Raw genomic sequence first — 57,671 nt, forward strand, 5'->3', positions numbered from 1 at the left:
TTGCTTCGAATGCGCCTTTTATCTCAAAAAAATCACCTCTATATTCTATTTCTTCATTGACATTAACATTAAGATCTCCATTAGCTAATAAACTTAAAATTCTTGTTTCATCTTTTATATAACTATCAATTAAATCAATTGATTTATTTAATTCATTTGTCATGATACCAATCTCATCTTTTAAAATGTTTGAATAATCTGCTTGTAAATTTCCATTTTTTAATCTATTACATAACTTCATAACATTGTTTATACCATCATTAGTTATATCATTTAATATGTTTATTATTTTTATCATAATCATTAAAATGATAATTCCAAAAATAATTTCGCTAGCAAAAATTATATATTTGCTTTTATTGGATATATTTATAAATTCAACCGCATCTTCTTGAGACTTTCTTGAAATTTCACTTAATATATCATTGGCTGAATCTATATATTGAGGGTAGGTTGTTTTCATTATCTGCAAAGCAGAATTACTATTATCTTTTTCAATGAAATTTATAACTCTTTGCCTTTCATTTTCTGATTTTTCTATTTCTAATAAAAAGTTATTTATAAGCTTTAATTGTGATACATCATCTTTTTTGCAAAGCTTTTGAACTTCCTCAGAATATTTTTTTAATTCCTCTGACGCAATATTTGCATTTTCTATATTTTTTACAGCAATATCTACAGTTGCTCTATACATATACATATTTACTTCTCTCAACTTCACTTGCATTGCTAAAACTTTACTATTTATTTCATATGGACCATTATACATATCCGTTAAATTATTTGATAATATAACACCTTGAAAAATTGAAATAATCATAAATATTGCAAAGAACATTATTATTATTCTAAAAATAATTTTATTTCTCATTCTTATTGAATAATTCTCAAGCTTTTCTTTTATATCCCCCATATCTCTCATTCCTATTCTTATTTTAATTTTTTTATATAATCATCTACATTTTCTTTTGTTATCTTTTTATATGATGTTTTCACATAATTTTCATTTGTAATGTTAGTCAAATAATCTGTATTTCCAAACATCGCTAAAGAATATGCTATATCGAGTATTGCTTTTCCTTGTGATTTATAATCATTATAAACAGTTCCAGTCATATTCCCATCTTTAATTTGATATAATGCATCAGGTATACCATCTATGCCAATTACAATAGGTCTATTTTTAATATCTATATAGGCATTTTCTAAAGCATGTATTGCCCCTAGTGCCATATCATCATTATTACTGAATACGACTTCAATATTATTTCCAAATTCATTAATCCATTGTGTCATTTTTTCATATGCTTGTGCATTCTGCCAATTAGCTGTATCATCAGCAAGTTTTTCTACTTCAATATCATTATTTACTATTGTCTTTATACAACAATCTGTTCTGATTAATGAATCTTGATGTTCTGGTTCTCCTTCTAACATAACATATTGAATTTTCCCATCTCCATTTTTATCTATAAAACTTTTATTATTTTTATATTCATCTACAAATATTTCACCTTGAAGCCTCCCTGATTCCTCAGCATCTGCACCAACATAATATACTTTGTTCCACAGCTGCATATCTTCCTCTACTGGTTCTCTATTAAAAAATATTAGTGGTATATCTGCATCTTTAGCCTTGTTAATAATTGTAGATGCTGCTGTTCTATCTACAATATTTACACATATAACATCATAATCTTGACTTATAAATTTATCTACCTGGTTATTTTGTGTTGTTAAGTTCCCTTTTGCATCCACTATATTAACAGTTATTTTATAATTACCCTTAATTTCTTTTTCTTTGGCACATTCTTCTATTGCCTCTGCAACAAATGATATAAATGGATCTTCTTGCTTATATAATGTTATTCCTATTTTTATTTCTTTAGTTTCATTACTATTTATGCTGCATCCTTCAAATAGGTTATAGATAGAGATTATTATTAATATAAATAATAAATTTTTAATCCACTTATTCACAGCTTTCTCATCCTCCTAGCATCATCTAATAAATAAAAATAATATTCTTTGATTTTCTTTTGAGTACATATTTTCATTAGTTATTATAGTTGACTCAATTTTATCTACTTGTTGGCTTTCTCCATTTTTCATTCCAATAGCTCTTTTTACCCCTATATAACCAATATTAAACTCATTCTGCATTGCAGATCCATTTACTATTCCATCCTCTAAAAATGATATTACTTTACTTGTATTTCCTGAACCAAAAATTCTAGTATTTTTTAAGTTTTCATTTCCAACCATCATATCCTTTTTAACTTGAGCTGTAGTCTCTAATATAGGAGTATCAAAGGTAACTATTATATCTACAGAATTCCATCTTATAAACTGTGCTATTTGCTTATAATAATCACTTTCTTTACTCTGATCTAACTCCCAAATCATAAGTTCATTATTTGTTTTATCCATAATACTCATAAAGCCATTATATCTCTCCTCTGAACTTGTTTTTTCTAAGTTATCAGTAATTATAGCAATTTTCTCATTATCTCTTTCATCTTTAAGTATCTCCTGTGCTATCTTTTCTCCAAGATTATAATTATCACATGTAACTATACTTGTTTTATTTTTAGTATCAACCACTGATTCTACAAAGACTATTGGTATTTTTTTTTGTATGCTATCTATTGTTTCACCAATCTCTTTTGAATTTATTGGAGAAATTAATATTCCATCTGCTCCATTTTTAATCTCTCTTTGTATGACTTCTTTTTGTTCCTTTAATAAATCGTCATTAGATAAAGTAATAAATCTTATGTTTGCATTCATCTCTGTCGCTGCTTGTTCTGCGCCTTCCTTCATTAACATCCAGCTTTCATCACTTTTTCCACTTGTTATTACTGATATTTCATAGGTTTTTATTTCCTTTTTATCTATCAAAAGTTCTATTATTAAAAGCAAAAAAGATATGCTTAACATTACAAATAAAATAGTGAGGTTTCTTCTTCTAACTTTTGTCATTCTCTTTTCACCTCTTTATTCAATTCTTCTGAATACTTTAAAATTGGAATATGAATTCTAATTGTTGTCCCTTCATCTGGTTCACTATATATTTGTAGTCCATATATTTTTCCAAAATAAATTTGAATACGTTCATTAACATTCTTTAGCCCAATTCCTGAACCTTTTCCCTTTAATTTTTTTTCACCTCTCAAAATTTGTTCTGCTGTTTCTTGTGGCATTCCAAGTCCATTATCTATAACATCAATAAATAATTCTTCATTTTCAATATAAGACTTAACTATTATCTCGCCGTCTCCATCCATAAATTCCATTCCATGCTTAATAGCATTTTCAACTAATGGTTGAATAACAAGCTTGATACTTGCTAAATTAAGAGTCTCCTCTTCACATTCAATTTTATAAGTAAACTTATTTTTATAACGTATATTTTGTATTGTTAGATAATTACGTACATGTTCTATTTCATCGCTTAATGGTATTACATTTTTCCCTTTACTCAAGCTTATTCTAAACAATCTTGCAAGAGCTGTTACCATAATTATAGCCCCATCATAATTCTCATTTTCAATCATCCATACAATAGAATCTAAAGTATTATATAAAAAATGTGGATTTATTTGTGCTTGTAGTGCATTAAGTTCACTTTTTCTCTTTGACTCCTGCTCATGAATTATATTTTCCATAAGTATATTCATTTGCTCAACCATTGACTTAATTGCTTTTCCTAAGTGTTGAATTTCATACGATCCACTAATATTTATACCTATATTTTTTTCTCCACTTTCAAATTTCTTCACACTTCTTTCTAGCTCCACAATTGGATTCGTTATTCTAGATGATACAAACATATTAAGCAAAATAAGAATGGTCATTAAAAATAGCATGACAAATAATACGAAAATCCCCATAGGACGATAACTATATGTGATGTCCTTCATAGGCGTTACGCAAACTATTTTCCACCCAGTATATCCCACCGTTTTTACAGTAACTACTCTATTTTCTCCATTAAACTTTTCTTTATGATTCCCATCTTCATAATTTGATGCTACTATATTATTTTCTTGTATTAAATTTGAATATATCAATTGTTGCCTTGGATGATATATGATTTCTCCCTCGCTATCAATTAGATATATATATCCAGAATTACCCACATTAACATTTCTAAATAATTGTTCTATTCCAGTAAAATTCATATCTACAAGCATAACACCAGATGCTATTTTTCCACTATAAGTTATATCAACAGCACGACTTAATGAAACAACCCATCTGTATTTATAATTAGGGTCAATAAATAAATTTTGTACATGTGGTGTTGAGAAATGTAAATTTTCACTTTTATTTTTAGCATTAATAAACCATTCACTTTGTCTTGGATCAACAGAATCCTTAACTTGAGCTACTGGCGATGCCGAAACTACTTGTCCATATTCAGAAAAAATGCAGATACTTACTAATGAATCTTTGTTTGATTCATATAATAAATTTAGTTCCTTATTTACGTTATTCTTAGAAAAGTCATTTTTCTTTATTACACTATAATATGTTGTATTAGAAATTTTCATCATACTTCTTAAATAGCTATCCAAGTTTAAATTTACTTGTTCTAACATTAATACATTATTTTTAGATACCATTTCTTCTGTAGAATGTATGAATCTTAAATATAATGTTCCTCCAACCATAATCATTCCAGTTACAGCTATAATTGTAAATGAAATTGATATCATTCTTTGCATACTGTTTTTTTTATACCACTTATCTAATTCTTGTAGCTTCTCATTTATTAATTTAAGCATAACAATATCAGCTCTTTCTATACTTAGATGGAGAAATCCCAAATTTCTTTTTGAATACGTAGCTAAAATAATTTGCTTCTGGATATCCAACCTTTTCTGCTATCATGTATGTTTTATAATCTGTTGTATTTAAAAGTCTAACTGCTTCTTCAAGTCTTACTTCTGTAAGAAAATTAACAAAACTTGTATTTGTTTCTTTTTTAAATATTGTTGAAAAATATGTTTGACTTACATGTAAATTACTACACATCTTTTCTACTGATAAATCATAATCCATATAGTTTTCTTTTATATATTCTTTTGCTTTTTCAATAATTATTTTAGATGAATTTACTCTTTCATTTTTTATGGAAGTATTAATCTTAAAGCTTTTCTCAATAAACCACTCTTTTATCTCTGTTATTGAGTTAAAGTTATCAAGATAAGTGTAGCAATTAAAATTACTTCCAAATATATCAGCTAAATTTAGACTATATGATTTCACTAATTTTAATAGTGAAATCATAATTTCCATTATATATATTCTATATTCATTAAATGGTAAAATAGATATATCATAAATATTAAACAAACTATTTATAACTTTTGATATTTCCTCTTTGCTTTCTATTTTTATTGTATTGATCATTAATCTTTCTACACTTTCATCAAGATGTAATTGTATAGACGTATCCGGTTCCATATCTTCAATATATATAGCTTTGCCATTTCCTAAAATTACTCTATACTCTAAGACGCTTTGTGCTTCTTTATAAGATATACTTATTTTTTCAAACGAATCATACATTTTTCCAACGCCTACTGATATATTTAGCCCTACAATCCTCTTAAAGCTTCTACATACTTCATCTAGGGAATTTATGAAATTCTTTATCTCTTCATTTCCATTAAAGTTACCGATTACAATAACCTTATCCAAATACAAGAAACTTATGAAGCTACAGCATTTCTCCATAACTTCTTCTAAAACTTTTTTTATGGATATCTGAAGTAAATCTTTATTCTCTTTAAATTCAGTGTCATCTAATTGTTCTGAATCCAAATGAATTATCCCCACTACGAAATATGGTAATTCAAGATCTATCTTTAGCTTAAATAATTTATTTTTCCATTCATCTTCACTTACTCTTCCCTCAATTGCGCCTACTAGAAACTGCTCTCTTATAACTGGAATACTTTCAATATAGTGCTGCTGTAAAATCTCAATATTTCTTTTTTCATTATATTCTTTATCTAACATTATTTTTAATCTTTTCAACATTTCAATCAACTCAACAGAATTAATTGGTTTAAGTACGTATTCGATTACATTAAGTCTAATAGCTTTTTGTGCGTATTCAAAATCATCACATCCAGAAAACACTATTATTTTAGATGATGGCATGACTTCAGACAATTTCTTTCCTAATTCCAACCCATCCATAAAAGGCATTCTAATATCAGTCATTATTATATCTGGCTGCAGTTTTTCTGCTTTTTCAAGGGCTTCCTGTCCATTTTCCGCTTCTCCAATTATTTGAAATCCATAGCTCTTCCAATCTATTTTCTTTATTATTCCTAATCTTATTTCTTCCTCATCATCCACAATAATAATTTTATATAAGCTCATTTTATCCCACCTTATCTTATAGCTAATTAATTATTTCAAATATCTTGAATTAATTATAGCATATAAAATAATCTTCATCCATTTTTTGCTTTTTTATAAAAGTATAATACAGTTGAAAAGAGAATACTCAAAACTATATATATTTCGAGCATTCCCTTTAAAGTATATTTCAAAGTTTATCTTTTTCTATATTTTGATAAATCAATAGCAACTGCTACAGCAATTATGACACCTTTAATAACTTGCTGCCACATTGGACTTACAGCTATAAATTGTAATCCATATTGAATAACTGTGAATATCAATACACCACTTACAATTCCTGAAACTTTACCAACACCACCATTTAATGAAACGCCTCCAACAACGCATGCGGCGATTGCATCTAACTCATATCCATTACCATAGTTATTAGTTGCTCCTGCAGTTCTAGCAGCTTCAAGTATTCCTCCTACACCATATAATAATGATGCAAATACGAATATTCCCATAACAGTAGCAAATACATTAACCCCTGAAACTACTGCTGCTTCACGATTTCCACCAATAGCATAAACATTCTTTCCAAAAACAGTTTTGTTTAAAATAAACCAAACCAATATTATAAAGAATATAGCTATAGGAACTAAAATTGATATTCCTGGAAAACTTCCAACTTGGAATAACTTTGTTTGTCCAAGTGCTATAAAATCTGGGCGAATTCCTCCAATTGGTTGAGATTTATTAGGTGGCATATCAAAATATAAAGAACATATACCATAAACAATAACTTGTACTGCTAAAGTTGCAATAAAAGGATGCATATCATATTTGGCTACTAAAAAACCGTTCAGAAGTCCAAATAACATACATGCAAATATTCCAGCCAATATAGGGATTATAACTGTTAATTGAGGCATGTTAGGGAAAAATCTATTTGCATAATCTGAAGTTTGTAACATTGATGTAGATATTACAGCAGCGAGTCCTACCATACGTCCTGCTGAAAGGTCAGTTCCTGCAATTAATAATGTAAAACAAATTCCAAGTGCTATTATCATTTTAGTTGAAGATTGTGTTAAAATATCTAACATTACTTCATATTGCATAAAACGAGGTTGAATTATCATTATTACAACTACAAGTAGTAATAGTGCTAATATAATTGCATTATTAGTTAAAAAGTTTTTTACAGTTTTTGATGAAATCTCTATATCCACATTCTGATTTTTTTTATCTACAAATTGCCTAATTCCATAAATTAATCCTATTATGCCTACCCCCATTATGTAAATAGGTAAATCATAAAATACCTTTGGATTTAAAATAAAATTTAGAATAATTCCGAAAATTAAAAGAAATGCACCAATACCTAAAAATATATTAGCATAGCTTTTACGTGAAATTAATTTTCCTTGTTGCATATATATACCCCACTTTCTCAAATTTGATATTTACTTCCTAAATTGAGTAGAATAATTCATGATTTTTACTTGATCAGCTTCATCATGATCTAAAATTCCTGTTACCCTACCTTCACACATAACCATAATACGGTCAGACATTCCTATTAATTCTGGCATTTCAGAAGATATCATTATTATAGATTTACCTTTTCTAGCCAATTCTCGCATTATAGAATATATTTCATATTTTGCACCTACATCAATTCCTCTTGTAGGTTCATCCAATATAAGGATATCTGGACTCGTAAGAAGCCAACGTGCAATTAAAACCTTTTGCTGATTTCCACCAGAAAGATTCTGAATCTTTTCTTCCAGATTTGGAGTTTTAGTTTTTAAATCTTCATTAGATTTCTTAGATGCTTCATATCTTTTATTATCATTTAAAACACCAAATTTAGCATAATCCTTTTGATTTGCAATTACAGTATTATCTAATACTGAAAGAATTCCAAATATTCCAGTTGCTCTTCTTTCCTCAGTTAAAAGTGCAAATCCATAATTCTTTGCATCTTTTACAGACTTAATTTTTATTAACTTACCTTCTTTTTCTATTGTTCCAGATTGTATTGTATGAAGTCCAAACAAAGCCTCTACTAATTCAGTCCTTTGAGCTCCAACAAGACCACCAATGCCTAAAATTTCTCCTTTATACAGTTCAAAATTTATATTCTGAAACGATTTTGGATTATCCGAACAAAGATCGTTTACTTTCAAAATCACATCTTTACTTGTTTTATAATCTTTTACTGGAAATCTATTTGTCATATCACGACCAACCATACGATTTATTATTAAATCTGTTGTTAATTCTTTAGCTGCCCAAGTTCCAACATACTGTCCATCTCTCATTATTGTCACTTCATCTGATATTTTTAAAATTTCTTCCATCTTATGTGAAATATATATAATCGCACATCCTTTTTCTTGAAGTTTTTTTATAATTTTAAATAAGTGTTCAGTTTCATTAATAGTTAATGATGATGTTGGCTCGTCCATTATTATTATTTTTGAGTTATAACTTACTGCTTTAGCTATTTCAACTAATTGTAAAGTCGATGATGATAAACTTCCAGCCAATACTTCTGGATTAATATCTAGATCAACTTCTTTAAATAACTCTTCTGTCTTTTTTATCATTGTCTTTCTATCTACAGCGATCCCCTTCATGGGAAATCTTCCAAGCCAAATATTTTCCATTACTGGCCTATATCTAATTGGATGCAATTCTTGATGTATCATTGATATTCCTAAATCCAATGCTTGTTTTGAACTCTTTATTACTTCTTTTTTCCCATCCAATATAATTTCTCCGCCATCTTCTTCGTACACTCCAAAAAGACACTTCATTAAAGTTGATTTTCCCGCACCATTTTCACCCATAAGTGCATGTACGCTTCCTTTTTTTACTTTTAAAGTTACATTGTCCAATGCCTTTACACCTGGAAATACTTTGGTTATATTATTCATTTCCAATATATATTCCACACTCATGAAGCACGCCTCCTTATTTCAAGAAATTAGGGATGCGTAATGAATTTGCATCCCTATAAAATTTTACATATATGATTGATATATTATGGGCATTATTTCATATAATCTTGATAATTATCTTGAGTAACTTTTACATAGTCAATCCAAACATATTTTCCATCAGTTATTGGGTATCCAACATTCGCTTCATTAATTTCTTTACCTTGTGCTGCTGCACTAGCTATGTTTATTGTTGCTTTACCTTGGTTTTCTGCATCATTTAATACAGTTCCAAGAAGTGATCCATCTTTCATTGCTTGCAATGCTGGTGCAGTTGCATCAACACCAACTACTGGAATATATTTAGAAGAATCACCTTTGTTGTAGCCTTCTGCTTTAAGTGCTTCAACTGCACCTAATGCCATATCATCATTATTACAAAGAACAGCTTCAATTTTATCTAATCCTTGTCCAGTTATGAATGCTTTCATAAGATCTGTAGCTTTTGCTTTATCCCACATTGCTGTATCTGCTGCAAGTTTTTCTGTCTTATATCCAGCCTCTTCTATAGCTTTTATAGAATATTCTGTACGTAATGTAGCATCCTGATGTCCTGGTTCACCTTGTAACATTACATATTGAATAATGCCATCACCATTCTTATCTGCTTCTTTATGAGCTTTGAAATAATCAGCTATTATTTGACCTGATAATGTACCTGATTGCTCAGCTTTTGCTCCAACATACCAAACCTTATCATATGAATCCATGTCTGCTTTTTCTGGTTCACGGTTTAAAAATACTATAGGTAATTCTTTTGCTTTTGCTTTTTCAATAATAGGGCCTGCTGCTGTTCTATCAACTGGGTTTATTGCTAAAGCATTTACACCTTTTGTTATGAATGTATCTACTTGCTCATTTTGAGTAGGTTGCTTATTTTGAGAATCTACTAATTCAAGAGTAGCAGATTTTTCTTTAGCTTGTCCTTCCATTGCTGAACGAACACCTGTCATAAAAGTATCATCAAATTTATAAATAGCAGATCCAATTAAAACCTCTGCAGATTCACTTCCACCTTCTGAAGTAGCACCTGCATTTCCTCCTGATGATCCACCACATCCAGCAATTGTAGCTGCAATCATACTTGTCACCATTACTAGTGGTAATAATTTCTTAATCTTTTTCATTTTTAACCCCTCCATATTCATTTAATAAATATAAATGTTTTACATCGTTTACAATGATTATTATAAGGTTTTCATAGTACATACTCTATAGAAAATTCTTTTGAAAACTATCGAAATTCTTAACACTTTTTTAGAATATATATAAATAAAAAACTGTCTTGAAATATGGAAATTATTTCCTATTTCAAGACAGTTTATATGCTATATTTTAATTTAAAGAGGTTAGCTTATTTATACTATTAATTTTAATAAAATTATCAATTATTCTAATAGATATTTTTTAACATTAAAAATTATCTATTGCAGCTCTTTCAATGGCAAGCCCATTAGTATAATGTTTGATGAATTCATTAAATCCTTCAACATCTTCTGGATTTGGGTCAATCTTTGTTCCCATTTTTCCTGCAAATACTTTGCCTGTAAGATACTCTTCTAATGTTTCATCTTCAGACTTATTAAGCATATATGATGCAAGTAATGCAATTCCCCATGCACCACCTTCTCCAGCAGTCTCCATAACTGAAACTGGAGCATCTATAGCTGCTGCCATAATCTTTTGTCCAACATCCTTAGTCTTAAACAATCCACCATGACCTAAAATTTGATCAAGTTTTACTCCTTCTTCTTTAAGAAGAAGGTCTAAACCTATTTTTAATGCACCCAATGCTGTAAACAAATGAACTCTCATAAAATTTGCCAAGTTAAATTTGCTTTCTGGTGAACGAACAAATAATGGACGCCCTTCCTCAAAGCCAGTTATGTGCTCCCCTGAGAAGTAATTATATGCTAATAAACCACCACAGTCTGAATCACCCTCAAGTGCCTTATTATATAAAGTTCCAAATAATTTATTCATATCAACTTCTATGCCAAATGCCTCAGAAAACTCTTTGAAAAGTCCAACCCATGCATTAAGATCTGAAGTGCAGTTATTACAGTGAACCATAGCTACTAGGTTTCCAGTAGGTGTAGTAACCAAATCAATTTCTTCATGTAATTTTGCTAATTCTTTTTCAAGCACAATCATTGCAAAAACAGATGTTCCTGCTGAAACATTACCTGTACGCTTTGCAATACTATTAGTTGCAACCATCCCTGTTCCTGCATCACCTTCTGGAGGGCAAAGTTGAATTCCTGGTTTTAAATTTCCTGTAACATCCAGAAGCTTTGCTCCTTCTTCTGTAAGAACCCCAGCACTTTCACCTGCCAATAAAACTTTTGGAAATATATCTTCAAGCTTCAACGATAGATTTTTAGATACTATTAGATCATTAAATTGCTTAACCATATTAGCATTATAATCTTTTGTTTCTATATCAATAGGAAACATTCCCGATGCCTCTCCAACACCTAAAACCTTTTCACCAGTAAGTTTCCAATGTATATAACCTGCTAATGTTGTTTGGAAGTCAATATGTGCTACGTGTTCTTCTCCATTTAAAATTGCTTGATAAAGATGAGCAATACTCCATCTTTGAGGAATATTATAATTAAATAACTTTGTTAATTCTTCTGAAGCTTTTTCAGTAATAGTATTACGCCATGTACGGAATGGTACTAAAAGTTCGCCTTCTTTATCGAAAGCCATATATCCATGCATCATAGCACTGATTCCTATAGCACCTATTGTTTCAATAGTAACTCCATATTTTTGTTTAACATCGTCAGACATCTTAGCATAACTATCTTGCAGACCACTCCAAATATCATCTAATGTATAAGTCCATATATTATTAACATATCTATTTTCCCAATCATGACTTCCTGAAGCAATAGGTTCATTATCTTCATTAATCAAAACTGCCTTAATTCTAGTTGATCCAAGTTCAATACCAAGAACTGTCTTACCATTAATGATTGAATTTTTTATATCATTGATTTGTAAACTCATAAAATACCTCCACTATATCTTCATTTATTTTAATGAAAGCAAGCTATGCAAATAAATAATTTTATTAAATGCAGAACTTGCTTCCAGCATACAAATACTCTCTTTGTTACTTACCTTGTATTATATTATTTTTTCAACTTGTTTAGCCTTTAATTTCCTATTTATTAACAACCTTAACTGCTGTATCAACAACATTATCAACAGTGAATCCGAATTGCTTAAATAGCTCGTTTGCATTTCCTGATGCACCAAATGTATCAAGTGAGATTATCTCTCCATCTAAACCTACATACTTATGCCATCCAAATGAAGTTAATGCTTCAACTGCAACTCTCTTTCTTACACAGTTTGGAAGTACACTTTCCTTGTAATCTTCATCTTGTGCATCAAATAATTCGAAACACGGAATACTTACTACTCTTGCATCAATTCCTTTAGCTTCTAATTCATCTGCAGCTTTATATATAAGTTCTACTTCTGAACCTGATGCCATTAAAATAACATCTGGAGTTTCTTTCTTAGATTCTTTTATTATATAACCACCTTTTAATGCTCTCTTTGGACATCCTTCATATAGTGGTAGTTTTTGTCTTGTTAACACTAATGATGTTGGTGTTTCCCCATTAGTTACAGCGTAATACCAAGCGGCTGCTGTTTCTTTTGAGTCGGCTGGTCTAAATACTGCCATATTAGGCATACTTCTAAGTGCTGCTAATTGTTCAATTGGTTGGTGAGTTGGGCCATCTTCTCCTACCCCAATACTATCATGAGTTAAGACATATGGTATTGGTAATTTCATAAGAGCTGATAATCTCATTGCACCTTTCATGTAATCACTAAATACAAAGAATGTTGAACAGAATACCTTAAGTCCACCATGAGCGTACATACCGTTAGTAATGGCTGCCATTGCATGCTCTCTTACTCCAAAATGAAGATTTTGTCCACTTCTATCTTCCGCTGAGAAGTCTCCCTTGTCTTTCATATAAGTCTTATTTGAAGGAGCTAAATCTGCTGAACCTCCCATTAAATTTGGAATTATATTAGCTAATCTATTTATAACTATTCCTGACGATTCTCTTGTAGCCATTTCTTTATCAAAGCTCCAGAATTCATCATTGTTTAATAATTCTTCTTTATCTATTTCATTCTTCATCCATTTAGTATATTCATCTGCTAATTCTGGATAAGCTTCTGAATATTGTTTAAATAACTCATGCCAGTTTTCTTCTTTCCATACACCTTCTCCAATATACTTGTCCATATTTGTATACACTTCGTCTGGTACATAGAATGCAGGTTCTAATTGCCATCCTAGATTTTCTTTTAATGCTCTTATATTTTCTTCTCCTAATGGCTCACCATGTGCTGATGCCTTACCTTGTTTGGCTGGGCATCCATACCCTATTACATTCTTCACAATTATAATTGATGGTCTTAAACTGTCTCTTTTTGCATCATCAATTGCATTTGAGATTGCATCTATGTCATTTCCATTTTCAACTTTGATTACTTGCCAGCCATAAGCTTCGTATCTCTTAGCAACATCTTCTCTAAATGCTATATCAGTATTACCTTCAATTGAAATATTATTTGAATCGTAAAGTACAATTAATTTTCCAAGACCTAATGTCCCAGCAAGTGATGAAGCTTCTCCTGATATACCTTCCATAAGGCATCCATCACCAACAATTGCATATGTGTAGTGATCTACAATATTAAAATGTTCTTTGTTGAATTTTTCTGCAAGGTGAGCTTCTGCCATAGCCATACCTACCGCATTACATATACCTTGTCCAAGGGGTCCAGTTGTTATTTCAACACCTTTTGTGTGGCCGTATTCTGGATGGCCAGGAGTTAAACTTCCAACTTGTCTAAAGTTTTTAATATCTTCAATAGTTATTCCATATCCAAATAAGTGTAATAAAGAATATTCAAGCATTGATCCATGCCCTGCTGATAAAACAAATCTATCTCTATTATCCCAGTCTGGATTTTTTCCATTATGATTCATTTTTGTCCATAATGTAAATGCCATTGTAGCTGCTCCAAGTGGAAGACCAGGATGGCCAGAATTTGATTTTTGTATAGCATCTGCTGATAAAACTCTTATTGCATTAATAGATAATTTATCTAATTCTCTACTCATTGTTATCCTCGCTTTTTATTTATTTTATTTTTTATTAATCCCAAATATATAGACTCATCTTTTTGGGGTCATCTCAAATCAATATATTAATTTGAGATAAAAATTTATTTGCACACTCTAATCCACATAAAATAAGCATATTCTTAAATTCTTAAATTCTTAAATTCTTAAATTCTTAAATTCTTAAATTCTTAAATTCTTAAATTCTTAAATTCTTAAATTCTGGGCATTTTTTCATTCTTCAAATATTTGTGCAATAAATTTCTTTTATTTAAAATCTGCTACGTTCATACTTTTAACTATCGTACTTTCTAATTATTCAATTTTTAAATGAAACTCACTATTCACATCCGTTCATAGGAGTAAGTTCGAGCAACCAAATATATTCTGAAACTTCTACTCACATTCGTTCGTAGAAGGGCTATACCACTAAACTCGTTCCTCGCCAAGTGTTATATGCCAATTTGGGCTCTCACTTAAATTTATTTATCTCCAAACGCTGCTGCCCAGTCTGCCTTAAATTTTTCAAGACCTTGATCTGTTAATGGATGCTTTAACATTTGTTTAACTAAATCATAGGGAACAGTTGCTATATCAGCACCGGCTTTTGCAGCTTCTATAACATGTATTGGATTTCTTACGCTTGCCGCAATTATTTCTGTTTCTATTCCATGTATTGCAAATATTTCTGCTATGTCTCTTACTAAATCCATACCTATCATTGATATATCATCTACTCTTCCAAGGAATGGACTTACATATGTTGCTCCTGCATTTGCTGCAAGTAATGCTTGTGTTGCTGAGAATATTAATGTTACGTTTGTTTTTATTCCTTCGCTTGCTAAAACTTTAGTTGCTTTTAATCCTTCACCTGTCATTGGGATTTTTACAATCATATTTTTATGAATCTTAGCAATTTCTCTACCTTCTTTTATCATTCCTTCAGCATCTTCACTTACTACTTCTCCACTTATTGGTCCATCTACTATTTCAGTAATTTCTTTTATTACTTCATTAAAATCTCTTCCTTCTTTGGCTACAAGTGATGGGTTTGTTGTTACACCAGAAATTACTCCCATCTCATTTACTTCTTTAATATATTCTACATTTGCTGTGTCTAAGAAAAATTTCATTTTAGATACCTCTCCCTTTTATTTGATATTTTTACTCTTTACTTATAGTTTATCTATGTTTTTATATTAATAAAATAATTTATTGTTAAGTAAGGATTGCCTTAAGCTCGGAGTTCCAATTCTGAAGATTAAAGCTTTACCTACTAACTTTTATTTATTGACCATAGTATGCATTTACACCATGTTTTCTTAAATAATGCTTGTCCAATAAAGTTTGATTAACTTTATCAACTCTAGTATTTAATGTCATAGTATTGTATGCCATTTGTGCAACCTTATCTAATACTACCGCATTATATACAGCATTATCAGGATCTTTTCCCCACGCAAATGGGCCATGATTCTTTACAACAATCGCTGGTACTTCTAGTGGGTCTCTATCACCTATTGTTTCAACTATTACATTTCCTGTTTCCTTTTCATACTCACCATTTATCTCATCATCAGTTAAATCTCTTGTGCATGGTATATCTCCATAAAAGTAATCAGCATGTGTTGTTCCAAAAGCAGGTATTGACAATCCTGCTTGTGCAAAACTTGTTGCCCATTCAGAGTGTGTATGAACTACTCCCCCAATGTTTGGATAAGTATTATACATAACTAGGTGAGTAGGAGTATCTGTTGATGGTTTATATTTTCCTTCAACTATATTTCCATTCAAATCAAGTACTACCATGTCCTCAGCCTTCATAGTATCATAATCAACACCACTTGGCTTAATAACAACTAGTCCCATTTCTCTATCTATTCCACTTACGTTACCCCATGTATAAATCACAAGTCCTTTCCTTTGAAGTTCCATATTTGCTTCATATACCTTTTGCTTTAATTCTTCTAACATTTCTCTCCTCCTAAATTAATATTATTTATTTGCTGTATTAAATAGTTTTTATCGTCGAGTCAATGTACGTACAAGTTTATATGAAATAAATTTGATATATATTAAAATTTTTGTAATGCATAACTAGGATTTGTTATGCATCAAAAATTTTAATTAAATTCTTCTACATGATTCTCTTACTATTAATTCTGCATCATATACATATTGTGGTTTATCAATTCTACCTTCTATCATATCAATAATGCACTTTGCTGCCATTATTCCCATTTCTCTTTTAGGATGTTTTATTGTTGTAATTTTAATATCTGATGATACTGCTAAACTTGAATCATCGAAACTTACAATTGATAAATCTTTCGGTATTTCTAGTCCTTCTTTTCTGCAATTATCTATTACCCTCAGTGCAACTTTATCATTATAGCAAAGTATTGCTGTAGGCGGGTTTTCTTGACTTAACATTTTTTTTACAAACTGATCAATATACATATCCTGATTATCGGTTATATATTCTCCTACAATTGATTTGTTAAAACACAAATTGTATTCCTGGAGTGCTTTAATATATCCTTTTCTCCGTCTTTCCCCTTGCATATCATCGGCTTTAAAAACTGCCGCTATATTTCTATGTCCAAGTCCTAATAAATAATTAGTTAGCTTATATCCACCTTGTTCATCATCAACAATTATATATGCTGAATTTTCTTCATCACAATTTGCATTTATAGCTATATATTGTATTCCTTTTTTCTCCAACTTAACAATGCTTTCATGATGAAGATTATTTATAGAACTTTGTGCTGGTTCAACAATTAATCCTGATATGTCCTGATTTATTATGTTCTCAAAACAAAGCTTTTCAGCTTCAATATCATTATTACTACTAAATAATAATAAGTTATAGCCTTTTTTTCTTAGTTCTTCTTCTATTCCTGAAATTATTCTTGGAAATATATAGTCTGAAATATAAGTTGTAAGTACTGCTACATTTTTTTTCTGCTCATTATTTTTTCTATTAGCAAAAAAACTTCCCTTTCCTCTCTCCTTATATATCCATCCTTCTTGAGCTAAGTAATTAAGTGCTTGCCTTACAGTATGTCTGCTAACATTAAAAATGCTTGCTATTTCATTTTCTGACGGTAATTGTTCCCCTGCTGAAACCTTATTTTCTTCTACAAGGTTCATGTAATACCTTTCGATAACTTCATGCTTTGTTTCAGCTTCTTTCATCTTTCTCAACTACTTCCATGAAATATATTATGCTATTATACAGCTTAATTCATATAATTATGTGCTAAGCTGTACGCACTAGCTGATTTGATTATATAACGTATAGATAGCATTTTCAATACTTTTTCTTAAATTTATGGTTCTTTAAAGTATATAAATTTATCTTTAAAAATTAAAACATATTACTAAACTGGCTTATTTACTTTAGTCCACAATATTTGATGAAAAAATTATCCAAATAATTTCTTTTTGTACTTGTACGCACAATATTTTTATATTATAATATGCTTGTACTTACAAAAACGTCTTATTTAAAGAATATCTTGTAAAGGTATTACTAATTAGATATTACTTATTTAAAACTAAATTTAGGAGGAATGTTACATGTTAAAAGTTAAAAATTATGAATTTTGGTTCGTAACTGGAAGCCAACCTTTATATGGACCAGAAGTAATTGATCAAGTAAAAGAAAATTCAAAAAAAGTAGTTGAAGGCTTAAATGAATCAGGACTACCTTATAAAATAGTATTTAAAACAGTTACTACTGACTCTGAATCAGTAAGAAAAGTTTGTAGTGAAGCTAATGTAGATGAAAATTGTGCTGGTATAATAACTTGGATGCATACTTTCTCACCTGCTAAGAATTGGATTCACGGTTTATCACAATTAAGAAAACCAATGCTTCACCTTCATACTCAATTTAATAGAGAGATTCCTTGGGATACTATTGATATGGACTTTATGAATTTAAATCAAGCAGCTCATGGTGATAGAGAATTTGGACATATATGCGCAAGATTACACATGCCAAGAAAGATAGTCGTTGGTTATTGGAAAGATGCTGATGTCTGTGAAAAAATAGCTAAATGGATGGCTCCAGCTATAGCTTTTGTTGAAGGAACTAATATCAGAGTAGCTCGTTTCGGAGATAACATGAGAAATGTTGCTGTTACTGATGGTGATAAGATTGAAGCTCAAATTAAATTTGGTTGGACTGTTGACTACTATCCAGTTGGAGATTTAGTTGAATATATAAATAAAGTCACAGATACTCAAATCAATGAACTTATGGAAGAATATAAGAAGTTATATAATATAGATCCTGCTGCTGACATTGAATCTATTCGTGAACAAGCAAAAATTGAAATCGGGATGAGAACTTTCTTAGATGAAAGAAATTATAATTGCTTTGTAACAAACTTCCAAGCTCTTAATGGAATGAAACAACTTCCTGGCCTTGCAGCACAACATTTAATGTCTGAAGGATATGGATTTGGAGCTGAAGGAGATTGGAAGACTGCTGCTCTTGTTAGAGCTATGAAGATTATGGCTGATGGAAAAGGTACAGGCTTAATGGAAGACTATACTTATAACTTAGCAAAAGATGGCGAAACAATACTTGGAGCTCACATGCTTGAAGTGTGTCCTACATTATCAGATGAAAATTGCAAACCAACTATAGAAGTTCATCCTCTAGGAATTGGAGATAAAGAGCCACCTGCTCGTCTAGTATTTAAAGGTGCAAAAGGACATGCTGTTGCTGCTTCATTAATTGATATGGGTAACAGATTTAGATTAATCGTAAATAGTGTTGATGCTATAGATGTACCTCATGATATGCCTAATTTACCAGTTGCAAGTGTTCTTTGGAAACCACAACCTTCATTAAAAGTTGGTGCTGAAGCTTGGATCTTAGCTGGTGGAGCTCATCACACAAGTTTCTCATTTGTTGTTGATGAACAACAATTAATAGACTGGGCTGAAATGACTGGAATTGAATGTGTAATTATTGATAATGATACTAAAATTCCTGAATTCAAAAATACATTAAGATTAGGTGAACTTACTTGGAAATAATCTAATTTATTGTTTACTCTCATAACCTTTACTATAAACTTTAAATAGATGTGTAATTTATAGAATCCCCCCATTATTGTTTAGAAAATAGATCTTTGCACATCTATTTATTTAAATTTTATTTACAATCATAATCCTTATTGATATAAAAAATGAAAGCAATCTAGTAAAAAAATAATTTACTAGATTGTTTTCTTCTTGTATAAGAACATATATTCGTATATAATATTATTATTATATACGAATATATGTTCTTATTTGAATTATAAGGAAGTGCTTATATATGGACTTAATAGAAAAATTAAAAATCTTATCAAATGCAGCTAAATATGATGTTTCATGTTCTTCCTCTGGATCAAAGAGAAAAAATACTCCCTCTGGCCTTGGAAATGCTGCTGAATGCGGAATATGTCATAGCTTTACTCCTGATGGAAGATGTATTTCTTTATTAAAGATCCTCTTTTCTAATGATTGCGTATTTGATTGCAAATACTGCATTAATGGAGCATCAAAGGATTTTCAAAGAGTTAGTTTCACTCCAGATGAAGTATGTAAACTTACTATCAATTTTTACAAACGTAATTATATTGAAGGTTTATTTTTAAGTTCTGCTATTATAAAAAATCCAAACTATACTATGGAACTTCTCCTTAAAACAGTTAAAAAATTGCGTACACAGGAGAATTTCAATGGATATATTCATTTAAAAGCTATTCCTGGTGCTGATCAAAAGCTTATTGAAAAAGCTGGAACATATGTCGATAGAATGAGTGTTAACATTGAACTGCCCTCAAGCGATAGCTTAAAACTATTAGCTCCTCAAAAAAGTAAAGAAAAAATACTGACCCCAATGAATACTATAAAAAATAACATAATTCAATATAAAGAGATGAAAAAAAACATAAGATCTACGCCTTTGTTTGTTCCTGGTGGTCAAAGCACACAGCTTATTGTAGGAGCCACACCTGAAAGTGATTCAAAAATCATCAAGTTATCAGAATCACTCTATAATAAATATGACTTGAAAAGAGTTTATTACTCTGCTTATGTTCCTGTAATTAAAGATAATAAATTTTTACCAAACATATCTCATCCTCCAATGGTAAGAGAACATAGACTTTATCAGGCTGATTGGCTACTTAGATTTTATGGATTTAAAGCAGATGAGCTATTAAAAGAAAATGAAAATTTTGATTTAAATTTTGATCCTAAAACTGGATGGGCTTTATCTAACTTAAACGAATTCCCTGTTGAAATAAATAAAGCACCATATGAAACACTTCTTAGAATTCCAGGTATAGGTGTTACATCCGCTTTAAAAATATTAAAAATAAGGAGAGTTCATAAATTAGACTTTGATGATCTGAAAAAACTAAGAATAGTTTTAAAAAGAGCTAGATATTTTATTACTTGTAACGGTAAATATTATGGTGATACCCTATTTAATAATGATTCAATAAAATTTAATATACTAAAGCAAGAATATTCATCAAAAAAACTAGTACATGATAACCAAATATCTTTTTTTGATTCTTATGACACTGATTTATCCAATTCTCACAATATTTTATTACCTAAAGCAAAACTTCCTAGTATTAGTGATAAAATTTCTTCACTATATGGTCAATTTTAATTTAAAGAAAGGAGAATTTAATTTTGATTACACTTTTATATGATGGAACATTTGAAGGATTACTCACTTGTATCTATGATGGATTTTATTATAAAACAACTATCTCAGGCATCTATAATAAGAAGCTTAATGATATCCCTCTACTTCTAGAGAATATTATTGATGTTAATACTGATTTGATTAAATTTTCTAAAGTAAAATCATCAATTATAAATAAAATAAATAAATTATGCTTAAAGAAAATCTATATCGCATACTTAAGTAACTATACTAATAAAGAAATATTAATATTTAATTATTTGAAAACAGCTTTTAAAATTGGATCTAACATACATTCATTTTTACATATTGATGAGGTAAGGTTAATAGATCAAATAAACAAACGTGTTAATGATGAAATTCATAGGTTTAGAGGGTTCATAAGATTTAACTATATAGATAATATTTTTCTCTATGCTTCAATTGAGCCAGATAATGATATATTAGAATTTTTAGGTGATTATTTTAAAAATCGCTTTTCAAATGAATATTGGATAATTAATGATATTAGTAGAAAAAAAGCCATTATTTACAATAAAACTCAATACGAAATAATTGATTTTACCTTAGAAGATTCAAACAAGCTCTCCTCATACAAAGATGAATATCAAAAATTATGGAAGACTTATTTTAAGTCTACTACAATTGAAGAAAGAAAAAACTTAAGATTACAAACTAGAATGATGCCTAAGCGATATTGGAAACATATATTTGAAACTAAATAATGACCCGTAAAAAATTTTGTGTAAACTGAATAAAAGCAAATCCTTCTTGCAATAATTGGAATAATAAATTATTATGCAAAAAATGCATAACAAAAGTAATTTAATAAAAGACATTAAAGAATAAAAAGTAGAAAATATCCTTAGAATCTGTAATTCCTAGAATATTTTCTCCAATAACCATTTGTAAAAATTAGTATTCAACAACCTATCATATGAAATACTATTAATTCTACTTTCCATATGATTGTCCAAATATTTTATCAACATATCATTTTAATATAAGTATTCATCTATAACTTCATAAATAATATTAGATAATATTTAATATTCCATTTATCTTCTTAATACTATCTGAACTCTATAAAATAATTTATACAATAAATTTAATATTCCCATATTTAATAACCAATTAAAATACTTACACTTTATTTTGTTATTGATTTAAATAATCCTGTTTGTTCCCTAATACCCTTCTCAGCCGCAAATCTTTCAATACTTGATGCACCAAAGAATCCATCTATTCCTTGTGTTTTTTCAATTATGTATGCAGCATCTTCTGGTTCTGCAATAGGACCACCATGGCAGATCACCATTATATCTGGATTAACTTCTCTACCTGCTTTAATAATATCTTCGATTTTTTTCACACAATCATCTAGTGTAAGAGCTGTTTTTGCTCCAATTGTGCCTTTAGTAGTTAAACCCATATGTGCTACTAAAATATCTGCACCAGCTTCTGCCATTGCTTTTGCTTGTTCTGGATCAAATACGTATGGAGTTGTAAGCATGTCTAATTCATGTGCTTTTCTAATCATTTCTACTTCTAAACAATATCCCATTCCTGTTTCTTCAAGATTTTGTCTGAATGTACCATCAATTAAACCTACTGTTGGAAAATTTTGAACTCCACTAAACCCCTGGTCTTTAAGTTGTTTTAAATATATTTCCATTATTCTAAATGGGTCTGTTCCACATACACCTGCTAATACTGGTGTGTGTTTTACAACAGGCAATACTTCTGAACCCATTTCAACTACAATTTTATTTGCATCTCCATAAGATAATAATCCTGCAAGCGAGCCACGACCAGCCATTCTATATCTTCCAGAATTATAAATAATAAGCATATCAGCTCCACCAGCTTCACTGCTTTTAGCAGTAATACCTGTACCTGCTCCTACTCCTACTAGTATCTTTCCATTCTCAACTTCTCCTTTGAATTTTGCCATAACCTCTTTTCTTGTCATTGTATTCATTTCTAATTCCTCCTAAATATTTGTATATTAATTCACTAAACTAATATATCCATACAAAACCTTTATAATATTTACAAATGCAATCCAAAGCATACAAATAATTCTATTATTCAAATCATATGCAGCTGCCACTATTTTATATATTCTATTTATTCATCAAATCTATTAACTTTTGTGCTGCTGCTTCTGCAAATTCTACATCATTAATAGCACAATTCATTTCTATTACCTCTACGTTGTTTTTGTTTACACCATTTCTTAAAGTATCAAATAACATCTTATCTTCTTCTACACCATAAAACGGCTGTCCTTCTACATCAATTCCTGATATGCCTTTCAAAGGTAACATTAAAGTAGTTTTATCTTTTGCCATGTTTAATTTTTCAACAAGCTTTTTACCAATCGCTTCATTTTCTTCTATATTTGTTCTCATTAATGTTACTGTAGGATTGTGTTTATATAAGTTACGTCTCTCAAATTTCTTTGGTATTGTATCATATGTTCCAAAGTTACACATATCAAGTGCTCCTACTGATACAACTTGTGGAATATGATTTTTACTTGCTGCCTCTAAACGATATGGCCCTGCATTCAAAACTCCGCCAATAATTTCATCTGCCCATTCTGTTGTTGTAAGATCTAATACCCCTTCAATAAATCCACCTGCAATAAGTGCTTCCATAGACTGTCCACCTATACCTGTTGCATGGAATATAAGCACTTCATAGCCTCTCTTCTCAAGATATTTGGTAGCTGCTGTTACACATGGAGTGGTTACCCCAAACATAGTTGCAGCAATCAGTGGTTTTTTATCAACTACCTTTGTATTTTCAAATTTAACCATGCCTGCAATTGCAAATACTGCATTTGTGAAAATCTTTGTTGAAATTGAATTAATTCCTGCAACATCTACTATAGATGGCATCATAACAATATCACTTGCGCCTACATATGGAGCTGTATTTCCTGATGCTACTGTTGATACCATGACTTTTGGTACTCCAATTGGAAGAGCTCTCATAGCTGGTGTTACTAACGAAGTTCCACCAGTACCACCAAAAGAAATAATTCCATGAAATTTACCTTGTTTATATAATTTAAGAACTAATTTTTCCATACCTTTTGATAATACTTCTGTTGCTAACGCTCTGTCTTTTTTATCAACTAGAGTCTTAATATCCATACCAGCTGCTTCTGCTACTTGAGTATTTGATACATCCGGTTTAAATGTTGGTTCAAACACACCTGTGTGAATTGTAAAGGTACCTAATCCCAAACTTTCAATTAATTCCTTTACATATAAATATTCCGCACCTTTTGTATCAAATGTTCCTGCAATTGCTATTGTTTTCATTTTCTCAATCTCCCATTAAACTTTATTTTTTATAATTTAATCTTCTATGCAAATTTTTTGAAGAAAGTTTTCCTAAAAAAACAGTATGATTAACTATAAATTAATCATACTGTTTTCAAATATTAACGTAAACGCTTTTATGTATCATGTTTTTGTATTTATGTTATATTTTAGATTTGTATTGTTTTTAAGTATATCTCTTGTAGGTTTTAAATATTTCACCAATATGATTAAACAAAAATAAGTACCTTTCGGCACTCAAAATTGATCTTTAGAGTTAAAAATTATTTTATAATTGATTTGAAAGCTTCTGTTACTTATATTTTTTAATAATTTTATCCCAAAATAATATTATTAACTAAATTGATCATATTTGTTTTTAATCATTAATATACATACTTTCGCATCTTATTTTTTGTGTTTATGTTGTATTTCTAGATTTATATTGTTTCGGAGAGCAGCCTTTATACTTTTTAAACATTTTACTAAACTGTGCATAATCTTCATAACCAACTAATATTGCCAACTGTGATAATTGAATATTTTTTTTATTCAAAATCTCTGTTGCTTTATTTATACGAAATTTGACTAAATACTCCGGGAAATTACATCCTACTTCCTTTTTAAACAAACTACTTAGATAGCTCCTAGATATATGAGCTGCATTAGCTAGATCTAAAAATGAAATATCATTCATGTAATTTTTAGCAACATATTCTTTTACAAATTCAACATAATTATAGTTCTTTGTAATTCCATCTAACATTTTAACCATTAAACCATCTTCCTCAAGTTTAGACGATGCTTTAAAGGCTTTTGTTATATTTGTAATGGTTTTTTCTGATGGAATTCTTTCAAATGCAGATCCACCTATATATCCCATTAAATCTTCATTATTGCCATACATATATTGAACATCAATTGGTGTTTTCACTGGTCCACCATAAATCAGTTTAATTATATCTGGCTTCAACTCGTTACATTTATTAAATATTCTTTCTATTTTAACTTTAGCAGCTTCAAGCGAAAATACTTTTTTTGCCCCTAATACGCCTCCTCCTGTTAACCCTAAATGTACACAAATAACATCAGTTCCAGCATCAATCATTTGAGCTGCCTGGATTTCATCAAATACAAAAGCAACTGTAAACAGACCTTTTTCATGAGCTATTTTTATAGCTTCTACTTCAATTGAATAGCTATCCCCATCTTCTTCAAGAGCTTGGCTAAATTGACCATCTATTAATCCAACTGTAGGATAGTTATTAATACCATCGACTCCCATATTTTTTATTTCATCTATATAATTCTCTAAATCCTTTGTAGGATCAGTTGCATTGAGCCCAAAAATAATTGGTATATCTTTTACTAGTGGCAATATTTCTCTCGAAACAAATTTCATTACCATATCATTACTATTACAAAATGGCAAGAAACCTGCTAGTGAGCTTCTACCCATTTGACGAAATCTCCCCGAATTTAAAATTAAAAGGAAATCCGCTCCACCATTTTGTGAATACTTTGCAGTTACTCCTGAACTTGTTGCTACACCAATAATATGAGATCCATTTTTTACTTGTGATTTAAGATTTTCTAATATTTTTTCTCTTTTCACTTTTGGTAATCACCTCTATTTTTTATATTAACTCATTTACCAGTTCTTTTTCTCTAAGTATTAAGTAATAATAACAATAAAAAATTTATACTTTCTTTGCAATTACATTCAAGTTTTCAGCCAAAGCAGTGATTTCTCCTATACCGGCTATAATTTCTTCTGTAGCTGCTGCCTGTTCCTCGCTTGAAAATATGGATTGTTTGCTTTTTTTACCAGCTTCCTCTACTCTAGTTTTGATATCCTCAGTTAATTTTTTAATTTGAGGAACCGTATTTTTTGACTGGTCGGACAATTTTCGTATTTCATTGGCAACAACACTGAAACCTTTTCCAGCAGCTCCAGCTCTAGCTGCTTCAATAGCTGCATTTAATCCAAGCATATTTGTTTCTTCTGCAATTTTCTTAATAAATACTGAAACATTATTAATTTCATCTGAAAGACTTATTATTCCTTTTATAACTGAATCAAGTTCTAATTCATTTGTGTGAATATTAGTTGATGAATCAGCCAATTGTTTAATTGCTTGAGATATTTCAGTAAGACCACAATTTAAATCATCAGACATTCCACGTAAATATCCTGCTGTTTTCTTTGGTATAACAAATCCAAATGTTCCTACTACTTCATTAGAATCATCTTCATCAAATAATGGATAGTTTACAGTAAGCGCAGGCACACCATATCTACTAGCATCTACTTCTTTAAATACTATCTGTTTTGTTTTTATAGTTGTATAAGCAATATTACCTTCAGTTAATTCATATCCTGCATGTCTATCTGGTAAATCAAACTCCTTTGATGATTGATGCTGAATGTTTTTTTTCAAATCTGATATGTACAAAAATACGCCTTCTGGAAACATTCTAGAAAGCATTGGTGCAAAATTTCCAAATGAAGCTATAATGGGATGTACTCTTTTAAATCCTATAAAAAAAGCTCCATTAACATTATCATCTTCACCAGTAATAGGTATTGAAATTATAGTTAATGGAATTCCACTTACTGAATCCGTGATTTTTTTAGTCAATACTTTTTTCTCACGAATAGACATAAGCTGTATACTATTATAATCAAGTTTTTCCCCAATTGAAAATATATCTATATCGAATGAATTAGATGATTTCTTCCAAGTTATCGTATCACCTTCTATAATTCCAAAGGTAACACCACTTGGTATAAATTTAACAAATATTTCAAAAACAATCTTTATTCCCATCAATTCCTTTATATTAATCAAATCTTCAGATCCTTTCTATATTAAGTCTATATTTTTTCTCAAGCGTTGTTGTATAGTATTACAAACTATTCTAATAATTTAAACATTATAAATTGTATAGTTTTTCAATCAATAATAAATGAAGAAACTATACAAAAATCACTCTATACTCTTAGGCCTGCACTATTTTTATACAGCTTGCCTCATCTCATCAAAATTATTCCACTAACACTACTATGTGACAATTTTAATTAATGCGTTATTAACTATTGATTGTAAATATATACAAATACTTACTCTTTAGATAAAATATGAATTAAATATACAGTTTTTATCCATTATGGTAAATATTTTTATGTAACATATTTTTGTGTTTATGTTATATTTTAAAATTCATATTGATTTGTAACTACTCAGCTATAGTCATTTAATTTTTAATAAGTATAATTTTAGGTATAACAAATATGGGTATCAACAATATGTAGTACCCATTAAAATATTGGCAACTTTGTGCACTCTTATATTGGCCTTAATACTTGGGTTATAGAAAATTGCTTACATTGGCACTTAGATTTTACTTTTAAAGATGATAAAAAACCACCCCTGAATAAAAATGTTTCTAGGAATTTGCAAATAATAAAGAAAATATTATTTATATTAGTATTTTATGGTGATTCAATTACTTGTAAATTGGTGTTATTACTAATCATTTATAAAAAATAGCCCTCAAATACACTGCTATTTACAACGGGTACAACGTTTATAACTAATGCTTGATATCCTGGTATAGTTTTTATTGCTCTTTTTACCATCATCATTCCTTTTTTATCATCATTTATGAGTGATTCAAAAAACATTCTCATGCCTTCTATTTTTTGTAATTTAAAAACATAATTATCTTCTATTTTTATATTTTCAATAACTGTAACAATATCAGATTGCCTCCATACACAATTTACTAAAATCAAAAATACCGCCTCCCTATCTTCCTTATATAACTATATTAATTATAACCTATAAAAATATATTATAAATATATTCTTGAATTTTTAGAAATATATTCTATAAATTTATATATAAAAAATCGTCAATGTACTATGTTCTTATCCATTTGTTAAATATGAATCTAATATTAATGTATTAACTTTAATTAAAAAAAGCTCTTACTTTTACGAAGAGCTTTTTATAATTTCTATTTTTCATTATTTATCATTGTTTCCATTTCATTGTTAAGAACTCTATAAATAGCTTTTGCAACCCCTAAATCACTATTTGCTTCAGTTACATATTTAGCTATTTCTTTAACTTCTGGTATTGCATTCTTCATTGCAACACTTTCTTCAAATATTTCAAACATTGAATAATCGTTAAAACTATCCCCAAGAATCATAACATCATTTTTATTTATTCCTAATTTCCCTGCTACTTTTTCTAAGATTATTCCTTTTTGTGCATTCTTATCTGTTATTTCTATGTTATCTCTAAATGAAGATGATACTGCTAATCCTTCAAGTCTTCCCATCTTTTTCTTAACTGTATCTATTAAATCGACGTCTTTATGAAATGCTACAAATTTTCTTACTTCAACATCCTGCTTAAAAAATTCCTCTATATCTTTTACATATTGCAAACTTACAAAAAAAGGTTCCTTTTTTGCTTGTTCCCGTGCTTCTTCCATTGACATCTCTGGATTAAAAGATAATGTTCTATACGTCACTTCTTGAAGTGCATCCTCTTCAGATGATGTTGTATAAACTCCTTTATCAGTAAAAATACGAGCTGTAAGATTATTTTCTTTTAATATATACATTATATCTTTTGCTGTTACATCATTTATATTTATTACTTCTAATATATTGCCATCTTCATCTCTATATTCTGCTCCATTAGAAAGAACACATTGGCATTTTATATTATGTTTATCTAATACACATTTAACACTCTCATATTCTCTACCTGTAGATATTGCAAAAATTATTCCCGCTTCTTCAGCCTTTCTAATTGCTTCAACTGTCTCTATATCTATATCATGTTCATCATTTAATAGTGTTCCATCCATATCAGATGCTATAAGTTTTATCATTAGAATCACTCCAATCTATATATTTATATCTCCTATAATATTATCATATATTATTGGCTAAATTATAAAAGAATAAATATTTTTTTATAATTTATAAAATCATCATTAATTCTACTTGAATTTAAAAGAAAAAAATACTTGTAATAACAAGTAGTTACTACAAGCATTTTTATTAATATTTTATTTTAGATTATCAACTATCTCCTTTGGAATAACAAACTCAACAGGTCCCATATATCCTGGTGCTACTTCATATTCATCAAAGCAGATAACAAGATCATTATTAGAGTTTATATAGAAATCTTGATTCTCTGCTATCTTTTTAAAATCATCTTCTGCGAAATCTTTCTCACTATCTATAAAATAGCTCTTTCCTTCATCTTCTTTCATTTGTTTTCTCATTTGTTCTTTTATATTATCACTAATTACATCTACATATGATTTATCTTTAAATATTAATGGTAATGTTAAAACAACTTGTTTTTCCTTATCTATTACATAATGTTTTCTTGTTTCATATCCTGATGCTTGTATTTCTGATTTACTTACTTCAATAGATAAAATACTATCTGTTTCACTTTTTATTTTATAATCCATTCCTACATACTTTTTTCCTTCTCCTATATCTGGTATTTCTTTAATTAAATTTTCGTAAGCTTCTTTTCCTTGCTTCATAAATTCTTCATTTAAATTATCTTGTAATTCTTTATTCTTTAATCCATCTATCTTTGAAACATTAATATCTGCTTCTACATTTTTATCATTAACCTTATAATTTTTTACTACAACAAGGTTAACTAAATTCCCCACTATTGGAACTTCCTTTACTGCATCAGCAAATGCTGGGCTAACATTTAGCATTCCTATAATTACAGCAACGCTTGCTGCAACACCAATAAAACCTTTTTTCATATTAATCCCTCTTTTCTTTATTTTTTTACTTTCTTTTATAGCTTCATTAACTTTATCTTCTAATTTATCAGATATCTTTATATTCATATAATCTTCAATTAAATCGTCTATTTTTCTATTATTCATATAAATCATTACCTTTCATTTCAATCTTCAATTTTTTCAATGCTGTATATAAACGACTTTTTATTGTATTAACATTTTCATCTAGCATATTAGCAATCTCATCAATCTTAAAATCCTCAAAATATCTTAATATTATAATTGTTTTATATTTTGTAGGTATTTTATTAAGAGCATTATCTAAATCAATGTTTTTATACTCATCATAATCTGATTCTTCTAACATGTTATCCATTGGTATATACTTTTTATTTTTTCTAATAAAATCGATACTTGTCCTTATCAATATTTTATAAAACCAAGGTTTAATTTTTTCTAAATCTTTTAAAGAGTCTATAGAACTCAATGCTTTATAAATAGCTTCTTGAACAACATCTAATGCATCTTCTTCATTTTGAGTATAAGAATATGCTATTTTATAAAAAATATTTCTATTTTCCACAATATAATTTTCTATTCTTTTTTCTTTAAAGATCCCTATCATTGTTTCTTCCTTTCTATATGGCCGAAAAGTACTTTTCTTTATACTATATAGACGAGCTATGTGTACTAAAAAGTTTTAAGATTATTCTATTAAAATTCATAAATATATCAACATAAAATATTCAAAACCATTCTATTGATTATTTATTATATTTTTTGTGATATAATTATTAATATGTTACTTAATATAGCAATATTTATAAAAATTAATCATAGAAGGAGATGTCGAAATTGTCAATTGAAAGTGTACGTGAATATTTAAAGAAATTTAATAAGGCTAATGAAGTATTAGAATTTGATGTTTCTAGTGCGACCGTAGAGTTAGCTGCTGAGGCTTTATCTACAGAACCTGCTAGGATTGCTAAATCCTTATCATTCAAAGATGAAGATGGGTGCATATTAATTGTTACTGCCGGGGATGGCAAAGTAAATAATTCAAAATTTAAGAAAACTTTTGGATTCAAACCCAAAATGCTTTCCTTTGAAGAAGTTTCTACATATACAGGTCACCCTGTTGGTGGTGTATGCCCGTTTGATAATCCATCTAATGTTAAAGTATATACCGATATTTCATTAAAACGATTTGAAGCAGTATATCCTGCATGCGGAAGTCCTAATTCAGCCATAAAACTTACTTGTAATGAGCTTTTTGAAATGTCAAATAGTATTGATTGGATTGATGTTTGTACAGGATGGGAATAATCAACAAAAATCTGATATATGACAAAAATTATTTTTTATCGTATATCAGATTTTATTTTAGTTAATATTATATAATTTTATTTTTAAGTAATTATATTTTTCTATTGAATAATCAAATGCCTTTCCATTACTTAAATATACCACATTCTCTAAATTTAAACTTGGATCATTTTCTTCTAAATTTAGAAATTCTGCATCTTCTTTACTTAACTTCTCAGTACTTATTACTCTATTAGCAAAACCAATATTGAGCTTTAAATCTTCTGTAATATATTTAAAAATGGATCCCAAACATATTTCATTATTCAAATAACATATAACATCTTTATTATAATATGATTCTTCAATTTCTATTGGCTCCCCATCTAAGTATCTAATACGTTTTACATAATAAATTTTAGTTTCTGGCGAACAATTTAATTTTTCAATTATTTTTTCAGTTGGATCAATTAAAGATAGTTCAATAACTTTTGTTGCTATTTTGTCTGCAGAAAAGTTTTTTGTTAGTCCTGTCATATTCATAACATTTACAAAGCCATTATAAAAAAAATCTCTTAAGAATACACCACTACCTTGTACTCTATAGACATATCCATTGCTAACTAAAACATCTATAGCTTTTCTTATAGTATTTTTACTTACTTGAAATACTTTCATCAATTCTTCTTCTGTTGGCAACTTTTTATCATCATTATATTTTCTTTCTATAATTTCCTTCTCTAATGTCTTAGCAACAAATTCATACTTAGGCTGCATTTATTCTCCCTCTTCCAAACAAATAGTATATGATATAATATTCATTATATCACATACTATATGTGTATATCTATAACCATCTTACTTTCTAAATTTATTAATCATTTCATCCAAAACAATTGATTGTGTTTTTAAATGCTCACTAGATTCTGCACTCTTTTCTGATACTTTTGAATTTTCATTTATAACTTCTACAATCTGAGCTATTCCTTTATCAATACTTTCAATAGCAAGTGCTTGTTCATTTGATGCCACCGTTATATCATTTATTAAATTTATTGTAACATCTGACTGTTTAACACATTCTGTCAATGTATTAGCTGCATTAATTGCTAATGACTTTCCATTATATATGGCTATCATTGAATCATTTATTATTTTCTTTGTACTTTTAGCAGCATTTGAGCTTTGATCTGCTAAATTTCTTACCTCATTAGCTACAATAGAAAAACTTTTTCCTGCTTCGCCTGCCCTAGCAGCTTCTATAGATGCATTTAATGCAAGTAGATTAGTTTGTTCTGAAATCTCATCAATTGTTTGCATAATATTTATAATGTTTTTTGATGAGCTTTCAATTTCATTCATAGCATTTAATAGAGTGTTCATTTGATTGTTGCTCTTTCCTATATTTTCAACTAAATAATTAGTTACATCATTAACATTTGTAGCATCTTCGGTATTTTTCTTTATTTGTCCATTTATTTTATTAATAGACACTGATAATTCATTAACTACACTAGTCTGTTCAAGGCTTCCTTTATATAATACTTCTGCTATATCAGAAACTTGTTTTGAATTTTCTGTTATTTCAATTGCTGACTGTTTAAATTCTGAAAATACATGTGTTAATGATTTTAAAATATTCTCTAATGAGCTTCTTATTTGAATAAATTCTCCTTTATATTCTTGTTCTATTTTACAATTAAATTTTCCTAAAGAAATATCTCCTAATACTTCTGAAATCTCACTAATGTATCCTTTAAGAGTAGTTATCATAACCGAAAATGAAGATACTAACTCTCCAATCTCATCATTAGAATCTATTTCTAAATCAACATTCAACTCTCCATTAGCTAACTTTTTAGCTATAATATTCATCTTTTCTATGGGATTACCTATTATATCTGATATATATCTTGATAACTGCAATGCAAATAATACTGATATACCTATTGATACTATAATAATCCCTATAAAAATGGTTCTTAAAATATTTAATTTAGTCACTAAATTATTACATTGATCAATCTTTGTATCCAATAGCTTTGAAATATCTACTGTAAGCAAATCCATTGAAGGATTCCCTTGTAATCTTAACAACTCAGCAGCTTGATCACTTTTTCTTTCTAATCCTAAATCTATAATTCTTTGTTTGACTTTTTCATACTCCTGTATATCATCTTTTATATTATTAAAAGTTTCCTTTTCTTCAAGTTCTTTATTTGTCTTTTCTATTAGAGATAATAATTCTTTAATATCATCATCACACTTCTGTATATCTTCCTGCATTGAAGTTATTCTCTTCTGATCTATAGAATCTTGGCTTCCTATGATTATAATTTCCTTAATCATAGAATATGAATGTTCTACTCTTATGCCCAGTTTTCCAATTTCACCTTGAGAAAAACCATACTCATTAATTGCATACTGGTAATTATCGTTTATTTTTTGTAGAAATATTATACTCAAACATGATGTTAAAGCTCCTATAATTACTATTATTAAAAAAGACTTTATCAATTTCTTTTTAATAGGTAAATTTCTTATCCCCTTAATATTTATAAGATCTCTCATAGGACCTCCCTCTGACTTTTGAAATTAGACATCTAACATATCATCTTCATATTCTATGATATTTTCATATAAAAATTATTCTAATATAACTTTAATATTGTGAGTCTTTCCTTCATCAAGTAAAATAATATCCTTTTTATATATAACCGAATAGTTTTCAGAATTATATTTATTATTATCTAAATAAATTTCTTTAATACTGTATTCATTAAATTCTTTTGAAGCTTCATTAATATATTCAATATGAAATCTTCTTTCTGCAAAAGTCATATTTATTGCTGCCTTATAATTTTCATCAAATTGCTTTAAAAGAAGTTTAGGTTCAAGCTTTAAATCTCCCATATCTCCCTTTACTCCAAACATCTCAGTCAATACAGTTAATATCAACCAACTAGCAGAACCAGTTAAATAGTGATACATACCTCTTCCTCTAGAATTTATATACTCTGGTACTCCAGGATATATTCTGCTTATTTCAAATTTATTACAATGGCTGTAAAGAGAATCAATAACCTTAAAGCCCTCCTCTACAAATCCTCTTTTATATAGAGCATTAGCATACATTATTGCCATATGGCTGAATACTGCACCATTTTCTTTATGACCATATGCAAATCCAAACATTCTCCCAAGATCTGTTTTAACTTCATTAAAGTCCGTATTTAGCTTATATCCCCCTACAGACTCATCATACAAATAATTATCACATGCTTTTATTATGCTTCTTACCTGCTCTTCATTTGCAGTATTGCTCATTATTGTGAATACTTGTCCTGTAAGCATCATACGAGTTTCATTTCCAGTTCCACCTTCAACTCTTCTTCCATTATTATCATAATATCCATTAAACCAGCTAAATTCTTCTTCATTTGAAATCCACTCATTTTTTCGTATATGCTCTTTAAGCCATTTTGCTTTTCCCTTAATGTCTTCTATCAATGTATCACAATCTATTTCAATAACTTTTCCAGTTATTGAATGTTTGCATTTTTCGCAATATTTTTTTAATACTTTAAGTTTTTTATCTACAGAATTATATTCAACTGTATTTACATTTAAAAGAATCTGAATTTCTTCAGCTAATTGAATATTTTTTATATTCATTTTATCTTTTATTACTTTTAACAACTCTGCGATATCCTCAAGATTTTCTGCATATAATGCTGAAAATGCTACACTTTCTCCCCTCTCACTTGCCATATCTAATGCATCATTCCAATCTGCTCCATGAAGCCTTAAAACATTATGTTCCCCTACATCATAAAACGCCGTTAAATGCTGAATTAATAAATGCTCAAGAATATTTCCTTCATATGTCTCTCCGTCTTCTGTTAATTGATTGTTTCCTTGTTCTAAATTCCATAGATTATCTTTTTCTTCGCCTCTTATAACCTGCAGATCTTTAAAATAAAGTTGCTTTTCTAATAGAAACTCAATATCACCACTTTGTTCTATATAGAGCTTTGTTGTTAAAAATGGCCATGCACCATGATCCATCCATACACGAGTAATGTTATTTCTATCAGCTATAAATTCTCCCTGCTTATTTCCTATTATAGTAGCATTTGTTCCATCAAAACGTATCCCTCCAAAATTATCTAACAACATCTGTCTTACATTCTCTGGATCCATAGCTAAAAGTGCAAGACAATCCTGCCATAAATCTCTCCATCCTCTTCCGCCTTTTCCATAATCGTGATGAGGCAAGAAAGAACACCCATATATCCTTCTAAGCATTGGCTGAAAATTAACCCAATACATCCAGTTATCAAATTCAGAATCTTTGGTTTTATATGATATGTTTATTTTATTATTCCAATATAATTTAGTCTCTTCTAACAAACTATCGAAATCGGTTTCTTTCAAGACATCATTTGAAATACTTTCTATATCCCTTTTAGATTCTCCAAATGCCATAGCTACTATATATGTCTTTGATTGGCCTGGCTCGATTATTATATCATTGAACCTTATAGCTCCAATTGCTTCATATCCTTCAAACTTTTCATTAGACTTCACATCAAATTTTTTGTTTATTATTATAGTTTCTGGTGCCTCAAAAGAACCACCTTCCCCTATATAGTCTTCTACTAAAGGACAAAATCCAATTGGTTTTTTTCCATCATCCTCCGCCGAAACAATACCATAAACTATAGTATTCTTCTTATGACCTCTCTCATCAAATGTTAATGTCGGATTAACTATTACTCCATAATCTGTTGTTTCTATTCTATGCAATAATGAAGTTACATGTTTATGATCTCTAACATTATCTGCAGAGCGAGCATAAAATGGTATTGCTGCTGTTGGCGTTATTTTTTTCCCTTCATTACTTATGTTGGTAATTGTAACTTTCATAAGTTCAACTTTTTTGTTATTACTAGGAACAAATGATGTAACCTCACTCTTTATTCCTATATTTTGAGATTCTCTAGTAATTTTATGCCACATTATTCCGGCTTCAAGTTTTGTATTTTCCTTGTTTTTATCAAATACCTCATATTTTTGTTTACCTGATGCACCTGTTACAGACCATGCTCCATACCCTTCAATATATATCCAGAAATTTCTTGATGATTTATTATTGTGTAATTCTTCTGCACTTACAGGTGCAAGTAAAAATGTATTTTGACTCATCTTGCAATCACCATTTAGAGTTGGTGTTAAACTTGACATTACTCCACATTCATTTGCTATTGGAAAATACATATAGCTATTAATCTCTGGATTTTCCAATAAAAATGTTCCTTGATTATCTATAAATTTATATTTGTTCACAATTCCACCTTCTTAAATAATTAATCTATTTTTCTACAGGACTCTCTTTCAATTAGTTCAACTGGAATTACCTTATTTATTTTTAATTTTTCTTTTTTATTTATCTGCTCTATCAATATGTCTACAGCAGCCTTTCCAATTTCTTGACAATTCTGTCTTATTGTTGTTAACTTTGGTGTAACATATTTTGCTATTTCAATATTATCAAACCCTATTACCGATATATCTTCCGGAACTCTAAGACCAGCATCTTTTATAGCATCAATAGCTCCTATTGCTAACTTATCTCCTGATGCAAATACAGCTGTCGGTCTATCCTTAAGCGATAGTAATTCCTTCATTGCATCATATCCACCACTAACATCAAAGTTTACTCCATCTACAATATATCCTTCTGGTATATCCAAATTTAGCTTTTTCATAACTTCTATATATGTCTTCTTCCTTATACTGCTAGGCCAGTTATCTGCTTGTGCAACACCTTGAATATGTGCAATCTTTCTATGTCCTAACTTATATAAATAATTTAAAGCTAAACTACATCCCTGTACATTATCCGAAGTCACAGTCGATGTATTTTTATTAAACATGTCTATTACTACAATTGGAAAATCACTTTCTATTAACTCAAGGGTTTCTTTATCATTAGGATCAGTACAGATTATAGCAATTCCATCAACACATCTATATTTGAAATATTCCAAAAAAGTATCATTTTTAAGTCTATCATTTTTAGATCCAAATAATAATGAATATCCATACTTATCTGACTGTCTCTTAAAGGCTTCTATTACGCCTGAAAAGAAAGGGTGATTAAGTCCAACTCCTAAGTCTTCAAAATATACAATACCTAATGTCCACGTTTTTTTAGTTGACAAAAACTGAGCTTGAGAATTCGGAAGAAAGTTTTCTTCTTCAAGTATCTTTTTTATTTTTGCTCTAGTTTTATCGCTTACATCAGGATAATTATTTATTACTTTGGATACTGTTGTTGGTGAAACACCTGCTATTTTTGCTATTTCATATATTGTGCTCACAATATCTCATCCTTTCTTTTCTAAAGTATCTATTAATTCTAATTATACAGAATTTATAAAAAAAGCACTACATGACATTTTTGCTATTTATTTTCCACAAATGTATATATAGAATGTGCTTTTAATTCTATGTTATAAACTTCATCATCTATATTTATACTCACTATTTTGTTTTCATCATTTTCATTCATTATAACAATACATAAAGTATTATCTTCATTAATACAGCTTAATGCATATAATTTTTCACCACTAACATTGCTTTCAACTCTAACTGCATTAGGCTTTATAAACTTACTAAAATGTGCTATATAATAGAATGAACTATTATAATATACTTCTTTTTCTTTTGTATCTACTATTATTGGTGCATCACAGAAATTTCCGACATGATTTGGACCACCAGTCTCATCAAGTACTATATTCCAATCAATCCATGCTTCTGTATAATTATTTAAATCTCCGATTATATTTCTTCCATATCTTTCTCCAGTATCCCATGAGCCTAAATGAACTCCACCTTCTTGACATCCTTCTGTAAAAATTATATGTTTATCAGGAAATTCATCATGTATTTTTGATAAGTTAGAAAACTCTTCTGACATATACCAGTGTATACCTGTCCCATATATATATTTCGAAGCTTCTTTATCTTCAAGTACAATTTTTGCTCTTTCATAAGCGATATCTCTGTTATGATCCCATATTATTATCTTTTTATCTTGTAAGTTGTTTTTATGAAATGTTGGTCCTAAATAATTTTTAACAAAGTCTCGTTCTTCTTCTGCAGTATACTCACAGGAATCCCAGACTTGTATTGCTGCTGGTTCATTTTGAACTGTTACAGCCCATATATCTATATTTTTTTCTTTCATTTTTTCTATATATTTAACATAGTAATCTGCCCATAATTGCATAAACTCTGGCTTAAGCTTTCCCCCATTATTCATTTCTCCATTTGTTTTCATATATGCAGGAGGACTCCACGGACTTGCTAAAATACTTAAATTATTATTACTTATCTCTTTAACTTCTCTAACTAATGGTAATACATATTTTTCATCTCTATCTAAAGAGAAAGTCTCTAATGTCATATCCTTTTCTTCTACATAAGTATAATTTCCCAATGAGAAATCACAGCTATTTATATGAAGTCTTGCGAATTTATATCCTATTCCTTCTCCACTATCATAATATGAATTTAGAACTTCCTTTTTGGTTTTTTCATCAAGTTTTGATAATGTATAAGCACTTGCTTCTGTAAGTGCACCTCCAAAACCAAGTATTTTTTGATACTTAGTCTTAGTATTTACTTTAACACTGTTAGATGACGATTTTATATCTTTTATTAGCATTTCCTCTAAATTATATTTTTTTATTTTTTCCTGTTCCTCTTTGTGCGTTAAATATACATTATACTTTTTCATATTGATCCTCCTTGTTTATAAAATTATAGCTTCTATTTCTTTTACTTGTCTTCCCCTAATCTTTTCAGCATATTCTCCACATACTTCGCTACCATTAATTACTTTTATGCTGCCATCTAAGTCTACTATCTTTAATTCTTTTATAGTTCCCTTATTTTCTCCATAAGTATTTTTATCGTTCTTATTGATGTAAGTAAGTTTTATGCTTCCAAGTAATGTTGTTGTTAAAATATTACTTTTAAAGAAATCCTTATTTAGTATTGGATTTAATTTAAATTTCAGAATATTATTTTCATAAGTAAATAACTTCATTCCTACCATCATTATTTTCCATATATTAAGCATCTCTACTGTTGTACCACTTAATCTTGCCACAAATCCTCTGCCATGATTCTTGGGATCAGGGTTACTACTACTTGCAATAAATGATGAATTTTCTAATATACTTCGTCCATATACCTCTGGATTCATGAAAGGTGGCATTACATTTTTAATATCCTCAAAAAATTCTTCATACAATCCATTTTTTATAAGCTCTAATACATATTTAAATTCCATATGCATAAATATTGATTCTCTTTCAAGCCATCCGGCTGTAAATGTTCTTGCTCTACCAATCTCAAACGAAACATTTTCTAATGACTCTGACGTCTTGTACATTTTTAGTTTATTATCATAAACATCACTGTATCTTATTGTGTCATATACTTGTAATTTTTCACCTTCATCTAATTCTGTTTTTAAATATCTAGCTACTCCTTCTAAAAACATTGGTAAAAATCTCACTTTAAAACTAATAGGTTTAATTTCTTTCCTATCATTTACTTCATATTCTTCAACTTCGTATTCTATAAATGTAGGAATTTTTTCATCATTCATTCTTTTTATTTCTTCAATTCCTAAATCAATTTTACAAAGCATTCTTTCAATTAAATCATCTATTTTATCTTTATTAATTGATTTATTTTTTCCACTAACTGTATACATTGTTTTCTCTCTATAGTTCTCTCTTACAGTTGATACTTTATCCCAGTAATTAAACTGATCTAAGTCATTCTTTAAATGTGCAATTAACAGCTTATTCACCTCATTAATTGCATCGAAAAATTCAACTGGCATCTCTAAATCTTCATCTATAATATTTAGATTTTCTTTTATGAACAATAATAACCTTTTTAGTTCTGCTGTCTCTGCAAAACTAGAGCCTAGTAATCCTGGAAGCCCATTCATAGCATCATTCCAGCCAGGTTTTCCTGCTTCCATTTCAATACCAAATCCCATATTATCTAATGTCATGAATTTTATTCCAGCTAACATGAATAGTTTTGTATAAAGGTTAACTTTATACAAGGTCCCATTCTCATCGTAAACCCATTGCTTTGTAGGTTCTTTTTTACCTAAGCATATATATTGTCTTACTTTATCATTGTCTAATTCATACTTTTCTCTTCTTGGAAGTACATATTCTGGCGAATTATAAAATTTATATTCTTTATCACCAACTAAAAGATCTTTTATTCTATCTGGATATATATTCAAATATTCTTCAATTAAATCTAAGTTATATGTCCAGTGATCAATCCAAAAGCCTTCTCCAAAATCTGCTTCTGTTTCTTCTCTAGCAATCTTTATTATTTTTTCTAATAAAGATTTTCTTTCCTCATGTTCCAAACCATTAATTTTTGTTAATTCAGAATATAATTCTCCCACACTAAATTTCTTTTCTATTATTTTCTCTAATTTGCATCTGTATTTACTTATAATTTCTAATACTTCTTGCTTATTTTCATCTTCTATATAGAATTTTTTTCCCTTAATAACCAAAGGATTGTATCCATCTAGTTGTATTAATTCGTTAAAAATCTTTATATTTTCTCTTTCTGTAAATGGGTGAATATCTACATCCATTCTTCTATTTTGATTTACATCCCTAAAATTTCCGTTCCCTTGGGAATAGTAATTTGGTTCTATGCTAAAAAAATTATAGTCTCTTTCTAAATCTCCATGTTTTCTTGAATATACATAATAAACTTTATTTCCTATTTCTAAAGGATATCCCCCTCTTAATACATTATCTATATAGCACTGTTTTATATATTCATCAAATAATGGATAAGCACTTACTGTCTCTACACACTTACTAATCTCATTTATAATTTCATTATTTTCTCCAATTTTGTTTTCAAAGTAATTTATATCTGTTAATTTATCTTGTGATTCATATATCTCATCGATAGAATTCATATATCCTATATAACTATATATTTCTATGGCTTCCTTAGCTTTTAATATTTTACTAGAACCAGTAAATGCACATGGAACTTTATTGTAACTAATATTTTTTTCTCTTATCTTATCAACACTCTTTTTATAAAATTCTATTGGCTCTTTTAATGAAGTATCATATCCAAATATATTTTCTGGATCTACTATAAGATCTAATGGCTTTTCTTCTTTATCAAAAGCTAAATAAAAATATCCATTATTTATTTCATCCATTTTTGTTGAATCACCTGTTGATGATCTTACTTTGTATATTGCAGTATTATTTTCATTAATTTCACCTTGCATCCAGCTTCTTAATGTATTACCTATTTCTTTATATTCTATATTTTTTGAACCATATGGTAATACTGATGTTAAACCGTCTAAAACTTCAACTTTAATAGTTTCATGTGATTCATTTACTATTTCAACTTTTCTTCCTAACGCTGCAAATTTTTCATTTGGTATAGTAAAATATGTCACTATTGTTTTTATGTTAAGTTTTTTATTAATTTCAATCAATTTTAATTCATTATTTTTAATCTTTAACTTTCTACTTGTATTATTCTCTCTATCAACTGAAAAAGACTCAATTATCTTTTCATTTTTATCGTTTTTTATTTTTATGAATGTTCTAAATCCATTTGTATAAACCATTTTATAGGCTTCATTTGCTGGAAAAAATTCCATTATGCAATTATCCTTATCTCTTATACCAATACTACTTATAGCTTGCCCTCTATTAACATAAAATGACCACATTGGTATTCCTTCTACTCCTGCTATACCTGCTAGAAAGCTAGAAAAAGAATGTTTTTTATCATAATCTTCTATTGTATAAAATCCTAGTTCATCTATATAATCATCTTTTATTATATTTTTTGTATTCATAAAACACCTCTTACTTTATTTGATTTTCATAATATTCCTTTTCTAATACTTCATAAAAAATCTTTTCAAAGTATAAATTTATTCTTTCACTCCACCTGCTGATATACTGCTAATTATATATTTTGAGAAGAAACAGAATGCTATCATTACTGGTAAAACTGAGACCGCGACTGATACATATGTTGCCCCCATATTTGCTGTTATATCCTTAGATGCACTTAAAGATCCCATCATTACTGGTAAAGTAAACTTATCAGGTGAAATAAGCAATACTAATGGCATCAAATAATTATTCCAAGATCCAATAAATGTTCCTATTGACATTGTTGCAATACCTGGCATCATTATTGGTAATCCAATTTTATGGAATGTTGCAATCTCACTTGCTCCATCCATTCTAGCAGCCTCAATTATTGACATTGGAAGCACTGAAACTAAATATTGTCTTAGGAAGAAAACAATAAACGGACTTGCTATTGCAGGTATTATTAATGGTATATAGCTATCCATTAATCCAAGTCCATTAACTAAGTCATAAAAACCTAATAAACCAAGTTGTGCAGGTACCATCATAAGTACAAGTATCGTTGTAAATAAAGCATTTCTTCCCTTGAAATTATAAACGGCTAATCCATAAGCTGTTAAAGCTGAAAAGTATCCACTTAAGGCTGTTACACACACTGCTATAAATAAACTATTTCCAAGACCTTTAAATATATTGAAATAGTCACTCATTATTTTCCAGTTACTTTGCAAAGAACTTCCTGGAACTAATGAAAATGAACTTATAATTTCTTGACTGCTTCGTGTTGAATTTACGAGCATTATCAAAAATGGGCACAAGCATACAATGCTCAAAATAATTAGTGCTATATATATAATGCTTTTTTTAACCTTTGTAAACATCATCTTGCCTCCTTATTTTTATTTGAACCATACATTGATTTAAATGTGAATGCTGAGAATATTGCTATTATAAAGAATAAAGCATAAGCAATAGCAGCTGCATATCCTATATTGTTATATTTAAATGCCGTATTATATAAATACATAACCACTGTGTTTAATGCTCCACCTGGTGCTCCAAGTCCATCTGTAATTAAAAATGGAATATCAAATATTTGAAGACCACCAATAAGTGAAGTTATTGCTGAATAAAGTAATATTGGCTTTAAAAGTGGTAGAGTTATCTTTCCAAATGTTGTCCATCTTCCAGCTCCATCTATTGTTGCTGCTTCAAAATAATCTTTTGATATACCCTGGACCCCTGCCATAAGTACTATAAATGTATTTCCAAACCACATCCAAGCTCCAATAACTGCAACAACTATAATTGCTGTCCCCGGCTGTCCAAGCCAATTTATTTTAGAATTAATAAGTCCAAATTTAACTAATAATTGATTTAATGTTCCAAATTGCCAATCTAATAATGCCTTAAATAGAAATGCTACTGATGTTGCGGCAATTAGATTCGGTAAATAAAATAATGCTCTAAAAATACTAAGGCCTTTAACTTTATATTTTATGTCGCTAAATATAATAGTTAATAAAAATGCTAATCCAAATTGTAATATAACATTAATACTCCAAATTTTTAGTGTATTCTTAAATGCTGTCCAAAACAAAGGATCCTTTATAACACGACTATAATTTTCTAACCCAATAAACTTTGCATCTGCAAATCCATTAAAATTTGTAAAACTTAAATATAGTGTTTTAAAAATCGGATAAATACTAAATATCAAAAATACAATAATGAACGGAAGTATAAACACATATCCCCATCTATTAACATCATTTATACTTTTCTTTCTCTTCCTAATCTTTGTGCTTTTCTCACTAGAAATATTTGCTTGTATATTCAAACTCCTCACCTCTAACAAAATTTTTTATATAATTTTTATTTAAAGGTGAAGATATACTTCACCTTGTTTACATTATTTAGGTACTTCAATTTCTGGATAAACAGTTGAAATGTTCTTATAAAAATCTTTTAAAGCATCTTCTTTTGACATTTCACCTTTTTGAATTGATTCAATTGCTTGTCCAAAGAACTTTCCTATTTGATCATCATATTTAGTAACTAATGAATAATCTATCTTATTAGCTTCTTCTAACCAAAATGCATAAGACTTTTGTCCACCTAAAGCTTCATTTTCCATATCTTTATGTGATTCTAAAGCTGGGATATATGAAACAACATCTCCCTTAGACTTTTCAATCCACCAATTTGCTGTATCTTCATTTAGAGTACAGAATTTAAGAAAATCCCAAGCTGCTTCTTTATTTTTGCTATAAGAACTTATTCCCATAAATGTTCCACCAGAGAAATATGAATTAGGACCTGTAGTAACACCAAATTTACCAATGTTATTTTGACCATTGTCTCTAATTATTAAAGTTCCCCATGTTGGTAATGCATATGAGAATACTTCTGTTTGCGCTGTACTTGGATCTACATCTTTTAATTCTTGCCAATCGGCATCCAATGGAATTGGACCATTCATTGATGCATACCATGCTGCTGACCATTCTGGAGCAAAAGCAACTAATTTTTGTTGATATAAATCAACTGCTGCATCTACATAATTTAATCTATCTTCTGTCATCATTAACTTTCCGTCTTTAACCCATGGTTGAGGATCATTTCCATAAACGAACCATCTTAGATTTCCTGTATCAGAAAAAATTCTATATCCCTTATCTTTTAATTCTTTTGCTGTTTCTATTATTGTTTTTACGTCTTTAAATTTTTCAGCAATAAATTCTGGATCATCATTTCCCCATACATCTTTAGCTATATCTCTACGATAAGTAATTCCTCCCGGAGTAACTTGATAGCTTAATGCTCTAACTATACCGTTTTCATCTTTACCAGCTTGGAACACATAATCTACAATCTTATCCTTATATTCTTCAGCATTATATGGAGCTTGGCTTAAATCTTCAAAGAAACCTGCTTCCATAAAGTTTGGAATCATTTGAGGCTCTCCAACTATAACATCCGGAACATTCGCTTTACCTCTAAGTGCTGTAGTAACCTTTGTTGGGTAATCAGCTGGTGCTATAACTGTAACTTCAACTTCTTTTCCTGGATTTTTTTCTTTGTAATAATCTGCAAATTGCTTTAAGTCATCTGATAATGTCCATACTACTATTTTCCCATCTTTATTAGCTGCTCCTTCTGAGTCTCTTGATGAGCCTGACCCACATGCGACAAATGAAATTGCTAGCATACCTGTCATAACTAATGATATTAATTTTTTAATTCTCATATTTGTTTCCCCCTATTTTAATTATTTATTTAAAAATATATATAGTTAAAATTAACTACATTATTTTTATTGCATTTTTCGAAACCAGTTTCGATAGTATTTAAAAAAAATCATTTTCGAAACGGGTTTCGAAGTTTTTAAAAAATAAAAGCCTTACAGCATGTACAACTTTCGAAACCGGTTTTTATTTTCTTTTTTATATTAGTAACCATTTACAATTTGATTATATATCCTGAGTTCTATTTTGTAAAGGTTTTTCTTGAATATATTTATTATATATTTTTTTATATTGTTTTAGTTCTATAACTTGAATTATAAAAAATCTATATAACTTAAAATAATCATTTATTCTACCATTTAAATTTTTAAAATTAAAAACTACATCAAATTTTAGTAATCAATTTGATGTAGTGATTTAACTTTTTTTGCTTATAACTCTTCACCGTTACTCGCAATAACTTTTTTATACCAATCAAATGATTTCTTCTTACTTCTATTTAAAGTTCCATTCCCATCATTATCTTTATCAACATAAATAAAACCATAACGTTTTTTCATTTCTCCTGTTCCAAAAGAAACTAAATCAATACAACCCCATGGTGTGTATCCCATTAGATCAACACCATCAAGTTCAACAGCCTTTTTCATTTCTATAATATGTTCTTTTAAAAATTCTATTCTATAATCATCGTTACATGTTCCATCTTCTTCTTTTACATCTATAGCTCCAAAACCATTTTCAACTATGAATAATGGTTTTTGGTATCTTTCATATAACGAATTAAGTCCATATCTTAATCCAACAGGATCAATCTGCCATCCCCAATCTGAAGCTTTTACATATGGATTTTTTACAGCCTTAGAATATCCAGCTAATCCATCACCATCTTCTACATCATTTTCACTTTTAACTGCAGCTGACATATAGTAACTAAATCCTATATAATCAACACAACCTTCTCTTAATATTTCTGCATCTTCTGGTTCCATTTTTATATTAATTCCATCTCTTTGCCATTTTTTAAGAGCATAACTTGGATAATAACCTCTGCAATGAACATCTCCATATAAATACCTTTCATGCATTGCTTCAACTGAAAGCATCATATCATCCGGATTACAAGAATATGGATATACCGGAACATATGCAAGCATACATCCTATCTTAAAATCTGGATTTATTTCATGACCTTTTTTTACTACCAATGCACTTGCAACCAATTCATGGTGAACAGCTTGATATGTTACTTCAACTCTATTTTCTCCTTCTGCAAATCTTACTCCAGAACAAGTCCAAGCAAATAAATCAACTTCTGTTTCAGCTTGGTTATTTATCTCATTAAATGTCATCCAATACTTTACTTTATTTTTGTATCTTTCCATAACAGTTGTAGCAAATTTTACAAACATGTCAATAACTTTACGATTTCTCCATCCACCATAATTTTTGCATATGTAATATGGTATCTCAAAATGAGATAAAGTTATAACTGGTTCAATTCCATTTTTAATTAATTCATCAAACATATCATCATAAAACTTTAATCCTTCTTCATTTGGTTCTAATTCATCACCATTTGGAAAAATTCTTGACCATGCTATTGATGTTCTAAAACATTTAAATCCCATTTCTGCAAATAATGCTATATCTTCCTTATATCTATGATAAAAATCAATTGCTTCATGATTTGGATAGTTTAATCCTTCAATAACTCCATCTGTAATTTCTCTTGGAACTCCATGTGCGCCTGCTGTCATAACATCTGCTGTACTAGGCCCTTTCCCATCTTCATTCCATCCACCTTCTATTTGATGTGCAGCTACCGCTCCACCCCATAAAAACTCTTTACTAAGTGCCATAATTTTTCCCCCTAAAACTTTATATTATAGTGTATTATATAATCGACAATAATTTATAAATTTTAATAGAATAAAAATAATTTGAATACGCCAATTCTAAAATAAGCATATTTATCTATTACTTTATTAAATTTAATGCAAAATCTAATACTTTCTCACGATTCATCATTCCATAATCCACCATCAAAATAACTTCAACTGGAATATTCTTTGCTTAACATATCTCATATACTTTTGGTAAAGTATATCCTACTTGTGATCCAAGTAAGGCTAAGCTTACATTATCTAATTAAATTTTTTCTGATATAGCAGTCCTCAAATGTTCTTGATCATATACAAATAATACTACTGTTCTATCTTTTCTCAGCTAGTTCATTTTTGAATCATTGAGTTTTAGAAATCACATGTATAATTTTTACCCTCTCCTGCATGCACAGTTATGTTCACAATTTATTTTTCCAACCATTTCATCCCTCTTTATCACATGCATTTAAATTCATAGGCATGAATTCATTATATTATTATGATTATTTTTTGTAAATATAAATTTTACTTTTATGGTAAAAAAATTTATTTTTTTACCATAAAAGTAAAACATTCTTCTTATGATTATTTATACTGTTATTATTAATTAAGAAAAAGTAATTTTTTATTTTAAGTGTGATCCTCTCTATGGAGCTTTACACTTATTTATACTTAAATTATTATATTTCCCCCGTAAATTTCTAATTTTTTCATAATATACATCTTCTAAATCTACATATACATCTCTGGATTATTATCCATGTTGTTAATCCAGTCTGAACCCAATGTACTATCAAGATCTTCATCTGTAATATATTCATCTGATGATGATATAACTTCTTTATCAAGAGGCAAATTTTCATCTGTTACATCCGGATTAGACTCTCCATCATTCTTAATTAATTGATTCATTGTCTTTTCTAATTCTTCAACAATACTGTCTACTTCATATTGTTTAGCATCAACATTTTTATTGATTTGTATTGCTGATTCTAATGCATCACTAAATTTATTCCAGCTATCTTCTGTATAATCACTTTTATTTAGTTCATTAGCTTTTTCTATTATATTGACTAATTCTTTTTTATCTAATTCTTTTTTATCTAACTCTTTTTTGTCTGCATCTGAATATATTTCAATATCCTTTATAGAGTATCCAAATGGCGCAAGTCCCATTTCTTTGCAGTATATTCGTACATATCGTGCATTTACGTCATTAAATTCTATATCGTCTTCTCCTCCATTCCCATCATCAATATCTAATACTTTTATCCAACTGTTTTCATCTTCAGGATTTTCGTTACATACTTGTATTTCATAATTTTTCGCAAATGCATTATCCCAATATATCTTTACTTTATTTATATCATATACATCTTCTAAATCTACATATACATACTCTGGAGAATTATCTGTGTTGTTAATCCAGTCTGATCCCCATCTACTATTAAGATCTCCATCTGTAATATATTTGCCTGACAATCCATCTGCTTCATTTGATGATGATATAACTTTTTTATTAAGCGCTAAACTTTCATCTGTTACATCTGGATTAGACTCTCCATCATTCTTAACTAGTTGATTCATTGTCTTTTCTAACTTTTTGACAATACTGTCTACTTGGTATTGTTTAGCATCTACATTTTCATTAATTTGTATTGCTAATTCTAATGCATTACTAAATTTATTCCAGCTCTCTTCTGTATAATCATTTTTATTTAGTTCATTAGCTTTTTCTATTATATTGACTAATTCCTTTTTATCTACAGCTAAATATATTTCAATATCCTTTATAGAATATCCATATGGAGCAAGTCCCATTTCTTTGCAATATATTCGTACATATCGTGCATTTACATCATTAAATTCTATATCTTCTTCTCCACCATTACCCTCATCAATATCTGATACTTTTCTCCAACTGTTTTCATCCTCAGGATTTTCATCACATACTTGTATTTCATAATTTTTCGCATAAGCATCTGACCATTTTATTTTCATGCTTCCTAAATAATATGATTCTCCTAAATCTATATACACATATTCTGGATGATTATCTGTGTTATTATTCCAGTCTGAACCCCATCTACTATTAAGATCTCCATCTGTAATATATTTACCTGATAATCCGTCTGCTTCATTTGATGATGATACTACACTTTTATTAAGTGCTATATTGGTATCTGAAGAAGGTATATCATTAATATTTTCTAAATCTTTAATTGCATTTAACAAGTTTTTAAGTGCTTCATCAACTTGGCTAGTAGTTGCATTCTCATCATTATTAACATTAACTGCTGAATCTAACAGTGAACTAAAATCTTCCCAGCTATCTTCTGTATAATCACTTTGTACCTTTTCCTTTGCTGCATTTATTTCTGCTTGTAAAGCACTCTTGCTTACCGCTCCCTCTATCAGTGGATTTACTGCAACCAGTTTTTTTGGTGCAACTGTTGTATATCCAAGTTCACCATCATTATTTCTAAACTTAACAGTCATTGGATCATCACTTGGATTCCATATCATAGCTGTATAAATATCGTCTTTCTTATACACACTTGCACTAACTCCACCTTCTGCCCATACTTCATCTGTACGTTGTCCTAATGCTGCCATATTGTTTACAAACCAATAAGTATTATACATTTCATTTTTTTGTAATTCTGATGTATCCCATTTATTAATTACTGATTCAGGATCACTCAAAGATTCTATTGGCCATGTTATATGCTTCCATGCATTTTCAACGTCATTCGGGTCTGGCTCTTCTCCCTTATTTGGATCGCTACTATTATGATAATCCTTTATAATATCCTGTCTCATACCATCATATAATTCTGCTACTTTATCTTTCTCAATACCATAATTGGTTAAATATTCACTTGTCGGAAGCCAATGTATTCCATATACATATACAGAATCTCCATTAAAGAATGTTCCATAGAAATTAGTTGCTCCATATATCTGTCCAACTGTTTTGTGGTCATATTCAGGTAGCCAATTATCTCCATCGTAATTAAACCAATATTGTTTTACTGCATTTAGTTCAGTTGTAAACCCATATATTCCAGCATCTCTGTATTCTTCATTATCAGATACTATTCCCCATAAGTATTCTCCTACCCATCCAAACAATGACTCTCCAGCAGCTTCCTGATTATTTCCATCATCGTTATCTGCATAACCACCTGCCCAAGAATGTCCTTCATATGGATCAAAGCTTCTGAACTGTGGAAATTTAGAGTCATTTTTTGATGGATTAGCGTAATCTCTTATTAAGAGATCTACCATAGATCCGTAATCATTTAAAAACTCTGAATCATAAGTAGCTAGCACAGCTGATGCAAAGGTAAAATATCCATAAGTAAAATGATGATCTGTAATTCCAGTATTAGCTCCAAATTCACTATTTTTATATATTAATGTTCCCCACTCTGGATTATAATTGAAATAATATCCTTCTTCTTCACCTGGTTTATAAGAATACCATTCAACTAAAATTTCTTTTAATTTACTTAGGAATTTTTCCTTGTATTCTACTGCATTAATTTGATCTGCTACAAGTGCTCCCATGGCTAATGGATGCAATGCTTTCCCTTGCCAATAAGCATCACCACTCATATAATTTGACGATGTAGATTTATCCAATTCTTCAAGATAAGTCATAAGAGTATTTCTTGAATACTCAGAATTTAAAGGTTCTATAAATTGTGGAAGAATTCCATTGAATTTATCAACTGTGGTAAATGAATTTCCTTCTGTTACTTTAAGTGTTCCTCTTACTGATGGATAACTTAAATCGCTTGTTTCTTTATCACTTCTCTTCCATTGAGAAGGAAGCATACACATTAAAGTAGTGTCTGCAAAATCTTTACGTTTTAAATCAACTTTTTGCTCAAATTTAGTTGTTACATTCGATGTTAATTCATCATAATCATAATCAACTTTTGTATCAGTTACAAATGCATATGCATGATCATAAAAATAACTTAAGTCTGTATCTGATGGCATAGTTGCAATTGATAAATATTTTTCTCCATTCCCCAATTGTATTTTTATTTTATTTCCGACTCTTTTAAAAACAGTTCCTTCTGGTGCAAATACCCCATAATATCTAGTGATAGTTTCTTTATCTGGATCTTCTGTTGTATTTTCAATTTCTATACCTATATGATCTGTAGATATTTCATCTCCACTTTTTCCTAATATAGTATTTCCATTCTCATCAAAAATTTTATCAATAGCTGTTGAATATATTTCTACAGAATTCGGATCACTAAATTCAGAATATATATATGGTGACCCTTTAACAAAAGTGCTTTTCATTTTTTCAGTATCATTATCACTCAATACAGCTGTAGCAGAATAATCTCCATATCCACTAATTTTACTTTCCATTTTAGCAGTATCTATATTATTAGCCATTAAATAAAAGTCTATATTTTTTTCAGTTTGATTTGTTCTATCCTTCACCCATCCGGCACTTGGTGTTAATAATCCTAATCCTTGCTTTTGATATTTTGATTTTAAGGGTAGTGTTGTAACAGCATTACCTAAGTCTGAAATTAATAATGATTGCCACCAATCATTTGAAGGTATTGGTGTTTCTATACTGCTTGTTTTAGAATAAGGTTCCTTAGGTTGTGTAAATAAACTCATATCAGTCACATAACTTCCACTACCAACATTAGTTATTACTTGTTCAGCTTTTTCTGGTATCTCATAAACTGGTTTTGGATCATTCTCAACATAATCATAAATTTCAAATTCCTTTAGTCCAAACTCATAAGTTGTAGCTCTATTGATCCCCTTCATTCTTACGTATCTTCCTGATGCATATAATTGAATGTTTTCTTTTCCTCCTCTTGAATTTAATTCTCTATAAACTGTTTTCCATTCTTCAGCGTCATCAGATACTTCTATATCATAGCTTCTAGCTGATGAATCCCAATTTAATACAACTCTTCCTATTGTATGAATACTTCCTAAATCTACATATATCCATTGATTATCTTGAAGAGATGATCCCCAATGAGTATTATTATCGCCATCTATAGCCTTATCAGCATCAACTTGACCTGGCTTAATATACCAATCCTCATGAACCGAAGATGATATAGCTGTTTTATTTAGTGCTATATTTTCACCAAGTTTTACTGGTGGCTCATTTACACCTCCTGTGCCATATACTTCAAATTCATAAATTGAATATCCATACCCCTCAAAAAGTCTTTTATTAAGATTTAAACGTACGTATCTGCCTTTTCCATTGAGTGAAATTTTTTCTTCTCCACCTTTTCCATTTTTTTGAGTATATATGGAACTCCAATTTTCTTCATCATCCGAAACCTCTATTTCATACTCAGTTGCATAAGCATTTTCCCACTTTATATTTACACCTGTTATCTGAGCTGAAGCCCCTAAATCTACATATATCCATTGATTATCTTTTCCCCATTCTGATTCCCAGCGCGTTGTATAATCATCATCTACTAATTTATCTGATGTAGATCCTCCATTATCTGATGATGAATAAACAGTCCTATTTAGCGATAATACATACGGACTTACATCATCCGCCATTACTTTATCGATATTTAAACCTTGTATCATTCCCGTGACAATGCAAAAGCTAATTATCGGTGATATAGTTTTCTTTAAATTCATTATTTTTTTACTACACATGAACTTTTCCCCCTAAAAATTAATTTTTTTTAATTTTGATTTTATTGAATCCCAACTCTACTAGCATCAATTTTAACTGTCAATAAGCATACTGCTTATCATATGTCCATTATTATTTAGCTAAAATATTTATAATTGATATATTAAATTTAAGTAATACAACTGATGTAAAAAGTTTAATAAATATGGTTTGCTGAGCAAACCATATTTATAGAGCTTAATATTCTTTATATGCTCCATTAAAATTCACATAATATCTATCAATATAAGTATCATATGCCATACTTCCATCAGAATACATATAATACCATTTCCCATCAGTATCCTTAATCCATCCAATAGTCATAGCTCCGCTAGTTCCAAGATGATACCATTTTTTATTGCCATCCAGTATCCATCCTTTCTTCATTTCACCAGAATTTGTATCTAAGTAATACCATTTTCCATTTAAATCATTAAACCAATTCGTTATCATTTCGCCTGATTTTCTGTCTAATATATACCATTTACCGGTATTTACATCTCTATACCAGCCAGTTTTCATTTCGCCAGAACTTCCATCTAAATAGTACCATTTTCCATTTAAATCATTAAACCAACCAGTTATCATTGCACCTGTTTTTCTGTCTAACATATACCATTTTCCGGTATTTGCATCTCTATGCCATCCAGTTTTCTTTTCTCCTGAGATTGAATCAAAATAGTACCATGTTTTATTGTCTTTATCTTCTACCCAACCAACATTCTTTTCCATATTATTAGTATCTTTAATATCTGTATTGATTTCTTCTCCTGTAGTTATTTTATCATTAGAATTTTTTGACGAACTACTGCTTGATTTCGAACCTGAACCAGATGAACTTGAAGAATATTTAGACACTTTAACTGATATTGATGATTCTAATTTTCCTTCTTCTTTTGCTGTCACTTTTATAATCGTATTTTCCTTTTGAGCAGGAATTTTCGCTGTCCAATTTCCATATTTATCCGCAATTGTTGATGCTATTTCTTTTTCTTCAGTTTTAATTGTTACTTGTTCTGAAGTAGTTGCATTATTAATTTTAATTGTTACTTGCTCTGATGTAGTTGTATTATCAGTTTCAATTATTTCTTGCTCTGATGCAGTTATGTTATTAGTTTCAATTATTTCTTCTACAAATAATTTTATGTTTGCATTTCCTCCCGCTCTTCCATTTATAGTGGTAGTAGAAGTATAAATCTTTCCATTAACAGTAGGTGCTTTTGATGTTTCTTGTTCTGGATTTTCTGGATCAGTTGGCAATTCTGCATAACCATCATCAACTACAATATCTTTTGGAATACTTTCTTGGTCAATGCTTCCATCAAGATTTGGTAATGTATATCCTTTAGGATTTCCTAAATTTCTATATACTTTTCCAAGCGAATTAAGTTTACCTGTGTTCATATCATACAAACCTGATGCTCCTCCATATTTATCTGTAGGATCAAACGGAAACCATGCATATCTTTCAACATATTCTCTTTTGTCTAATGCTGGAATTACTTTTTTCATGAATTCTGCTATATCCCTAAGTGCATCTGGATTATTAGTATTCCATTTTCCTTGATTCCATTCTGCAATTCCAAATTCAGTAATCCAAATTGGTTTATGATATTTTTCATAACAATCATCAATCATTTCTAAAAATGTATCTGCCCATGGTCCATCAAGGTAACAATGAACTGCAATAAAATCCACATCTAAATTGCTGTCTTCATCAATCTTCTCCATAAAAGGCTTAAACCAATCATTACTCCATGGTGCGGCTACTCCTGTTGCTGGAGAACCTACTCTTAATCCACTCTCCATAAAGCTTGGCCATTCTTCAATAGCCGTATCTACTGACATATTTGATTGATCTTTAAAATCAGGTTCATTAAAACCTAAGATTGTTTTATACTTTTTATTATCAGGATTTTCTAACCAATTAGGTCCATACTCTCCTTCTCCCCATATCATCGGAACAAATTGCATCTTTGGATCTGCTCCATCTATTGGATCTGTTGCCCAATGGTAGTACCAAGAAAGTCCGGATTCTTGAACTTTATCTATCATTCCAGATCCCATACCCTTTTTAGATACATAAAATGTTCTTATATTTGAAGTAACATTTTTACCATCAACTAACTCAGCTACAATTTTTAATTTATGTGATGCAACTGATGTAGAATAAATTTCATATTCAATAACATCATCATTAGTAGCATCTACATAACCTTGAAAATTATCATCAATATATACATTATATTTTATTGCATCATCAAGTTTATGCCATTGAAGATATATAGGACCTGCAGCTACAAGCTGTCCTGATTGTGGGTAAATAATAGCGTTATTCTTCCACTCAACATAATCTGCTGCATATACTGGTATATAAGAAATACTCATACTTATCCCCATAACAAATATAAGTAGTAGCGATAGAAGTTTCTTTTTCATATGTTTCATAAATTTATCCTTCTTTCATAAAAGATTCACAAATAGGGCCTGATAAGCGATCCCTATTTGCATTATTTAATATTATTTATATACTCCATTAGAGTTTACATAATACCCATTAATATAAGTATCATATGCCATACTTCCATCACTATTTAAGTAATACCATTTTCTATCAGTATCTTTAAGCCAGCCTATAGTCATAGCCCCGCTAGCTCCAAGATGATACCACTTATTGTCACTATCTTTAAACCAGCCTATAGTCATAGCTCCACTAGTTCCAAGATGATACCACTTATTGTTACTATCTTTAAACCAGCCTATAGTCATAGCTCCACTAGCTCCAAGATGATACCACTTATTGTTACTATCTTTAAACCAACCTGTAGTCATAGCTCCACTAGTTCCAAGGTGATACCACTTATTGTTACTATCTTTAAACCAACCTGTAGTCATAGCTCCACTAGTTCCAAGATGATACCATCTATTGTTACTATCTTTAAACCAACCTGTCTTTTTTTCTCCAGAGTTAACGTCTAAATAATACCATTTTCCATTATTCTCATCTTTAATCCATCCAGTCTCTTTTTCTGAATTATCATTTTTATCTATAACCTCTTCATTATTTGAGTTACTTGATGAACCACCGCCGCTACTTGAGCCTCCTGATGAATTACCGCCACCGCTTGAACCTCCTGATGAACCTGAATTAGAATTATTTGCTTCTTTTAATCCATTTATTGCATTTAACAAATTATTATATGCTGTATCTATTTCTTCTTGTGATTTTTTATCTTTATCTAATATATCTTTAGCCGAATCTAAAGCACTTGTGAATAATTTCCAAGTTATATTTGTATACTTTCCTTGTACCTTATTTTTATGTTGTTCATATAAACTTCTTAAATTAGTTTCATCTATTTTGTACTTTTCTCCATGCACTTCAAATTCATAAATTGAATAACCATATTCAGTAATAGGTTGTACTCCCTGCATTTTAATATATCTTGCACTTATAGGCTTAAGGAATGATATGCTTTCTGATCCTCCAGTAGTATTCTTATTAAAAATATCGATTACAGAATCTGTTATATTTACATAGTTCGGAGTATTTTTAAAGTAAGCATTCGTCCAATTTACTCCATCATTTGAAATTTGTATCTTATATTTTGTAGCATATGCAGACTCCCATAATAAATTTATTTCTGATATAGTATAAGCAGTACCTAAATCAACAGAAATATATTCATCACTCTCCCAATTAGATGCCCATCTAGTATTTGCATCACCATCAAAAGCTAATGCTGCATTACCTGAGCTTGCCTTTGCTGGTTTTCCAAGTGCTATATTATCTGCTAATCTTGGTTTTATAGTAATTGTTGAAGTTGAAATATCTGAACTTTCCATTCCTTCTTTATAAGCAATTGCTTTGATTGTAGTTGTAGAATCAACAGTAAATGGGCCTGTATATATTGTCCCAACTTTCTCTGTTGGCTTACGGCCATCTGTTGTATATCTTATTTGAGCTCCTTCAACAGCACAATCAATACTTATACTTTGTTCAGATGAAAATACACCTCCTGATGGCTTAATAGCTGGGTCGCCTACTTTATTGCAATAAAAATCTATAGCTGATCTCATATGGCTTGAATTTACTGCTCCGCCAGTATTATTAACC

Annotated in this window: 38 protein-coding genes and 1 pseudogene (2 of these 39 running past the window's edge); 4 read left to right on the forward strand and 35 right to left on the reverse strand. The window is 29.4% G+C overall.

What is annotated here, in order from left to right:
• The 13 genes from CNEONATNEC86_RS17665 to CNEONATNEC86_RS17725 all read right to left on the reverse strand — a co-directional run.
• Positions 1–913, reverse strand: the 5' portion of a protein-coding gene (locus CNEONATNEC86_RS17665; RefSeq protein WP_159136494.1) for a methyl-accepting chemotaxis protein. It extends 803 nt beyond the left edge of the window; the window shows 913 of its 1,716 coding nt (coding positions 1–913); the start codon lies at positions 911–913; its stop codon lies off the left edge, out of view.
• A gap of 17 nt (positions 914–930) precedes the next feature.
• Positions 931–1,980, reverse strand: coding sequence for a galactose ABC transporter substrate-binding protein (locus CNEONATNEC86_RS17670; RefSeq protein ID WP_159136495.1), 1,050 nt, complete (start codon positions 1,978–1,980; stop codon positions 931–933).
• Between the two features lie 21 nt (positions 1,981–2,001).
• Entirely contained in the window at positions 2,002–2,982 is a 981-nt protein-coding gene (locus CNEONATNEC86_RS17675) for a substrate-binding domain-containing protein (RefSeq protein WP_159136496.1), read from the reverse strand.
• Complete coding sequence (locus CNEONATNEC86_RS17680; RefSeq protein ID WP_125147503.1) at positions 2,979–4,790, reverse strand: sensor histidine kinase; 1,812 nt, start codon at positions 4,788–4,790, stop codon at positions 2,979–2,981. The genes CNEONATNEC86_RS17675 and CNEONATNEC86_RS17680 overlap by 4 nt, the downstream gene beginning before the upstream one ends.
• Positions 4,791–4,797: 7 nt before the next feature.
• Positions 4,798–6,399, reverse strand: coding sequence for a response regulator (locus CNEONATNEC86_RS17685; RefSeq protein ID WP_159136497.1), 1,602 nt, complete (start codon positions 6,397–6,399; stop codon positions 4,798–4,800).
• 176 nt (positions 6,400–6,575) lie between these two features.
• Complete coding sequence (gene mglC / locus CNEONATNEC86_RS17690; RefSeq protein ID WP_125147505.1) at positions 6,576–7,802, reverse strand: galactose/methyl galactoside ABC transporter permease MglC; 1,227 nt, start codon at positions 7,800–7,802, stop codon at positions 6,576–6,578.
• 30 nt (positions 7,803–7,832) lie between these two features.
• Positions 7,833–9,335, reverse strand: a complete 1,503-nt coding sequence (locus tag CNEONATNEC86_RS17695) for a sugar ABC transporter ATP-binding protein (protein ID WP_125147506.1) — start codon at positions 9,333–9,335, stop codon at positions 7,833–7,835.
• A gap of 92 nt (positions 9,336–9,427) precedes the next feature.
• Positions 9,428–10,501 carry a galactose ABC transporter substrate-binding protein gene (locus tag CNEONATNEC86_RS17700; RefSeq protein ID WP_159136498.1) on the reverse strand — a complete coding sequence of 358 codons (1,074 nt, stop codon included), beginning with the start codon at positions 10,499–10,501 and terminating at the stop codon, positions 9,428–9,430.
• Positions 10,502–10,787: 286 nt separating this feature from the next.
• Complete coding sequence (locus CNEONATNEC86_RS17705; protein ID WP_159136499.1) at positions 10,788–12,392, reverse strand: xylulokinase; 1,605 nt, start codon at positions 12,390–12,392, stop codon at positions 10,788–10,790.
• A 157-nt stretch (positions 12,393–12,549) separates the two neighbouring features.
• Positions 12,550–14,541 (reverse strand): transketolase, encoded by a 1,992-nt coding sequence (gene tkt, locus CNEONATNEC86_RS17710; protein WP_159136500.1) that lies wholly within the window; start codon positions 14,539–14,541, stop codon positions 12,550–12,552.
• A gap of 482 nt (positions 14,542–15,023) precedes the next feature.
• Positions 15,024–15,674: a fructose-6-phosphate aldolase gene (fsa, locus tag CNEONATNEC86_RS17715; RefSeq protein ID WP_125147510.1), complete on the reverse strand. Its 651-nt coding sequence runs from the start codon at positions 15,672–15,674 to the stop codon at positions 15,024–15,026.
• A 154-nt stretch (positions 15,675–15,828) separates the two neighbouring features.
• Positions 15,829–16,515 carry an L-ribulose-5-phosphate 4-epimerase gene (locus tag CNEONATNEC86_RS17720; protein ID WP_058296480.1) on the reverse strand — a complete coding sequence of 229 codons (687 nt, stop codon included), beginning with the start codon at positions 16,513–16,515 and terminating at the stop codon, positions 15,829–15,831.
• Between the two features lie 153 nt (positions 16,516–16,668).
• Entirely contained in the window at positions 16,669–17,742 is a 1,074-nt protein-coding gene (locus CNEONATNEC86_RS17725; protein ID WP_159136501.1) for a GntR family transcriptional regulator, read from the reverse strand.
• Positions 17,743–18,126: 384 nt separating this feature from the next.
• Here CNEONATNEC86_RS17725 and araA point away from each other — a divergent pair, with 384 nt between their 5' ends.
• The 3 genes from araA (at position 18,127) to CNEONATNEC86_RS17740 (ending at position 21,996) form a co-directional block, all read left to right on the forward strand.
• The gene (gene araA / locus CNEONATNEC86_RS17730; protein WP_159136502.1) at positions 18,127–19,599 is read left to right on the forward strand and encodes an L-arabinose isomerase; all 1,473 of its coding nucleotides are present in this window, start codon (positions 18,127–18,129) and stop codon (positions 19,597–19,599) included.
• A gap of 283 nt (positions 19,600–19,882) precedes the next feature.
• Positions 19,883–21,232, forward strand: a complete 1,350-nt coding sequence (locus CNEONATNEC86_RS17735; RefSeq protein WP_159136503.1) for a putative DNA modification/repair radical SAM protein — start codon at positions 19,883–19,885, stop codon at positions 21,230–21,232.
• Between the two features lie 23 nt (positions 21,233–21,255).
• Complete coding sequence (locus tag CNEONATNEC86_RS17740; protein ID WP_159136504.1) at positions 21,256–21,996, forward strand: TIGR03915 family putative DNA repair protein; 741 nt, start codon at positions 21,256–21,258, stop codon at positions 21,994–21,996.
• Between the two features lie 425 nt (positions 21,997–22,421).
• Here the strand turns inward: CNEONATNEC86_RS17740 and CNEONATNEC86_RS17745 are convergent, their stop codons facing one another.
• The 8 genes from CNEONATNEC86_RS17745 to CNEONATNEC86_RS17780 form a co-directional block, all read right to left on the reverse strand.
• Positions 22,422–23,252, reverse strand: coding sequence for a phosphoenolpyruvate hydrolase family protein (locus CNEONATNEC86_RS17745; protein WP_159136505.1), 831 nt, complete (start codon positions 23,250–23,252; stop codon positions 22,422–22,424).
• Positions 23,253–23,397: 145 nt separating this feature from the next.
• Positions 23,398–24,606 (reverse strand): Tm-1-like ATP-binding domain-containing protein, encoded by a 1,209-nt coding sequence (locus CNEONATNEC86_RS17750; protein WP_159136506.1) that lies wholly within the window; start codon positions 24,604–24,606, stop codon positions 23,398–23,400.
• Positions 24,607–25,027: 421 nt separating this feature from the next.
• Positions 25,028–26,221, reverse strand: coding sequence for a phosphoenolpyruvate hydrolase family protein (locus tag CNEONATNEC86_RS17755; protein ID WP_058296487.1), 1,194 nt, complete (start codon positions 26,219–26,221; stop codon positions 25,028–25,030).
• Between the two features lie 85 nt (positions 26,222–26,306).
• Positions 26,307–27,458: a methyl-accepting chemotaxis protein gene (locus CNEONATNEC86_RS17760; RefSeq protein WP_159136507.1), complete on the reverse strand. Its 1,152-nt coding sequence runs from the start codon at positions 27,456–27,458 to the stop codon at positions 26,307–26,309.
• Between the two features lie 689 nt (positions 27,459–28,147).
• Positions 28,148–28,405, reverse strand: coding sequence for a hypothetical protein (locus CNEONATNEC86_RS17765; RefSeq protein WP_159116826.1), 258 nt, complete (start codon positions 28,403–28,405; stop codon positions 28,148–28,150).
• Between the two features lie 224 nt (positions 28,406–28,629).
• Positions 28,630–29,520, reverse strand: coding sequence for an HAD family hydrolase (locus CNEONATNEC86_RS17770; RefSeq protein WP_159116827.1), 891 nt, complete (start codon positions 29,518–29,520; stop codon positions 28,630–28,632).
• A gap of 180 nt (positions 29,521–29,700) precedes the next feature.
• The gene (gene rsiV / locus CNEONATNEC86_RS17775; RefSeq protein ID WP_159116828.1) at positions 29,701–30,558 is read right to left on the reverse strand and encodes an anti-sigma-V factor RsiV; all 858 of its coding nucleotides are present in this window, start codon (positions 30,556–30,558) and stop codon (positions 29,701–29,703) included.
• A complete protein-coding gene (locus tag CNEONATNEC86_RS17780; RefSeq protein WP_058296492.1) occupies positions 30,551–31,039 on the reverse strand; it encodes an RNA polymerase sigma factor in 489 nt (162 codons plus the stop codon). The genes rsiV and CNEONATNEC86_RS17780 overlap by 8 nt, the downstream gene beginning before the upstream one ends.
• A 230-nt stretch (positions 31,040–31,269) precedes the next feature.
• On the opposite strand from CNEONATNEC86_RS17780, the gene CNEONATNEC86_RS17785 reads away from it, so the two are divergent.
• Entirely contained in the window at positions 31,270–31,740 is a 471-nt protein-coding gene (locus CNEONATNEC86_RS17785; protein ID WP_159116829.1) for a YbaK/EbsC family protein, read from the forward strand.
• 57 nt (positions 31,741–31,797) lie between these two features.
• On the opposite strand, the gene CNEONATNEC86_RS17790 is transcribed toward CNEONATNEC86_RS17785, so the two are convergent.
• The 14 genes and pseudogenes from CNEONATNEC86_RS17790 to CNEONATNEC86_RS17850 all read right to left on the reverse strand — a co-directional run.
• Positions 31,798–32,496: a GntR family transcriptional regulator gene (locus CNEONATNEC86_RS17790; RefSeq protein ID WP_058296494.1), complete on the reverse strand. Its 699-nt coding sequence runs from the start codon at positions 32,494–32,496 to the stop codon at positions 31,798–31,800.
• An 81-nt stretch (positions 32,497–32,577) separates the two neighbouring features.
• Complete coding sequence (locus CNEONATNEC86_RS17795; RefSeq protein WP_159136508.1) at positions 32,578–34,290, reverse strand: methyl-accepting chemotaxis protein; 1,713 nt, start codon at positions 34,288–34,290, stop codon at positions 32,578–32,580.
• 75 nt (positions 34,291–34,365) lie between these two features.
• Complete coding sequence (locus tag CNEONATNEC86_RS17800) at positions 34,366–37,068, reverse strand: GH36-type glycosyl hydrolase domain-containing protein (RefSeq protein WP_159136509.1); 2,703 nt, start codon at positions 37,066–37,068, stop codon at positions 34,366–34,368.
• A 20-nt stretch (positions 37,069–37,088) separates the two neighbouring features.
• Entirely contained in the window at positions 37,089–38,105 is a 1,017-nt protein-coding gene (locus tag CNEONATNEC86_RS17805) for a LacI family DNA-binding transcriptional regulator (RefSeq protein WP_058296497.1), read from the reverse strand.
• Between the two features lie 83 nt (positions 38,106–38,188).
• Positions 38,189–39,532 (reverse strand): glycoside hydrolase family 30 protein, encoded by a 1,344-nt coding sequence (locus tag CNEONATNEC86_RS17810; RefSeq protein ID WP_159116832.1) that lies wholly within the window; start codon positions 39,530–39,532, stop codon positions 38,189–38,191.
• A gap of 15 nt (positions 39,533–39,547) precedes the next feature.
• Positions 39,548–42,688 carry a hypothetical protein gene (locus tag CNEONATNEC86_RS17815; RefSeq protein ID WP_159136510.1) on the reverse strand — a complete coding sequence of 1,047 codons (3,141 nt, stop codon included), beginning with the start codon at positions 42,686–42,688 and terminating at the stop codon, positions 39,548–39,550.
• A 78-nt stretch (positions 42,689–42,766) separates the two neighbouring features.
• Positions 42,767–43,594, reverse strand: a complete 828-nt coding sequence (locus CNEONATNEC86_RS17820) for a carbohydrate ABC transporter permease (protein WP_159116935.1) — start codon at positions 43,592–43,594, stop codon at positions 42,767–42,769.
• Positions 43,594–44,553, reverse strand: coding sequence for a carbohydrate ABC transporter permease (locus CNEONATNEC86_RS17825; RefSeq protein ID WP_185738637.1), 960 nt, complete (start codon positions 44,551–44,553; stop codon positions 43,594–43,596). Before CNEONATNEC86_RS17825 ends, CNEONATNEC86_RS17820 begins: the two co-directional genes overlap by 1 nt.
• A gap of 72 nt (positions 44,554–44,625) precedes the next feature.
• The gene (locus tag CNEONATNEC86_RS17830) at positions 44,626–45,963 is read right to left on the reverse strand and encodes an ABC transporter substrate-binding protein (RefSeq protein ID WP_159116834.1); all 1,338 of its coding nucleotides are present in this window, start codon (positions 45,961–45,963) and stop codon (positions 44,626–44,628) included.
• A 429-nt stretch (positions 45,964–46,392) separates the two neighbouring features.
• Positions 46,393–47,823: a 6-phospho-beta-glucosidase gene (locus CNEONATNEC86_RS17835; RefSeq protein ID WP_159136511.1), complete on the reverse strand. Its 1,431-nt coding sequence runs from the start codon at positions 47,821–47,823 to the stop codon at positions 46,393–46,395.
• 118 nt (positions 47,824–47,941) lie between these two features.
• Positions 47,942–48,112 (reverse strand): annotated as a pseudogene (locus CNEONATNEC86_RS21650) (PTS sugar transporter subunit IIB); the annotation flags it as partial.
• A 467-nt stretch (positions 48,113–48,579) separates the two neighbouring features.
• The gene (locus tag CNEONATNEC86_RS17840) at positions 48,580–53,532 is read right to left on the reverse strand and encodes a galactose-binding domain-containing protein (RefSeq protein ID WP_159136512.1); all 4,953 of its coding nucleotides are present in this window, start codon (positions 53,530–53,532) and stop codon (positions 48,580–48,582) included.
• A 217-nt stretch (positions 53,533–53,749) separates the two neighbouring features.
• On the reverse strand, positions 53,750–56,002 hold the full coding sequence (locus tag CNEONATNEC86_RS17845) for a glycosyl hydrolase (RefSeq protein WP_159136513.1): 2,253 nt from the start codon (positions 56,000–56,002) through the stop codon (positions 53,750–53,752).
• Between the two features lie 72 nt (positions 56,003–56,074).
• Positions 56,075–57,671, reverse strand: partial view of a discoidin domain-containing protein gene (locus tag CNEONATNEC86_RS17850; RefSeq protein ID WP_159136514.1) — the end only. 2,570 nt of this gene lie beyond the right edge of the window; the window shows 1,597 of its 4,167 coding nt (coding positions 2,571–4,167); the start codon falls outside the window, past its right edge; it ends in the stop codon at positions 56,075–56,077.

The sequence above is a fragment of the Clostridium neonatale genome (assembly GCF_900465025.1).
GTDB lineage: Bacteria > Bacillota > Clostridia > Clostridiales > Clostridiaceae > Clostridium > Clostridium neonatale.

Coding starts and splice junctions, on each gene's coding strand:
- CNEONATNEC86_RS17675 (WP_159136496.1), bottom strand. CDS start 2,982: ATGACAAAAGTTAGAAGAAGAAACCTCACTATTTTATTTGTAATGTTA.
- CNEONATNEC86_RS17680 (WP_125147503.1), bottom strand. CDS start 4,790: ATGCTTAAATTAATAAATGAGAAGCTACAAGAATTAGATAAGTGGTAT.
- CNEONATNEC86_RS17685 (WP_159136497.1), bottom strand. CDS start 6,399: ATGAGCTTATATAAAATTATTATTGTGGATGATGAGGAAGAAATAAGA.
- mglC (WP_125147505.1), bottom strand. CDS start 7,802: ATGCAACAAGGAAAATTAATTTCACGTAAAAGCTATGCTAATATATTT.
- CNEONATNEC86_RS17695 (WP_125147506.1), bottom strand. CDS start 9,335: ATGAGTGTGGAATATATATTGGAAATGAATAATATAACCAAAGTATTT.
- CNEONATNEC86_RS17700 (WP_159136498.1), bottom strand. CDS start 10,501: ATGAAAAAGATTAAGAAATTATTACCACTAGTAATGGTGACAAGTATG.
- CNEONATNEC86_RS17705 (WP_159136499.1), bottom strand. CDS start 12,392: ATGAGTTTACAAATCAATGATATAAAAAATTCAATCATTAATGGTAAG.
- tkt (WP_159136500.1), bottom strand. CDS start 14,541: ATGAGTAGAGAATTAGATAAATTATCTATTAATGCAATAAGAGTTTTA.
- fsa (WP_125147510.1), bottom strand. CDS start 15,674: ATGAAATTTTTCTTAGACACAGCAAATGTAGAATATATTAAAGAAGTA.
- CNEONATNEC86_RS17720 (WP_058296480.1), bottom strand. CDS start 16,515: ATGTTAGAAGAATTAAAGCAAAAGGTATATGAAGCAAATATGGAACTT.
- CNEONATNEC86_RS17725 (WP_159136501.1), bottom strand. CDS start 17,742: ATGAAAGAAGCTGAAACAAAGCATGAAGTTATCGAAAGGTATTACATG.
- araA (WP_159136502.1), top strand. CDS start 18,127: ATGTTAAAAGTTAAAAATTATGAATTTTGGTTCGTAACTGGAAGCCAA.
- CNEONATNEC86_RS17735 (WP_159136503.1), top strand. CDS start 19,883: ATGGACTTAATAGAAAAATTAAAAATCTTATCAAATGCAGCTAAATAT.
- CNEONATNEC86_RS17745 (WP_159136505.1), bottom strand. CDS start 23,252: ATGAATACAATGACAAGAAAAGAGGTTATGGCAAAATTCAAAGGAGAA.
- CNEONATNEC86_RS17750 (WP_159136506.1), bottom strand. CDS start 24,606: ATGAAAACAATAGCAATTGCAGGAACATTTGATACAAAAGGTGCGGAA.
- CNEONATNEC86_RS17770 (WP_159116827.1), bottom strand. CDS start 29,520: ATGATAAAACTTATAGCATCTGATATGGATGGAACACTATTAAATGAT.
- rsiV (WP_159116828.1), bottom strand. CDS start 30,558: ATGAATAATAGAAAAATAGACGATTTAATTGAAGATTATATGAATATA.
- CNEONATNEC86_RS17780 (WP_058296492.1), bottom strand. CDS start 31,039: ATGATAGGGATCTTTAAAGAAAAAAGAATAGAAAATTATATTGTGGAA.
- CNEONATNEC86_RS17790 (WP_058296494.1), bottom strand. CDS start 32,496: ATGCAGCCTAAGTATGAATTTGTTGCTAAGACATTAGAGAAGGAAATT.
- CNEONATNEC86_RS17795 (WP_159136508.1), bottom strand. CDS start 34,290: ATGAGAGATCTTATAAATATTAAGGGGATAAGAAATTTACCTATTAAA.
- CNEONATNEC86_RS17810 (WP_159116832.1), bottom strand. CDS start 39,532: ATGAAAAAGTATAATGTATATTTAACGCACAAAGAGGAACAGGAAAAA.
- CNEONATNEC86_RS17815 (WP_159136510.1), bottom strand. CDS start 42,688: ATGAATACAAAAAATATAATAAAAGATGATTATATAGATGAACTAGGA.
- CNEONATNEC86_RS17820 (WP_159116935.1), bottom strand. CDS start 43,594: ATGTTTACAAAGGTTAAAAAAAGCATTATATATATAGCACTAATTATT.
- CNEONATNEC86_RS17830 (WP_159116834.1), bottom strand. CDS start 45,963: ATGAGAATTAAAAAATTAATATCATTAGTTATGACAGGTATGCTAGCA.
- CNEONATNEC86_RS17835 (WP_159136511.1), bottom strand. CDS start 47,823: ATGGCACTTAGTAAAGAGTTTTTATGGGGTGGAGCGGTAGCTGCACAT.
- CNEONATNEC86_RS17840 (WP_159136512.1), bottom strand. CDS start 53,532: ATGTGTAGTAAAAAAATAATGAATTTAAAGAAAACTATATCACCGATA.
- CNEONATNEC86_RS17845 (WP_159136513.1), bottom strand. CDS start 56,002: ATGAAACATATGAAAAAGAAACTTCTATCGCTACTACTTATATTTGTT.